This is a genomic window from Pseudomonas sp. H1h (genome assembly GCF_000633255.1).
GTDB lineage: Bacteria > Pseudomonadota > Gammaproteobacteria > Pseudomonadales > Pseudomonadaceae > Aquipseudomonas.
Genome location: NZ_AYMJ01000025.1, coordinates 115,344 through 158,035 on the forward strand (window position 1 = coordinate 115,344; position 42,692 = coordinate 158,035).

Annotated in this window: 37 protein-coding genes (1 of these 37 only partly in view); 24 read left to right on the top strand and 13 right to left on the bottom strand. The window is 61.7% G+C overall.

The window, feature by feature from the left end:
- The 8 genes from U862_RS0120945 to U862_RS0120980 all read right to left on the bottom strand — a co-directional run.
- Positions 1–964, bottom strand: partial view of an APC family permease gene (locus tag U862_RS0120945; RefSeq protein WP_025112207.1) — the 5' portion only. The gene continues 521 nt to the left of window position 1, outside the view; the window shows 964 of its 1,485 coding nt (coding positions 1–964); its start codon is at positions 962–964; its stop codon lies off the left edge, out of view.
- 224 nt (positions 965–1,188) lie between these two features.
- On the bottom strand, positions 1,189–2,613 hold the full coding sequence (locus tag U862_RS0120950) for a gamma-aminobutyraldehyde dehydrogenase (RefSeq protein ID WP_025112208.1): 1,425 nt from the start codon (positions 2,611–2,613) through the stop codon (positions 1,189–1,191).
- 160 nt (positions 2,614–2,773) lie between these two features.
- Positions 2,774–3,583 (bottom strand): ABC transporter permease, encoded by an 810-nt coding sequence (locus U862_RS0120955; protein WP_025112209.1) that lies wholly within the window; start codon positions 3,581–3,583, stop codon positions 2,774–2,776.
- Entirely contained in the window at positions 3,573–4,508 is a 936-nt protein-coding gene (locus U862_RS0120960) for an ABC transporter permease (protein ID WP_025112210.1), read from the bottom strand. The genes U862_RS0120955 and U862_RS0120960 overlap by 11 nt, the downstream gene beginning before the upstream one ends.
- A 1-nt stretch (position 4,509) precedes the next feature.
- A complete protein-coding gene (locus tag U862_RS0120965; RefSeq protein WP_025112211.1) occupies positions 4,510–5,547 on the bottom strand; it encodes an ABC transporter ATP-binding protein in 1,038 nt (345 codons plus the stop codon).
- Between the two features lie 247 nt (positions 5,548–5,794).
- The gene (ydcS, locus tag U862_RS0120970; RefSeq protein WP_025112212.1) at positions 5,795–6,946 is read right to left on the bottom strand and encodes a putative ABC transporter substrate-binding protein YdcS; all 1,152 of its coding nucleotides are present in this window, start codon (positions 6,944–6,946) and stop codon (positions 5,795–5,797) included.
- An 83-nt stretch (positions 6,947–7,029) separates the two neighbouring features.
- Positions 7,030–8,487, bottom strand: coding sequence for a gamma-aminobutyraldehyde dehydrogenase (locus U862_RS0120975; protein ID WP_025112213.1), 1,458 nt, complete (start codon positions 8,485–8,487; stop codon positions 7,030–7,032).
- A gap of 130 nt (positions 8,488–8,617) precedes the next feature.
- A complete protein-coding gene (locus U862_RS0120980) occupies positions 8,618–9,532 on the bottom strand; it encodes a LysR family transcriptional regulator (RefSeq protein WP_007967749.1) in 915 nt (304 codons plus the stop codon).
- A 202-nt stretch (positions 9,533–9,734) separates the two neighbouring features.
- Between U862_RS0120980 and U862_RS0120985 the strand changes: the two genes are divergently transcribed.
- The 15 genes from U862_RS0120985 to U862_RS0121060 all read left to right on the top strand — a co-directional run bounded on the left by U862_RS0120985 (position 9,735) and on the right by U862_RS0121060 (position 26,350).
- Positions 9,735–10,457, top strand: coding sequence for a tellurite resistance TerB family protein (locus tag U862_RS0120985; RefSeq protein ID WP_025112214.1), 723 nt, complete (start codon positions 9,735–9,737; stop codon positions 10,455–10,457).
- Between the two features lie 295 nt (positions 10,458–10,752).
- Positions 10,753–12,375: a methyl-accepting chemotaxis protein gene (locus tag U862_RS0120990; protein WP_025112215.1), complete on the top strand. Its 1,623-nt coding sequence runs from the start codon at positions 10,753–10,755 to the stop codon at positions 12,373–12,375.
- Entirely contained in the window at positions 12,375–12,893 is a 519-nt protein-coding gene (locus U862_RS0120995) for a chemotaxis protein CheW (protein WP_025112216.1), read from the top strand. The genes U862_RS0120990 and U862_RS0120995 overlap by 1 nt, the downstream gene beginning before the upstream one ends.
- Positions 12,890–14,161 carry a protein-glutamate O-methyltransferase CheR gene (locus tag U862_RS0121000; RefSeq protein WP_025112217.1) on the top strand — a complete coding sequence of 424 codons (1,272 nt, stop codon included), beginning with the start codon at positions 12,890–12,892 and terminating at the stop codon, positions 14,159–14,161. Before U862_RS0120995 ends, U862_RS0121000 begins: the two co-directional genes overlap by 4 nt.
- Entirely contained in the window at positions 14,158–14,853 is a 696-nt protein-coding gene (locus U862_RS0121005) for a chemotaxis protein CheW (RefSeq protein ID WP_025112218.1), read from the top strand. Before U862_RS0121000 ends, U862_RS0121005 begins: the two co-directional genes overlap by 4 nt.
- Positions 14,850–17,150, top strand: coding sequence for a hybrid sensor histidine kinase/response regulator (locus U862_RS0121010; RefSeq protein WP_025112219.1), 2,301 nt, complete (start codon positions 14,850–14,852; stop codon positions 17,148–17,150). Before U862_RS0121005 ends, U862_RS0121010 begins: the two co-directional genes overlap by 4 nt.
- Positions 17,147–18,157 carry a chemotaxis response regulator protein-glutamate methylesterase gene (locus U862_RS0121015; protein WP_025112220.1) on the top strand — a complete coding sequence of 337 codons (1,011 nt, stop codon included), beginning with the start codon at positions 17,147–17,149 and terminating at the stop codon, positions 18,155–18,157. Before U862_RS0121010 ends, U862_RS0121015 begins: the two co-directional genes overlap by 4 nt.
- Before the next feature lie 48 nt (positions 18,158–18,205).
- Positions 18,206–19,207, top strand: coding sequence for a diguanylate cyclase domain-containing protein (locus U862_RS0121020; protein ID WP_025112221.1), 1,002 nt, complete (start codon positions 18,206–18,208; stop codon positions 19,205–19,207).
- A 225-nt stretch (positions 19,208–19,432) separates the two neighbouring features.
- Positions 19,433–20,528 (top strand): peptide chain release factor 2 gene (gene prfB / locus U862_RS0121030; RefSeq protein ID WP_099093329.1). Its coding sequence is split into 2 segments (ribosomal slippage): positions 19,433–19,504 and positions 19,506–20,528, totalling 1,095 coding nucleotides; the frame shifts between segments, so codons are not numbered across the junction.
- Positions 20,529–20,639: 111 nt separating this feature from the next.
- Positions 20,640–22,142 (top strand): lysine--tRNA ligase, encoded by a 1,503-nt coding sequence (gene lysS, locus U862_RS0121035; RefSeq protein WP_016983551.1) that lies wholly within the window; start codon positions 20,640–20,642, stop codon positions 22,140–22,142.
- 105 nt (positions 22,143–22,247) lie between these two features.
- Entirely contained in the window at positions 22,248–22,961 is a 714-nt protein-coding gene (locus tag U862_RS0121040) for a TetR/AcrR family transcriptional regulator (protein WP_029977755.1), read from the top strand.
- A 141-nt stretch (positions 22,962–23,102) separates the two neighbouring features.
- Complete coding sequence (locus tag U862_RS0121045; protein WP_025112224.1) at positions 23,103–23,657, top strand: hypothetical protein; 555 nt, start codon at positions 23,103–23,105, stop codon at positions 23,655–23,657.
- A gap of 33 nt (positions 23,658–23,690) precedes the next feature.
- On the top strand, positions 23,691–24,968 hold the full coding sequence (locus U862_RS0121050) for a flavohemoglobin expression-modulating QEGLA motif protein (RefSeq protein ID WP_025112225.1): 1,278 nt from the start codon (positions 23,691–23,693) through the stop codon (positions 24,966–24,968).
- A 150-nt stretch (positions 24,969–25,118) separates the two neighbouring features.
- Entirely contained in the window at positions 25,119–26,024 is a 906-nt protein-coding gene (locus U862_RS0121055) for an alpha/beta hydrolase (RefSeq protein WP_025112226.1), read from the top strand.
- The gene (locus tag U862_RS0121060; protein ID WP_025112227.1) at positions 26,021–26,350 is read left to right on the top strand and encodes a hypothetical protein; all 330 of its coding nucleotides are present in this window, start codon (positions 26,021–26,023) and stop codon (positions 26,348–26,350) included. Before U862_RS0121055 ends, U862_RS0121060 begins: the two co-directional genes overlap by 4 nt.
- A gap of 83 nt (positions 26,351–26,433) precedes the next feature.
- Here U862_RS0121060 and U862_RS0121065 read toward each other — a convergent pair whose 3' ends face one another.
- The 3 genes from U862_RS0121065 to U862_RS0121075 all read right to left on the bottom strand — a co-directional run bounded on the left by U862_RS0121065 (position 26,434) and on the right by U862_RS0121075 (position 28,405).
- Entirely contained in the window at positions 26,434–27,222 is a 789-nt protein-coding gene (locus tag U862_RS0121065; protein WP_025112228.1) for an OmpA family protein, read from the bottom strand.
- Between the two features lie 55 nt (positions 27,223–27,277).
- A complete protein-coding gene (locus tag U862_RS0121070; RefSeq protein WP_025112229.1) occupies positions 27,278–27,682 on the bottom strand; it encodes a DUF4398 domain-containing protein in 405 nt (134 codons plus the stop codon).
- A 378-nt stretch (positions 27,683–28,060) separates the two neighbouring features.
- Entirely contained in the window at positions 28,061–28,405 is a 345-nt protein-coding gene (locus U862_RS0121075; RefSeq protein WP_025112230.1) for a hypothetical protein, read from the bottom strand.
- Positions 28,406–28,617: 212 nt separating this feature from the next.
- Here U862_RS0121075 and ppc point away from each other — a divergent pair, with 212 nt between their 5' ends.
- The 6 genes from ppc (at position 28,618) to U862_RS0121110 (ending at position 35,215) form a co-directional block, all read left to right on the top strand.
- Positions 28,618–31,248 carry a phosphoenolpyruvate carboxylase gene (gene ppc / locus U862_RS0121080; RefSeq protein ID WP_025112231.1) on the top strand — a complete coding sequence of 877 codons (2,631 nt, stop codon included), beginning with the start codon at positions 28,618–28,620 and terminating at the stop codon, positions 31,246–31,248.
- Between the two features lie 290 nt (positions 31,249–31,538).
- Entirely contained in the window at positions 31,539–32,186 is a 648-nt protein-coding gene (gene adk / locus U862_RS0121090; protein ID WP_025112233.1) for an adenylate kinase, read from the top strand.
- Between the two features lie 93 nt (positions 32,187–32,279).
- Entirely contained in the window at positions 32,280–32,954 is a 675-nt protein-coding gene (gene tsaB, locus U862_RS0121095) for a tRNA (adenosine(37)-N6)-threonylcarbamoyltransferase complex dimerization subunit type 1 TsaB (protein WP_025112234.1), read from the top strand.
- A 222-nt stretch (positions 32,955–33,176) separates the two neighbouring features.
- The gene (locus U862_RS0121100; RefSeq protein ID WP_025112235.1) at positions 33,177–33,485 is read left to right on the top strand and encodes a hypothetical protein; all 309 of its coding nucleotides are present in this window, start codon (positions 33,177–33,179) and stop codon (positions 33,483–33,485) included.
- Complete coding sequence (locus tag U862_RS0121105) at positions 33,485–34,345, top strand: DUF72 domain-containing protein (protein WP_025112236.1); 861 nt, start codon at positions 33,485–33,487, stop codon at positions 34,343–34,345. Before U862_RS0121100 ends, U862_RS0121105 begins: the two co-directional genes overlap by 1 nt.
- A gap of 33 nt (positions 34,346–34,378) precedes the next feature.
- Positions 34,379–35,215, top strand: coding sequence for an oxaloacetate decarboxylase (locus U862_RS0121110; protein WP_025112237.1), 837 nt, complete (start codon positions 34,379–34,381; stop codon positions 35,213–35,215).
- 33 nt (positions 35,216–35,248) lie between these two features.
- On the opposite strand, the gene U862_RS0121115 is transcribed toward U862_RS0121110, so the two are convergent.
- Complete coding sequence (locus tag U862_RS0121115; protein ID WP_025112238.1) at positions 35,249–35,869, bottom strand: hypothetical protein; 621 nt, start codon at positions 35,867–35,869, stop codon at positions 35,249–35,251.
- Positions 35,870–35,962: 93 nt separating this feature from the next.
- On the opposite strand from U862_RS0121115, the gene U862_RS0121120 reads away from it, so the two are divergent.
- Complete coding sequence (locus U862_RS0121120) at positions 35,963–36,745, top strand: class I SAM-dependent methyltransferase (protein WP_025112239.1); 783 nt, start codon at positions 35,963–35,965, stop codon at positions 36,743–36,745.
- A gap of 240 nt (positions 36,746–36,985) precedes the next feature.
- On the opposite strand, the gene U862_RS0121125 is transcribed toward U862_RS0121120, so the two are convergent.
- Positions 36,986–37,621 carry a TetR/AcrR family transcriptional regulator gene (locus U862_RS0121125; protein WP_025112240.1) on the bottom strand — a complete coding sequence of 212 codons (636 nt, stop codon included), beginning with the start codon at positions 37,619–37,621 and terminating at the stop codon, positions 36,986–36,988.
- Between the two features lie 94 nt (positions 37,622–37,715).
- On the opposite strand from U862_RS0121125, the gene U862_RS0121130 reads away from it, so the two are divergent.
- Together U862_RS0121130 and U862_RS0121135 are read left to right on the top strand one after the other, a co-directional pair.
- A complete protein-coding gene (locus tag U862_RS0121130; RefSeq protein WP_025112241.1) occupies positions 37,716–38,828 on the top strand; it encodes an efflux RND transporter periplasmic adaptor subunit in 1,113 nt (370 codons plus the stop codon).
- 6 nt (positions 38,829–38,834) lie between these two features.
- Positions 38,835–41,903, top strand: coding sequence for an efflux RND transporter permease subunit (locus tag U862_RS0121135; RefSeq protein ID WP_025112242.1), 3,069 nt, complete (start codon positions 38,835–38,837; stop codon positions 41,901–41,903).
- Positions 41,904–42,692: the final 789 nt, after the last annotated feature.

Below are 42,692 nucleotides of genomic sequence, written 5' to 3' on the forward strand. Positions count from 1 at the left end.
TGACGCAGGAGATGAAGGAAATCATCACCACGCCCATCACCACTTTCGAGCCGATCGGACCGAAGGCGTTGTTGAGGATGGTGGTGACCGGGTCCTTGTCGATGCCGTTGATCACCGCTTGCATGTCCGGCACGGCGAGGATCAGCGCCAGGCAGGCGAACATCGCCGCGATGCCGCCGATGTAGATGGTCATGCGCATGGCCACCGGGATTTTTGCGCTCGGGTTCGGGGTTTCTTCGGCGACGTCGCCGCAGGCCTCGAAGCCGTAATAGAGGAACATCCCCGCCAATGACGCGGTGAGGAAAGCCGGCAGGTACGAGCCGTCGACACGGATGTCGAAGGTATTGAACAGCACGCTCAGCGGTTGGTGACGTTCGAAGACCAGCAGGTAGACGCCAACGATCACTGCGCCGACCAGTTCACAGAGGAAGCCGAACATGGCGATGCGTGCCAGCACTTTGGTGCCACTCAGATTGACCAGCGTGGCGAACAAGGTCAGCACCAGAGCGATGACGATGTTGGTGTTGTTGCTCGGCTCAAAGCCCATCATGGCGGCCAGATACGGGCCGGCTCCGACGGCAACGGCGGCGATGGTCACGCACAGGGCGATGGAGTAGATCCAGCCCACCATCCACGCCCATTTCTTGCCCACCAGACGTCGCGCCCACGGGTACACACCGCCGGAAATCGGAAACTGCGAGACCACTTCGCCGAAGATCAGGCACACCAGCAACTGGCCGCAACCGACCAGCAAATAGGCCCAGAACATCGGTGGGCCACCGGCGGCCAGGCACAGGCCGAACAGGGTATAAACCCCTACGACCGGTGACAGATAAGTGAAGCCTAGAGCGAAGTTTTCCCACAGGCTCATGCTGCGGTTGAAGTTCGAGGTGTAGCCCAGTTTGCGTAGTTGTTCGGCATCGCTGTCGGCAACGGCGGCGGAGAGATCGGGTGAGGCACTCATGTGTGTTTGCTCCGTGAAATCGGCAGATTTCGGATGGCCGAGGCCGTGGCGGGGCCTTGGGAGCGCCGCCCGGGTCGGTAGTTATTGTCAGGTGTTGAATCCTGGTGGTGCGCAGAGCCGGTTTCCTTCCTGAAACCGGGGTGACGCCTTCGCGAGCAGGCTCGCTCCCACAGGGGAACGCGTTTCAAATGTGGGAGCGGGCTTGCTCGCGAAGCTTTTGACGTTTAGTGCTTGAACATCACATGCCGAACCGTGGTGTAGTCCTCCAGCCCATACATGGACATGTCCTTGCCGTAACCGGACAATTTCTGACCGCCATGCGGCATTTCGCTGACAAGCATGAAGTGCGTGTTCACCCAGGTGCAGCCGTACTGCAAACGTGCCGACAGGCGATGCGCGCGTCCTACATCCGCCGTCCACACCGAGGAGGCGAGGCCGTAGTCCGAATCGTTGGCCCATTCCAGCGCCTGCGCTTCATCGGTGAATTTGGTCACTGACACCACCGGCCCGAACACTTCGCGACGGACGATTTCGTCGTCCTGCTGCGCATCGGCCAGCACCGTCGGTTCGAAGAAGAAACCATTGCCCTCGACAGCCTTGCCACCGGTAATCAAACGAATGTGCGATTGCGCCACCGCACGCTCGACAAACCCGGCGACGCGGTCGCGATGCTGCGCGGTGATCAGCGGCCCCAGCTCGGTCGACGGGTCATCCTGCAAGCCGTACTTGATGCTGCTGACTGCCGCGCCGAGTTTCTCGACGAACTTGTCGTAGATGCCTTGTTGCGCGTAGATCCGGCAAGCAGCGGTGCAATCCTGCCCGGCGTTGTAGAAACCAAAGGTGCGAATACCTTCGACTGCGGCATCGATATCGGCATCGTCGAAGATGATCACCGGCGCCTTGCCGCCCAATTCCATGTGCATGCGCTTAACGCTGTCGGCGGTGCTGGAGATGATGTTGGCGCCCGTGGCGATCGAACCGGTCAACGAGACCATGCGCACTTTCGGGTGCGTGACCAGCGGGCTGCCAACGGTAGGCCCACGCCCGAACACCAGATTGAGTACGCCAGCCGGGAAGATTTCCGACGCCAGTTCGGCCAGGCGCAGCGCGGTCAGCGGGGTTTGTTCCGACGGCTTGAGTACCACGGTATTACCGGCAGCCAGCGCCGGGGCGATTTTCCAGGCGACCATCATCAGCGGGTAATTCCACGGTGCGATGGAGGCGATCACGCCCACCGGGTCGCGGCGGATCATCGAGGTGTGGCCGGGCAGGTATTCGCCACCGGCCGAACCGCTCATGCAACGGCTGGCGCCGGCGAAGAAACGAAACACGTCGGCAATCGCCGGAATCTCGTCATTCAGCGCGGCGCTGTAGGGTTTGCCACAGTTGTCGGACTCGAGTTTGGCCAGTTCTGCGCTATGGGCTTCGATGGCGTCGGCGAGTTTGAGCAGCAGCAACGAGCGGTCTTTCGGCGTGGTTTGCGACCACTCGGCAAACGCGTTGTCGGCGGCGCGCACGGCGGCATCGACCTGGGCTTCGCTGGCTTCGTTGATGTCCACCAACACCTCGCCGCGCGAAGGATTGAGCACCGGTTGCGCCGGGCCTTCGCCGTTGACCAGGTGGCCGTTGATCAAGAGTTTGGTTTGCATGGGGTAGTCCTCTTCGAATCTATTATTTTTCTGCCGTAACCGGATTCAAACTGTGGGAGCGAGCCTGCTCGCGAAAGCGGTGTGTCAGTCGACATCAATGCCGGAGGTGACGGCCTCTTCGCGAGCAGGCTCGCTCCCACTGGGGGTGTCTGTTATGGATTCATTTGCCGCCGCTGCCCGCGACGCTCTCGCCACCGCGCGTCAGGTAATACGCGCCCAGAATCGGCAGCATGGTCACCATCATCACCAGCATCGCGACGACGTTGGTCACCGGCACATCCCGTGGGCGACTCAGTTGATTGAGCAACCACAGCGGCAACGTGCGCTCATGGCCTGCGGTAAACGTGGTGACGATGATTTCGTCGAACGACAGCGCAAACGCCAGCATGCCGCCGGCCAGCAATGCCGAGCCCAGGTTTGGCAGGATGATGTAGCGGAAGGTCTGCCAGCCGTCGGCGCCGAGGTCCATTGAGGCCTCGATCAAACTGTGCGAAGTACGCCGCAGGCGGGCGATGACGTTGTTGTAGACGATCACCACGCAGAAGGTCGCGTGGCCGACAATGATGGTGAACATCCCCGGTTCGATCCCCAGTGTCTTGAACGTCGCCAGCAAGGCGATGCCGGTGATGATCCCCGGCAACGCAATCGGCAGGATCAGCATCAGCGAAATACCTTGTTTGCCGAAGAAATCGCGGCGGTACAACGCTGCCGAAGCCAGTGTGCCGAGCACCATCGCAATCAATGTGGCGATGGCAGCGATTTGCAAAGACAGCTTGATCGCTTCCAGCACGTCCGGCCGCGAAAACGCCACGCTGAACCAGTGCAACGTGAAGCCTTGCGGCGGGAAGCTGAACGCGGCTTCCTCGGTATTGAAGGCGTAGAGGAAGATGATCAGGATCGGGAAGTGCAGAAACACCAATCCGCCCCAGGCTGCGATTTTCAGCCCTATGGATGCTTTGTCAGAGTGCATCGAAGGCCCCCAGTCGTTTGACGATGGACAGGTAGATGGCGATCAGCACGATCGGTACCAGCGTGAACGCCGCGGCCATTGGCATATTGCCGATCGCACCTTGCTGCGCATAAACCATGCTGCCGACGAAGTAACCCGGCGGCCCCACCAGTTGCGGCACGATGAAGTCACCCAACGTCAGCGAGAACGTGAAGATCGAGCCCGCCGCAATCCCGGGAATCGACAGCGGCACAATCACCTGCATAAAGGTCTGTCGCGGCTTCGCGCCAAGGTCGGCGGAGGCTTGCAACAGCGACGGCGGCAGGCGTTCCAGCGAAGCCTGAATCGGCAGGATCATGAACGGCAGCCAGATGTACACAAACACCATGAACCGCCCCAAGTGCGAGGTCGACAAGGTGCTGCCACCCACACCGGGAATCCCCAGAATGAACTGCAACACCGGCTCCAGCCCCAAATGCTGCACGAACCACTGCGCCACACCGCCCTTGGCCAGCAGCAATGTCCAGGCGTAGGCCTTGACGATGTAACTGGCCCACATCGGCATCATCACCGCGATGTAGAAAAACGCCTTGGTCTTGCCGGTGGTGTAGCGCGCCATGTAGTAGGCAATCGGGAAGGCGACGATGGCGCTGGCGATCGACACCACGATGGCCATGCTCAGCGTGCGCAGGATGATGTCGAAGTTCGACGGCTGAAACAGCGCGGCAAAGTTCGCCAGGGTCAGGTCCGGGGTGACCGCCATGGTGAAGTCGTCAAAGGTGTAGAAACCCTGCCACAACAGCACCAGCAACGAGCCCAGATAGATCGCCCCGAACCACAGCAGCGGCGGCACCAGCAGTAGCGACAAATACAGGTTCGGCTTGCGATAGAGCAGGTTGGAAAACCGCCGAAAGGGCGGCGATTGAGTCATCGCGAGCGTGCTCATGTCACACCCCGCCGGCAACGGTGTCGTGCAACGGAATCATCGCTTCCCGCGCCCAACGCGCGTTCAGGCGCTGGCCGGTCTGGTGTTGCGCGCTGCTGTCGATCCACTGATTGTTGGCGTGGCTGATGCTCAGGGTCTGGCCGTTTTCCAGCGTCAGTTCATAGCGTGTGGCGCTGCCCTGATATTGAATGTCGTGGAGCAGGCCGCTGACTTCTATTTCATGGCTGGCGAGCGGGCCCTCTGCGAAACGCACGTGTTCCGGGCGGATCGAAAACGGCTGCGGATGGCCGCTGAGCTGGCGCGCCAGATCGCCGCGAATCACGTTCGAAGTGCCGACGAATTCGGCGACGAACGTGGTAGTCGGTTTCATGTACAGATTGCGCGGGGTGTCGACCTGTTCGATACGACCCTTGTTGAACACCGCCACGCGATCGGACATCGACAGCGCTTCGGTCTGATCGTGGGTGACGAAAATGAAGGTGATGCCGAGCTGACGTTGCAGCTTCTTCAGTTCGCTTTGCATCTGTTCGCGCAGTTTCAGGTCGAGTGCACCCAGCGGTTCGTCGAGCAGCAGCACGCGCGGGCGATTGACCAAGGCGCGGGCGAGGGCCACACGCTGGCGCTGACCGCCGGACAACTGCACCGGTTTACGGGCGCCGTAACCGCCGAGGGCGACCATGTCCAACGCCTCTTCGGCGCGCTTGTGGCGCTCGGTTTTGCTCACGCCTTTGACTTTCAAACCGTAGGCGACGTTGTCGAGAACGTTCATGTGCGGGAACAGCGCGTAATCCTGAAACACCGTGTTTACATCGCGCTGATACGGCGGCAGGCCGGCCGCTTCAGCGCCGTGGATGCGAATCGAACCGGTACTTGGTTGTTCGAACCCGGCGATCAGGCGCAGGCACGTGGTTTTGCCTGAGCCGGAAGGGCCAAGCATGGAAAAGAACTCGCCGTCCTTGATGTCGATGGAAACCCGGTCAACGGCCTTCACCTCGCCGAATTGCCGGGAGACGTTGGTGAACTGGACTGCAAGCGTCATGGTGCGGTACTCCAAAAAGGCACGGGCCGTCGCAGCGGCCCTGCCTGGACTTCTGAAAAATCAGTCTTTCGAATTTCAGTTTTGCTTTTGATAAAGGTCGACGGGGCAAAGTCGTTTCGGGAGCGTAGCGAGCGGCGATTAGCCGTGTCCGGCCAGCGCGCAGCCCCCGGAGCGTACGTTAGTACGTGAGGAGGCGAGCACTGCCCGGGTGCGGCTGGTCGACGCGCAGTAGCTACCGGAATGACTTTTAGCGGCCGCCCATGATCGCGATATAGTCCTGAGTCCAGCGGCTGTATGGCACGAACTTGCCACCTTCAGCCTGCGGGGTTTTCCAGAAGGCGATCTTGTCGAACTGGTCGAAACCGTTGGTCTTGCAGCCCTCGGCGCCGAGCAGTTCGCTCTCCTTGCACGCCGCGGGAACGGCCGGCAACGAACCAAACCACGCCGCCACGTCACCCTGGACTTTCGGTTTCAGCGACCAGTCCATCCACTTGTACGCGCAGTTGGGGTGCTTGGCCTCGGCGTGCAGCATGGTGGTGTCGGCCCAGCCGGTGGCGCCCTCTTTCGGAATGGTCGAGGCAATCGGCTGCTTCTCGTTGATCAAGCCGTTGACCTGATACGGCCAGGCGCTGGAGGCGACCACGCCTTCGTTCTTGAAGTCGCTCATCTGCACCGTGGTGTCGTGCCAGTAGCGGTGGATCAGCGGCTGCTGCGCACGCAACAGATCGAGCACGGCTTTGTACTGGGCTTCGGTGAGTTGGTATGGGTCCTTGATCCCCAGTTCAGGCTTGGCAGTCTTCAGGTACAGCGCCGCGTCGGCGATGTAGATCGGCCCGTCATACGCCTGCACGCGGCCCTTGTTCGGCTTGCCGTCGGGGAAGTTCTGCGCATCGAACAGCACGTTCCAGCTGGTCGGCGGCGTCTTGAACACGTTGGTGTTGTACATCAACACGTTCGGGCCCCACTGGTACGGGGTGCCGTAGGTCTGCTTGTTGACCACGTACCACGGCGCATCCTTGAGGCGCGGGTCGAGGGTGTTCCAGTTCGGGATCAACGCGGTGTTGATCGGTTGCACACGCTTGCCGACGATCAACCGCAACGACGCATCGCCCGACGCGGTGACCAGGTCGTAACCACCTTTGGCCATCAGGCTGACCATTTCGTCGGAAGTGGCGGCGGTTTTCACGTTGACCTTGCAGCCGGTTTCCTGCTCGAAACCGGTCACCCAGTCATAGGCCTTGTCACTCTCGCCACGTTCGATGTAGCCCGGCCAGGCCACGATATCCAGCTGACCTTCGCCGGCGCCGACGGCCTTCAACGGCTCGGCAGCTTGCAGGCTGGCGCTGGCCAGCAAGGCCGTGGTGATTGCACTGAGCAGTGCGGTCTTGTGCACGAACATGGTTGAACCCTCTTCTTTAAATTATGGTCGGGGCAGTTTTGAACGCGGTGAAGCATGCCGTTTTAGGCTTGTTATTAGCGTAGTCAGAGATGCTGGCCGTGGCGGGCCATGATGTGCCGCACCACGCTGTAGTCCTGCAGCGAATCACTGGATAAGTCTTTGCCGTATCCGGAGCGTTTCAGCCCGCCGTGGGGCATTTCGCTGACCAGCATGAAATGGCTGTTGATCCACGTGCAGCCGTACTGCAAGCGCGCGGCGACCTGCATTGCCTTGTCCAGATTCTGTGTCCACACCGACGAAGCCAGGCCGTATTCGGAATCATTGGCCCAGTCGACCGCCTGCGAGAGTTCCTCGAAACGGGTCACGGTGACCACCGGGCCGAACACTTCGCGCTGGACGATTTCATCACTCTGTTTGCAACCGGCGAGCAAGGTCGGCTGATAGTAGAAACCGGCACCGGAATGCACCGCCGCACCGGTCACGCGTTCGATGTGCGGCTGACCGAGGGCGCGCTCGACGAAACTGGCAACGCGGTCGCGCTGGCGGGTGCTGATCAGCGGGCCGATTTCGTTGTCGGCGTCACGTTTGCCGGCGAAGCGCAGGCTGCTGACCGCAGCGCCGAGTTCGGCGACCAGTTGATCGTGTATTCCGGCCTGCGCGTAAATGCGGCAGGCGGCGGTGCAGTCCTGACCGGCGTTGTAGTAGCCGTAGGTGCGCACGCCTTCGACCACCGCTTGAAGGTCAGCGTCGTTGCAGACGATCACCGGGGCCTTGCCGCCGAGTTCCAGATGCGTGCGTTTGAGGGTTTTTGCCGCGGCCTGGAGGATCTTCTGGCCGGTGACGATATCGCCGGTCAGCGAGACCATGCGTACCTTGGCGTGGCCGACCAGGTGGCTGCCGACCCCTTCGCCGCCACCGCAGATGATGTTGATGACCCCGCGCGGGAGGATTTCGGCCAGTGCCGGCGCCAGTGCGAGGATCGACAGCGGCGTGTGTTCGGACGGCTTGAACACCAGGGTGTTGCCGGCGGCGAGGGCCGGGGCGATTTTCCACGCGGCCATCATGATCGGGTAGTTCCACGGCGCAATCGAGGCCACCACGCCAATTGGGTCACGACGCACCATGCTGGTGTAACCCGGCAGGTATTCGCCGCTGAGCTGGCCCGTCTGGCAACGTACGGCACCGGCGAAGAAACGGAACACATCGACAGTCGCGGTCAAATCGTCCTGACGCGCCAGGTGCAGCGGCTTGCCGCAGTTCAGCGATTCGAGGCGGGCGAGGTGGTCGGCATGTTTTTCGACGGCGTTGGCGATGTCGAGCAGCAGGTTGGAACGTTGCTGCGGCGTGGTGCGCGACCATTCGGCAAAGGCTCGGTGAGCGGCAAGGATGGCGGCTTCGACCTGCTCGGTGCTGGCCTCGGCGATGTGCGTGAGGATTTCTCCGGTGGCCGGGTTGAGGATCGGTTCGACAAAACCCTGCCCGGCGACCAGTTCGCCGTCGATCAACAACGCGGTACACATCGGGGTCTGCACGCCAGCCATTTTCCGCGATCTCTTTTCTTGTGTGGTCATTGTTGCTCCCGTGCCCGGGAGCCGACCGTCTTATAGATGCAGCAAGACTAGTGCGCGGCTCCGAGGTCGACAAATTCTAAATACTGAAGGTGGCATTCGATTAAATAGATGGCTTGCGCCCGCCGTGAGGCTGCTCGCGCGCTACGGTCAGGAACGGATCGACCAGCGCCGGGCGCGCGGTGCCACGGCGCCAGGCCAGGCCGACATCCAGAGTCTGGTTAAGGTCGGCAATCGGCCGCGCCTCGATGATGTCGCCCTCCAGTGACCACGGGCGATAGGTCATGTCCGGCTGGATCGACACCCCCAGCCCCGCCGCGACCAGGCTACGTACCGCTTCGGTCGAGGCCGTGCGCAAAGTGATCTTCGGTTGCAGCCCGGCGCCGCGCCACAGGCGTTGGGCGTTGCGATCCATCTCGTCGACGTTCAATTGAATCAGCGGTTCGCGAGCGACATCGGCGAGGTTGATGCTGTCGTGTTCCAGCAGCGGATGCTGGGCTGGCAGCCACAAGCGGTGCGGCGAGTGGGTCAGCACTTCGGTCTGCAAGGCGTGACGGTCTTCGAGGTTGGACAGGATCAGCACGCCGACATCGATCTCGCCGCTGACCAACAGGTGCTCGATGTAGGGCCGTTCGTCTTCCATCACCCGGATTTCCACGTTGGGATAGGCGCGCTGGAATCGGGTGAGCAGATCGGCGAGGTAATAACCGGCCACCAGACTTGTCACCCCGACGATCAACTGCCCGGCGACCTGATCAGTGCTTTGTTGCAGGCTGCGCTTGGCGTTATCCACGGTGGCCAGAATCAAGTGCGCCTGGCGCAGGAATTGATGCCCTTGGTGCGTCAGGGTCATGCCCTTGGCGTGGCGGCTGAACAGGCTGACGCCGATCTCCTCTTCCAGTTGCTGGATAGCGAGGGTCAGGGTCGATTGGGAAATGAACGCGGTTTGCGCGGCGGCGGAAATCGAGCCGGTTTCGGCCACCGCGATGAAGTGACGGATCTGTCGCAGGGTCATCATGAGAAGGCTACCCGGTGGGCGGTTTTTATCAATTGGCCTGAGTGTATATCTATTTTTTAGATGCACAGCGATTCGCAGGGGGGCGATTAACCATAGGGACATCAAGCAACATCTGGAAGCACTCTGGCGGGCAGTGTCAGGGCACTTTCGAACTAGGCTGAGGGCCTTACAGAGCCGAATAACCCCTGTTTGGAGGCGGAACATGAACACCCGTGGATTGCTCGATCAACTACTCAAATCCGGCCAGGACCTGTTGCAGAACAAGGCCGGCGGGGCGCAGAACAAATCGGCGGCTGGTGGGCTGGGTGGTTTGCTTGGCGGGTCTTCAGGCTCCGGTGCGCTGGGTGGCTTGCTCTCGGGGGCGGGCGGTGGAGCTCTGGCCGCCGGGGCCATGGGCCTGCTGCTCGGCAGCAAAAAGGCGCGCAAGGTCGGCGGCAAAGTCGCCGTTTACGGCGGCCTCGCCGCTCTCGGTGTGCTGGCCTATAAGGCCTACGGCAACTGGAACGCCCAGAAAGGCACGGCACCGCAAACCGAACCGCAGACGCTGGATCGACTGCCGCCCGCGCAAGCCGAGCAACACAGTCAGGCGATTCTCAAGGCGCTGGTCGCTGCCGCCAAGGCTGATGGCCATATCGATGACCGCGAGCGTCAGTTGATCGAGGGCGAGTTCACCCGGCTCGACAACGACCAGGAACTGCAGCACTGGTTGCACGCCGAACTGAACAAGCCCCTCGACCCTGGCGATGTCGCCCGGGCCGCCAGCACCCCGGAAATGGCCGCCGAGATGTACATCGCCAGTGTGATGCTGGTGGACGAAGAGAGCTTTATGGAGAAGGCCTATCTGGATGAATTGGCGAAGCAACTGAAGCTGGAGCCGGGGTTGAAGGTAGAACTGGAGAAACAGGTGCGGTTGGCAACGCGGTAAACCCGGCGGGCCCCTGCGCGAACAGGCTCACTCCTGCAAGGGAGCACATTCCAGATGCAGGAGTGAGCCTGCTCGCGATTGCGTTTTTAGCCTCGCGGCACCCGTAATGACCGATCCATCGCCCCTTTTTGCCATTTCAGCACTGGCACGCAGCCCCCTGATTGTCGGACAGTCCCACCCCAGAGCCTCCCGGCCATCCACGCTCGGCAGGCCTGAGGGTTAAAAAGCGTCTTATAAATGAGACACCGCCCTCGGCTATACTCCCCGCATTTCGACTTAGGCACGAGGACTCACTGTGAAGAACTGGACGTTGCGCCAACGCATTTTGGCGAGCTTTGCGGTGATTATCGCCATCATGTTGCTGATGGTCGTCGTTTCCTATTCCCGGCTGCTGAAAATCGAGACCAGTGAAAGCAGCGTGCGTGACGATGCGGTTCCCGGCGTCTATTACAGCTCGATGATCCGCGGTGCGTGGGTCGACAGCTACCTGCAGACCCAGGAGCTGCTGGGTCTCAAGGAAGGGCAGGGCATCAGCAGTGAAGATGCGGCGGACTACAAGGCGTTCGAGAACCGTCTGCAAGAGCAGATGGCCAACTACCGCAACACCGTGACCACCGACGAGGACCGTGTCGAATTCGCCGCGTTCGAGAAAGACCACGACACCTACATGCAGATTCAGGATCAGGTACTCGATCTGCACAAGCGCAATCTGGAAGCCGAGGCGGTCAAGCTGTTCAGCGAGAAGCTGACCCCGGCCTGGTACACCGGCCGCATGAAACTCAACGACATCATCGGCGAGAACAAGAAAGTCGCTGATCAGGCCATGGCCAACATCGACGAAGCCGTGGCGGCGGCCAAGGTCAGCATGTTCGTCTCGCTGTTGGTGGCCGTGCTGGCTGCCGGTGCCTGCGGCCTGCTGCTGATGCGCGCGATCATGGCGCCGATGAACCGCATCGTGAAAATCCTCGAAATCATGCGCACCGGCGACCTGAGCAGCCGTCTGAATCTGGACCGCAAGGACGAGTTCGGCGCGGTGGAAACCGGCTTCAACGACATGATGACCGAACTGACCTCGCTGGTGTCCCAGGCCCAGCGTTCGTCGGTGCAGGTGACCACCTCGGTGACCGAGATTGCCGCCACCTCCAAACAGCAACAGGCCACCGCCACCGAAACCGCCGCCACCACCACCGAAATCGGCGCGACCTCGCGTGAAATCGCTGCCACCTCGCGGGATCTGGTGCGCACCATGACTGAAGTGTCCACCGCAGCCGATCAGGCTTCGGTGCTCGCCGGTTCCGGTCAGCAAGGTCTGGCGCGCATGGAAGACACCATGCACTCGGTGATGGGCGCGGCCGATCTGGTCAATGCCAAACTGGCGATCCTCAACGAGAAGGCCGGCAACATCAATCAGGTGGTGGTGACCATCGTCAAGGTTGCCGACCAGACCAACCTGCTGTCGCTCAATGCCGCCATCGAGGCCGAGAAGGCGGGTGAGTACGGTCGCGGTTTTGCCGTGGTCGCCACCGAAGTGCGGCGTCTGGCGGACCAGACCGCCGTCGCCACTTACGACATCGAACAGATGGTCCGCGAAATCCAGTCGGCGGTGTCCGCCGGCGTGATGGGCATGGACAAGTTCTCCGAAGAGGTGCGCCGGGGCATGGCCGAGGTGCAGCAGGTCGGCGAGCAGCTGTCGCAGATCATTCATCAGGTGCAGGCGCTGGCGCCGCGGGTGTTGATGGTCAACGAAGGCATGCAGGCCCAGGCCACCGGTGCCGAACAGATCAACCATGCGCTGGTGCAGTTGGGCGACGCCAGCAGCCAGACCGTCGAGTCGCTGCGTCAGGCCAGTTTCGCCATTGACGAACTGAGCCAGGTGGCCGTCGGGCTGCGCAGCGGCGTTTCGCGATTCAAAGTCTGATGAGCGAAATCACCGCCAAACGCAGCGCCGCAGAGGTGGCGAAGCAGGCGTTGTTCCTGCTGTTTCGCATCGGCAACGAGCGTTACGCCTTGCGCGCCACCGAAGTGGCCGAAGTCCTGCCGCGCCTGCCGTTGAAGCCGATTGCCCAGGCGCCGACATGGGTGGCCGGGGTGTTCGCCTATCGCGGCGCGGTGGTGCCGGCGATCGACCTCAGTGCCTTGACCTTCGGCCAGCCCGCCGAGGCGCGCACCAGCACCCGGCTGGTGCTGGTGCATTACCGCCCGGATGAACTGCAGCCGCCGCGCTGGCTTGGGCTGATCCTTGAACAGGCGACCGACACCTTGCGCTGCAATCCCGAAGACTTTCAGCCGTATGGCCTGGACAACCGCCAGGCGCCGTACCTTGGTCCGGTGCGCGAAGATGCCCAAGGGCTGGTGCAGTGGGTGCGGGTCAACGATCTGCTGGATGACGCCGTGCGCAGCCTGCTGTTTCCGGCGCCGTTTGAGGCGCAGCCATGAGCAGCGACCAACGCTTTTTCGATTTCCTCAAGGAACGCATCGGTCTGGATGTCACCTCGGTGGGACCGGCGATCATCGAGCGCGCAGTGCGCCAGCGCACGACGCTGTCGCAAGCAGCGCACAGCGATGAATACTGGCAACTGCTGCAAGGCTCGCGGGACGAACAGCAAGCACTGATCGAAGCGGTGATCGTGCCCGAAACCTGGTTTTTCCGTTACCCGGAATCCTTCGCCACGCTGGGCAAGCTGGCGCGCAAACGGCTGGACGAATTGAACAACATGCGCGCACTGCGCATCCTCAGCCTGCCGTGTTCCACCGGCGAGGAGCCGTATTCGATTGCCATGGCCTTGCTCGACGCCGGGCTCAAACCGCATCAGTTCAAAGTCGACGGTATGGACGTCAGCCCGCTGTCGGTGGACAAGGCGCGGCGGGCGTTGTACGGCAAGAACTCGTTTCGGGGCCAGGATCTGGACTTTCGCGAGCGGCATTTCAGCGTTGAACAGGACGGCCATCGCGTCAACGAAACGGTGCGCGAGCAGGTGCGCCTGCAGGCCGGCAACGTGCTGGATCCGACGCTGTTGGCCAGCGAGCCGCCGTTCGATTTCGTCTTCTGCCGCAATCTGTTGATCTATTTCGATCAGCCGACCCAGCAGCAGGTTTTCGAAGTGCTCAAGCGTCTGACCCATGTCGACGGCGTGCTGTTCATCGGCCCGGCCGAGGGCAGTCTGCTCGGGCGTCTGGGGATGCGCTCGATCGGCATCCCGCAGTCGTTCGCGTTCAGCCGACACACTGAGCCGCTGCCCGAACCCGTGGCGCTGCCAACGACCACGCCGTTGCCGGTGCGCCAACCGTTGCGCAGCCCGCCGCCAGCGCCGGTGCGCCAGCGCCCGTTTGCCGGCGTCGCGCCGCTACCGGTCAGCAGCAAAAGCGCCAACCCGGACGCTGCGACCTTGCTGGCGAACATCGCCGCGCTGGCCAACGAAGGCAAAAGCGCCGAAGCGCGTGCGGCCTGCGAGCAGTACCTGCGCAGCCACGAACCGGTGGCTCAGGTGTTCTACTGGCTCGGCCTGCTCAGCGACGTGGCCGGTTCCGCGCTCCAGGCCCAGAGTTATTACCGCAAGGCCTTGTACCTTGAACCGCAACACCCCGAAGCGTTGATGCACCTGGCTGCCTTGCTGCAGGCCCAGGGCGACAGCGCCGGTGCCAGACGATTGCAGGAACGCGCCGCGCGCAGCGGCCGCACCGCCGACAGTGAGCGTAAACGATGATCGCGTCCGACACCTTGAACGTCACCCACGAAGACGCCCGGGCCATCGATGATTGCTGGAACCGCATGGGCATTCATGGCGACAAGTCGTGTCCGTTGCTCGCCGAGCATATTCATTGCCGCAACTGCGCGGTGTATTCCGCCGCTGCCACGCGCCTGCTCGACCGTTATGCGTTGCAGCAGGACGAGCGCGATCCGGTCGCTGTGGCCGTTGAAAATGACGTTAAAACCCGTTCGCTGCTGATGTTCCGCCTCGGCGAAGAATGGCTGGGGCTGGCGACCCGCAGTCTGGTGGAAGTCGCGCCGATGCAGGCCATTCATTCGCTGCCGCATCAGCGCTCACGTGCCTTGCTCGGTGTGGCGAACGTGCGCGGGGCGCTGGTGGCCTGCCTGTCGCTGGTCGAATTGCTCGATCTGGATGGCAACGCCGCCCCGGCCACTGGTGTGCGGATCATGCCGCGCATGCTGATCATCGCCGCCCACGGTGGGCCGGTGGTGGTGCCGGTGGACGAGGTCGATGGCATCCACGCCATCGATGAACGAATTCTCGACGCTGCGTCGCGTGCCGGTGGTGAACACAGCAGCACGGCCAGCGCCAAATACACCCGTGGTGTCCTGCAATTCCGGGGGCGCAGCCTGCGTTGGCTGGATGAAGAACAGTTGTTGTCCGCCGTGACCCGGAGCCTTACATGACCCCCGAGCAAATGCGCGACGCTTCGCTGCTGGAGCTGTTCAGCCTCGAAGCCGAAGCCCAGACCCAGGTTCTCAGCAGTGGGCTGCTGGCGCTGGAGCGCAACCCGACCCAGGCCGATCATCTGGAGTCGTGCATGCGCGCGGCGCACTCGCTCAAGGGCGCGGCGCGGATCGTCGGCATCGACAGCGGTGTGAGCGTCGCCCACGTGATGGAAGATTGCCTGGTCAGTGCCCAGGAAGGGCGGCTGTTGCTGCGCCCCGAACACATTGATGCGTTGTTGCAGGGCACGGATCTGTTGATGCGCATCGCCACGCCGGCCAATGCCCCGCAAGCGGCGGACATCGAGGCGTATGTGGCGTTGATGGGCCGTCTGCTCGACCCGTCGGCGCCACCGGCGGTGGCCGCGCCGCCCATGGCCGAATTGCAGTTGCAGGCGCCGACGCCTGCGCCTGCGCCGGTTGCACCCGCACCGCCCGTGTCTGTGATCGACACACCCATGGAAATGGCCGACTCGGCCCCGCGCAAAAACAAGCGCACCACCGAGGGTGGCGAGCGCGTGCTGCGGGTTACGGCCGAACGCTTGAACAGCCTGCTCGATCTGTCGAGCAAATCGCTGGTCGAAACCCAGCGTCTCAAGCCGCATCTGGCAACCATGCAGCGCCTCAAGCGCATGCAGAACAATGGCCTGCGGGCGCTGGAAAGTCTCAATGTGCACCTCAAGGAACACGCACTGAGCCTCGAAGCCCAGGAAGCCCTTGAGGATGCGCGACGCCTGCTGGCCGAATCCCAGCAATTGCTCGCGGAAAAGAACGCCGAACTGGACGAATTCGCCTGGCAAGCCAGCCAGCGCGCGCAAGTGCTCTACGACACCGCGCTGGCCTGCCGCATGCGTCCGTTCGCCGACGTGCTCACCGGTCAGGTGCGCATGGTCCGAGACCTGGGGCGCAGCCTCGGCAAGCAGGTGCGGCTGGAAATCGAAGGCGAGAAAACCCAGGTCGATCGCGACGTGCTGGAAAAACTCGAGGCGCCGCTGACCCATCTGTTGCGCAATGCGGTCGACCATGGCATCGAAACCCCGGAGCAACGCGTGCTCAAGGGCAAGTCCGAAGAGGGCCTGATCCGTCTGCGCGCCTCGCACCAGGCCGGTTTGCTGGTGCTCGAATTGAGCGATGACGGCAATGGCGTCGATCTGGAAAAAGTCCGCCGCAGCATCGTCGAGCGCCAGCTGTCGCCAGCCGAAACGGCGGCGCAATTGAGCGAAGAGGAGCTGCTGACGTTCCTGTTTCTGCCGGGTTTCAGCCTGCGCGATACGGTGACCGAAGTGTCCGGGCGTGGCGTCGGTCTCGACGCGGTGCAGCACATGGTGCGGCAATTGCGCGGCGCAGTGGTGCTGGAGCAGACGGCAGGCGAGGGCAGCCGTTTTCATCTTGAGGTGCCGCTGACCCTGTCGGTGGTGCGCAGCCTGGTGGTGAAAGTCGGAGACGAGGCCTACGCGTTTCCGCTGGCGCACATCGAGCGCATGTGCGATCTGGAGCCGCAGGACATCGTACAGGTCGAAGGGCGCCAGCATTTCTGGCATGAAGGCCGGCACGTCGGGCTGGTCGCCGCCAGTCAACTGCTCAATCGCCCACTGAGCCAGAGCAGCGACGAGACCCTCAAGGTCGTGGTGATCCGCGAGCGCGACGCGATCTACGGTGTGGCGGTCGAGCGGTTTGTTGGCGAGCGCACGCTGGTGGTGCTGCCGCTGGATGAGCGGCTGGGCAAGGTTCAGGATATTTCCGCCGGGGCGTTGCTCGACGACGGTTCGGTGGTGTTGATCGTCGATGTCGAAGACATGCTGCGCTCGGTGGACAAACTGCTCAATACCGGGCGCCTGGAACGCATCGCCCGTCACGGCAATCAGGCCGCTGAAGTGGCGCGCAAACGGATTCTGGTGGTCGACGATTCGCTGACCGTGCGCGAACTGCAACGCAAGCTGCTGCTCAATCGCGGCTATGACGTGGCGGTCGCGGTGGACGGCATGGACGGTTGGAACGCATTGCGTTCGGAGGACTTCGATTTGCTGATCACCGACATCGACATGCCGCGCATGGATGGCATCGAGCTGGTTACGCTGCTGCGCCGTGATAACCGTCTGCAATCGCTGCCGGTGATGGTGGTCTCGTACAAGGATCGTGAAGAGGATCGCCGTCGTGGACTGGACGCCGGCGCGGACTATTATTTAGCCAAGGCCAGTTTTCATGACGACGCCCTGCTTGATGCAGTGGTTGAGCTCATTGGAGGAGCGCGGGCATGAAAATCGCAATCGTCAACGACATGCCCCTGGCGGTGGAGGCGCTGCGCCGTGCGCTGGCCTTCGAGCCGGCGCATCAGGTGATCTGGGTCGCCAGAAATGGTGCCGAGGCGGTGCAACTGTGCGCCGAAAATACCCCGGATCTGATTCTGATGGACCTGATCATGCCCGTGATGGACGGCGTAGAGGCGACCCGGCGCATCATGGCCGAAACCCCGTGCGCCATCGTCATTGTCACGGTCGACCGTCAGCAAAACGTACACCGGGTCTTCGAAGCGATGGGCCACGGCGCGCTGGACGTGGTGGATACCCCGGCGCTCGGTGCCGGCAACGCGCAGGAAGCGGCGGCGCCGTTGCTGCGCAAGATCCTCAACATTGGCTGGCTGATTGGTGAGAAGACCAACCGTACCCGTCCGGCGCCGGTCCCGCCGCGCAGCTCCGGCTCGTGCAAGCGGCTGGTGGCGATCGGCTCGTCTGCCGGCGGGCCCGCAGCGCTGGAAGTGCTGCTCAAGGGCCTGCCGCGCAATTTTTCGGCCGCCATCGTGCTGGTGCAGCACGTGGATCAGGTGTTCGCCGCCGGCATGGCCGAATGGCTGGCCAGCGCCAGCGGCCTGGACGTGCGCCTGGCCCGTGAAGGCGAGCCGCCGCAAGCCGGCGCCGTGCTGCTGGCGGGCACCAATCACCATATTCGCTTATTGAAAAACGGCACGCTGGCCTATACCGCCGAGCCGGTCAACGAGATCTACCGACCTTCGATCGACGTGTTTTTCGAAAGCGTCGCCAACTATTGGAACGGCGATGCCGTCGGGGTTTTATTGACCGGTATGGGACGCGACGGGGCGCAAGGGCTTAAGCTCATGCGCCAGCAGGGATATCTGACCATCGCGCAGGACCAGCAAAGCAGTGCGGTGTACGGCATGCCCAAGGCCGCAGCAGCCATCGATGCAGCTGTCGAAATCCGTCCACTGGAAAAGATAGCGCCACGATTGCTGGAGGTATTCCCCAAATGAACAGTTTTTTCCGCAATCCTGGCTCCCGCAGTATTCAGGTGACCGCCCATGAATGATTTACAGATCGACGACATTAAAACCGACGAAAACGCCGCCATGGTGTTGTTGGTGGACGATCAGGCGATGATCGGCGAAGCCGTGCGCCGTGGGCTGTCGAACGAAGAGAATATCGACTTCCACTTCTGCTCCGACCCGCACCAGGCCATCGCCCAGGCGGTACGGATCAAGCCGACGGTGATTCTGCAGGATCTGGTGATGCCCGGGCTCGATGGCCTGAGCCTGGTGCGCGAATACCGCAATCACCCGGCCACCAAGGACATCCCGATCATCGTGCTGTCGACCAAGGAAGACCCGCTGATCAAGAGTGCGGCGTTCTCCGCCGGGGCCAACGATTATCTGGTGAAACTGCCGGACACCATCGAACTGGTGGCGCGCATCCGTTATCACTCGCGCTCCTACATGACCCTGCTGCAACGGGATGCGGCGTACCGGGCGTTGCGCGTGAGCCAGCAGCAGTTGCTCGACACCAACCTGGTGCTGCAACGCCTGATGAACTCCGACGGCCTGACCGGGCTGTCCAACCGCCGGCACTTCGACGAGTACCTGGAGCTGGAATGGCGCCGCTCGCTGCGCGATCAGAGCCAGTTGTCACTGCTGATGATCGACGTCGATTACTTCAAGTCCTACAACGACAGCTTTGGCCATGTCGAAGGCGACGAAGCGCTGCGCAAGGTCGCCACGGCGATCCGCGACGCCAGCGCCCGACCGTCGGACCTGCCGGCGCGCTACGGCGGCGAGGAGTTCGCTCTGGTGTTGCCGAACACCTCGCCGGGCGGCGCGCGGCTTGTGGCGGAGAAACTGCGCCAGACCGTGGCGGCCCTGAAGATTCCGCACAATACCCCGGGTGACGGGGCGAGCCTGACCATCAGCATCGGCCTGGCGACCATGGTGCCGCAGGCGGGCAGCGATTGCCGGCTGCTGATCTCGGCGGCGGATCGCGGGTTGTACCTGGCGAAAAACAATGGCCGCAATCAGGTCGGTATTGAATAGACACACAACCTCCGGTGGGAGCGGGCTTGCTCGCGAAAGCAGCTTGGCACTCGACGTAGCTGTTGCCTGACACGCCGCCTTCGCGAGCAAGCCCGCTCCCACAGCGGTTCTGCGTCAGGCCATGTCAAGTGATTCGCCCCGACAGCCGCCAGACGGGCTGCCGTGACAGCGTGATTACGTTATACTCGCCGGCTTTCAAAAGTTCGCCAACGAGTGCTGCCCGTCATGGAAATCAACCCGATCCTGAACACCATCAAGGACCTGTCCGAGCGCTCCGAAACTATTCGGGGGTATCTTTGACTACGATCAAAAGCATGAGCGTCTGACCGAGGTCAATCGCGAGCTTGAAGATCCGAGTGTCTGGAACAAACCTGAATACGCCCAGGAACTGGGCCGCGAGCGCTCTGCGCTGGCGCAGATCGTCGACACTCTCGACGAACTGAACGCCGGTCTGGCCGATTGCCGCGACCTGCTGGACATGGCCGTCGAAGAAAACGACGAAGGCGCAGTGGGCGATGTCGTCGCCGAGCTGGCCCGTCTCGAAGAAAGCCTGGCCAAGCTTGAATTCCGCCGCATGTTCAGCCATGAAATGGACCCGAACAACGCCTACCTGGACATCCAGGCCGGCTCCGGTGGCACCGAAGCCCAGGACTGGGCCAACATCCTGCTGCGCATGTACCTGCGCTGGGCGGACAAACGCGGTTTCGACGCGACGATCATGGAACTGTCGGCCGGTGAAGTCGCCGGTATCAAAGGTGCGACCGTGCACATCAAGGGCGAATACGCCTTTGGCTGGCTGCGCACCGAGATCGGCGTGCACCGTCTGGTGCGCAAGAGCCCGTTCGACTCCGGCAACCGTCGCCACACCTCGTTCTCCGCGGTGTTCGTCTCGCCAGAGATCGACGACAAGGTGGAAATCGAAATCAACCCGGCAGACCTGCGGATCGACACCTATCGTTCCTCCGGTGCCGGTGGTCAGCACGTAAACACCACCGACTCGGCCGTACGTATCACTCACGTACCGACCAACACCGTGGTCAGCTGCCAGAACGAACGTTCCCAGCACGCCAACAAGGACACCGCCATGAAAATGCTGCGGGCCAAGTTGTACGAGCAGGAAATGCAGAAACGCAACGCCGCGTCGCAAGCGCTGGAAGACACCAAGTCCGACATCGGCTGGGGTCACCAGATTCGCTCTTACGTGCTCGATGCGTCGCGGATCAAGGATCTGCGCACCAACATCGAACGCAGCGACTGCGACAAGGTGCTCGACGGCGACATCGACGAGTACCTGGAAGCCAGCCTGAAATCGGGGCTGTAAGAAATAAGCTGCAGGATCGCTGATTCAACACGATCCCTGCAGGAGTGGGCCTGCCCGCGATCCCCAGCCGCAGGCTGGGGGCAACGAACCTGTGATGGAAAATTTAAAGACATGAGCGACCAACAACTCGACCCGCAAGCCCTGCAACAGGAAGAAAACTCCCTGATCGCCCTGCGCAAGGAAAAGCTTGCTGCCGAGCGCGCCAAGGGCAATGCCTTCCCGAACGACTTCCGCCGCGAAAACTACTGCGAAGATCTGCAGAAGAAATACGCGGACAAGACCAAGGAAGAGCTGGCCGAGGCTGCAATTCCGGTCAAGGTTGCCGGTCGCATCATGCTCAACCGTGGCTCGTTCATGGTGATCCAGGACATGACCGGTCGCATCCAGGTCTACGTCAACCGCAAGACCCTGTCCGAAGACACCCTGGCCGCCGTCAAGACCTGGGACATGGGCGACATCATTGCCGCTGAAGGCACCCTGGCCCGTTCCGGCAAGGGCGACCTGTACGTGGAAATGACCAGCGTGCGTCTGCTGACCAAGTCGCTGCGTCCGCTGCCGGACAAGCACCACGGCCTGACCGACACCGAACAGCGCTACCGTCAGCGCTACGTTGACCTGATCGTCAACGAAGAAGTGCGTCAGACCTTCCGCGTGCGTTCGCAAGTGATCGCGCACATCCGCAGCTTCCTGATGAAGCGCGACTTCCTCGAAGTCGAAACGCCGATGCTGCAGACCATTCCTGGCGGCGCTGCGGCCAAGCCGTTCGAAACCCACCACAACGCGCTGGACATGGAAATGTTCCTGCGTATCGCGCCTGAGCTGTATCTGAAGCGTCTGGTGGTCGGCGGTTTCGAGAAAGTGTTCGAGATCAACCGCAACTTCCGTAACGAAGGCGTTTCGACGCGTCACAACCCAGAATTCACCATGTTGGAGTTCTACCAGGCTTACGCCGACTACGAAGACAACATGGACCTGACCGAAGAACTGTTCCGTGAACTGGCGCAGTTGGTGCTGGGCAGCACCGACGTGCCGTACGGCGACAAGGTGTTCCACTTCGGCGAGCCGTTCGTGCGCCTGTCGGTGTTCGACTCGATCCTCAAGTACAACCCTGAGCTGACCGCCGATGACCTGAACGACATCGACAAGGCTCGCGCCATCGCCAAGAAGGCCGGTGCCAAGGTGCTGGGCTTCGAAGGCCTGGGCAAGCTGCAGGTGATGATTTTCGAAGAGCTGGTCGAGCACAAGCTGGAGCAGCCGCACTTCATCACTCAGTACCCGTTCGAAGTGTCGCCGCTGGCGCGTCGTAACGACGACAACCCGAACGTCACCGACCGTTTCGAGCTGTTCATCGGTGGCCGTGAAATCGCCAACGCCTATTCCGAGTTGAACGACGCGGAAGACCAGGCCGAGCGCTTCATGGCGCAGGTGGCCGACAAGGACGCCGGCGACGACGAAGCCATGCACTACGACGCCGACTTCGTTCGCGCGCTGGAGTACGGCATGCCGCCAACGGCCGGTGAAGGCATCGGCATCGACCGACTGGTGATGTTGCTGACCAACTCGCCGTCGATCCGCGATGTGATCCTGTTCCCGCACATGCGACCGCAAGCGTAAACGTTTCAGTTAAAAAGCCGCCTAAAACAGGCGGCTTTTTATTGCCTGTCTGGTACAAATGTATCAATTGGTTACTTTTGAAATAGCAGAGGAAGTCCAGTCGTGATGGTTGCAATCGCTCAAGAAGGTGCAGCGGGTATCGCCACTGCGGTCGCTGAAAGTGTTCAGTACCAGGGCCGCAAGGCCAGCCGACAGGGCAGCGAGCAGCGTCGTCAGGACATTCTCGACGCGGCGATGCGCATTGTCGTGCGTGACGGCGTGCGCGCCGTGCGCCACCGGGCGGTGGCGGCCGAGGCCGGAGTGCCGCTGTCGGCCACCACCTATTACTTCAAGGACATCGATGACCTGCTCACCGATACCTTCGCCCAGTACGTCGAACGCAGCGCGGCTTACATGGCCAAGCTGTGGATCAACAACGAAGGCCTGCTGCGCGAGATGGTTGTCAGTGGTGACGGCAGTCCCGAGTCGCGCTCGCAACTGGCGGACGATATCGCGCGGCTGATGGCCGACTACGTGCACCGGCAACTGGTCAACCGTCGCGAGCATCTGATGGCCGAGCAGGCGTTCCGCCAGGAAGCACTGCTCAACCCGCGCTTGGCAATTCTGGTGCGCTCGCATCAGCAGATTCTGCTACAGGGCACCTGCCAGTTATTCCAGGTACTGGGCTCGCGCGAACCGCAGCAGGATGCCAAGGTGTTGACGGCGATTATCGGACGGATGGAATATCAGGGCCTGCTCAACGACGCCGAGCCTTTGGCCGAAGAGGACATGCTCGGGATTCTGACGCGGTATATGCATCTGGTGCTGGCGTCGGTCTGATAGCCGATGGAGGTCCCCTGTGGGAGCGGGCTTGCTCGCGAATGCGGTGGGTCAGTCAACTGAAGTGTTGAATGTGAAACCGCTTTCGCGAGCAAGCCCGCTCCCACATGGGAAGGTGTTTCAGGTTCTAGGGAGTGTTGAATGAAAGCCTGGCGTGGCGTGCTGATCGCGCTGTCGTTCCTGCTGCTCAGCGGTTGTCTGGTGACCTTCAAGGAGCCGCTGTCCGCCAGTGAGCCGGCCCCCAAGGGGTTGTTGGGCAAGTGGTCGAGCACCAATGCCTGGGGCGAGCCGATGAATCTGGAACTGACGCGTCTGGGCAACGACCGCTATCAGGCGGTCGCGTACTTCAAGGCCAGACCCCGCGAACGCGAAGCCTATCCGTTCACCGTGTCGCGCCACGGAAGCCGCTGGTATCTGTCGGCGAAGGTGCCGGCGCAGTACGGCGGGCACTTCACCATTGCCGGATTCGAGATTACCGATAAGCACGAACTGGTGATCTACAACCTCGATCTTGAACAGATCAACCAGGCCATCGCGCAGAAAAGCCTCGACGGTCAAGGCTTCCAGACCGACGATGGCGACGGCGTGCTGGTCGACAGCAGCCTCGACAAGGTCTTTGCTTACCTCGACGACCCGGCCAATTCCGACGTCTTCGTCGAAGCGGCGCGCTACCAGCATCAGGCCAAGGCCAAATAATTCAGTTCGTCACGTTTTCTACAGGAGTTTCGGGTGGACGATTACCAGCAGACGATACGCACGCTGTCCGATCGCATTGTGCTGGCGCAGACGCCGATTCGCGTCCTCGACGCGGTGAAGTGGGACGAGAACATCCGCAAGGGTTTTCTCAAGGCCAAGGGCAAGGAAATGCCGGCGGTGGATCGCGACTACTACCTCAACCGCCCACTGAGTTTCGATTCGAGCAAGGTCAAACTGGAATTCCAGAACATCGAGCGCGACATCACCCGTCAGCTCGGCCAGTTCAACCCGGTCGGGCAGATCATGCGCCGCATGTGCAAGGAATACCGGATGGTGGTGCGCATGCTCGAAGCACGCGGCACCGAGGATTTCGGTCTGATCTCGCAGGAACTGTACGGCGCCGCCTCCGATGCGTTCCACGCCGGTGACCCGACCCTGGCCGACCTCGGCCTGATGATGTCCGACTACCTGAACAACATCGATGGCCGTGGCGACCTGAAGGACGAACCGAAAATCCTCACCGCCAAGGACGCCGTGCACTTGCTGCAAACGCGTTTGAACAAGGTGTTCGGCGAGGCCGAGGAAACCATCCGCGTGTTCGAGTCCGACGGTATCGTGGCCGACGCGGCGGCGGGGGCCGACTACATCAAGATCCGCACCGACGCGATGTTCAACGACCGCGATGTACGCGCGCTGGAAGTCCACGAAGGCCTGGTGCACGTGGGCACCACGCTCAATGGCTTGAACCAGCCGATCTGCACCTTCCTGTCCAAAGGCCCACCCTCCTCGACGGTGACTCAGGAAGGCCTGGCGATCCTGATGGAAATCATCACCTTCGCCTCCTACCCGAGTCGCCTGCGCAAACTGACCAACCGCACCCGCGCCATTCACATGGTCGAGGAGGGCGCGGACTTCCTGCAGGTATTCGAGTTCTTCCGCGAGCAGGGTTTTGAAATGGCCGAAAGCTATGGCAACGCCAGCCGGGTGTTCCGTGGTTCGACGCCGACTGGCCTGCCATTCACCAAAGACTTGTCCTACCTCAAGGGCTTTATCATGGTTTACAACTACATTCAGTTGGCCGTGCGTAAAGGCAAGCTTGAGCAGGTGCCGCTGCTGTTCTGCGGCAAGACTACGCTTGAGGACATGCGGACCTTGCGTCAGTTGGTCGATGAAGGCCTGGTGGTGCCGCCGAAGTACCTGCCGGAACAGTTTCGCGACATGAATGCGCTGTCGGCGTGGATGTGCTTCTCCAACTTCCTCAATCACCTGAGCCTGGACCGGATCGAGGCGGATTACTCCAACATCCTTTGAGCAACCTATATCCCCTGTGGGAGCGAGCCTGCTCGCGAATGCGATTTCACATTCAACATCAATGATGGCTGATACACCGCGTTCGCGAGCAGGCTCGCTCCCACAGTTTTGATTTGTGTTTAGCCCACGATTTCTGCGAGGTTTCACCGGATGAGAATCCTCGGCATCTTCTGCCTGCTCCTGACCCTCGGCGGTTGCAGTTCGCTGTTGTTCTACCCCGAGCCTGGCCAGATCTTCACCCCGGAAAAAGCCAGGCTCGAGTACCGCACAGTCACCCTGACCACCGCCGACGGCCTCAAGCTGAACGCCTGGTGGCTGCCGGCCAAACCCGGCGTTGAAGTCAAAGGTACGGTCCTGCACCTGCACGGCAACGGCGGCAATCTGCCGATGCACCTGGGCGGCAGTTGGTGGTTGCCGAAAAGCGGCTATCAAGTGCTGCTGGTGGACTATCGCGGTTACGGCTTGTCCGAGGGCAAACCGAGCCTGCCGGACATCTATAAGGACATCGATGCGGCATTCGCCTGGCTGGATCAGGCGCCGGAGGTCAAAGGCAAGCCGCTGATCCTGCTCGGCCAAAGCCTCGGTGGCTCGATGGCCGTGCATTGGCTGGTGCAGCACCCGGAGCGGCAGAAGCAACTCAAGGCCTTTGTGCTCGACGGTGTGCCCGCCAGTTACCGCAGTGTCGGCCAGTACGCCCTCAGCACGTCGTGGCTGACCTGGCCGTTTCAGGTGCCGCTGTCGTGGCTGGTGCCGGACGGCGACAGCGCCATCAACGCGATGCCGCAACTCAAGGGCGTGCCCAAGCTGATCTTTCACAGCATCGACGACCCGTTGGTGCCGCTTTCCAATGGCATCCGTCTGTATCAAGCTGCGCCGCCCCCGCGGGTGTTGCAGTTGACCCGTGGCGGCCATGTGCAGACCTTCGGTGACCCGGTCTGGCGCAAAGTGATGCTGCGCTATCTGGAGGACCCCGAACATTTCAACGGCCTGCGCCGCTTGGGCGAAATCCCGAATTACCCGCAACCTCCGAATTCTGAAGATGAGAGTCCGCAATGAGTGAAGAACGTAACGCCATCCCGCTGATCATCACCGGTATCTGCAGCATCCTCGGCACCGTCGGGGCGCTGTGGTACTACGGCTACCTGCACTTCGCCAAACCCGAGGATGCGCTGCTGCTCAACGAATTCACCATGCTCAAGACCGTGCCGGGCGAAGACTACAAAGTCTCGCTGGACCCGGCGCCGCAAGTGGCGCAATGCATCGATGGCGTGCTGGTGTTGTTCGACACCGAGCAGAAGGGCCTGACCGGTGTGCTGATCAATGCGCAGAAGAAAGCCGTGCGCTGCATGGGACAGGAAACGCCGCAACAGCTCGAACAGTAACCCGCTCCCACAAGGGCATTGTGTGTGACCAAAAAAGCCCCGCCTGATCACTCAGGCGGGGCTTTTGCGTTACCGCGTAATGCTTAGTTCGAGCTTACTGCCGAACGTGGCATCACTGGCTGGTTGTCGTTGGAAATGGTCACTTCCACACGACGGTTCATCGCACGACCGGAAACGCTGCCGTTATCGGCAACCGGGTATTCCTTGCCGTAACCCTGAACCACGATGCGCGAAGGGTCCACGCCCATCTTGATCAGTGCTACTTGCACAGAAGTCGCACGACGCTCGGACAGCGACTGGTTGTAGTTAGCCGCGCCGGTGCTGTCGGTGTAACCCTCGACGATCACCTTGCGATCAGGGTTTTCCTGAAGGAACTGCGCCAGTTTGTTGATGTTTACCAGACCGCTGGATTTCAGGTCAGCCTTGTTGGTGGCGAACAGCACGTCACCGAAGGTCACCAGCGTACCGCGATCAGTCTGCTTGGCGTTCAGGCTGTTCTGCAGCTGTTTGATCTGTTGATCGCGAGCATCCAGACGGGCCTGGGCACGTTGCGCGGCGGCGTTCTTCAGGTTGTTTTCAGCGGTGCGCAGGGCAATGGTCTGCTTGGCCACTTCCACGCGCTGGTTGGTCAGGTAGGCCAGTTGGTCAACCTTGGCGGCGTTTTCCTTGTCCAGATAAGCCTTGTCGGCCTTGTCCAGGTAATCGCTGGCGTCTTTGGTTTCCAGGGCTGCGACTTTGCTCGCTTGCGGGTTGGCCTGCAGACCGGCGTAGTTGGTGCGCGCCTGTTCCAGGTTCGGGTTAGGCGGGGTGGAGCAGGCAGCCAGGGCAACGCTTGCGGCCAGGAGAGCGGGGATCATCAGTTGCTTACGCATAATTTGTCGTCCTTTCTATCGATAAGAGTTTCAGCTTTGCGGTCGGGATGCGCGCTTACTGCACGGTGCGCTGACTTTCCTGACGCAGTTCCTGAACACCTTTCTGCGAATCCTTCAAAGCCTGTTCGGCCTTGGCTGCCTGAGCCTTGCGTTCCGCTACACGAGCGTCCCATTCGGCTTGCTCGGACAGGGTGCGCGCTTCGTCATACTTCTTGTCGTGCATGGCGATTTCGGCTTGTTTGAGCTTGTCTTGAGCCTGCTTCATTTCCACCGCAGCGAACTCGGTACCGCCAGCGCTCACAGCGCTGTTGACCGCCGATTGAGTCACGGCGTACTGCTCGGTCGGTGGGTTCCCGGCGCAACCGGCCAGAACGAAGCTGGTGCCGATGGCCAGGGCGGCCAGTTTCAGACCGCGCAGGTGAGAGAACGAGGTTTGGGTCTTCATGGTCTTCAACTCCATTGTTTAACTCCTGATAAAACCGAAAATCCATCCTGGTCGAGGAGCCGCAAGCGTCGTGTGAAAGCGCGTTTTTGAAACGCTCGTTCCAGGCGTGGTTACTGGTTCCGACCGGAGGCGTTTTTTAAAAGTTCAGAAAAGATGGCCCATCGCCCCAAATTTTTTTGACCAAACGGACAAGGCTCTAAACCGGGAACTTTGGAGGCGAGGAGAGGTACGCGCGGGTGTTTCTAATACCGAAAAACGTCGATCTGGAGGCAGAAATACAGTCAATGTGGGAGCGAGCCTGCTCGCGAAAGCGGTGTGCCAGTCACCGTCAAAGTAGACTGATATATTGCTTTCGCGAGCAGGCTCGCTCCCACAGTTTTGATCTGTGGAGTGTCAGTGTTTCTGTTTACCGGCGGCCGCCGACAAATCCTGCAGATGCCGCCTCGACAACGCCAGGAAGCGCGGCGTCGGGCCGACGTCTTCGTACAGTGGATCACCTTCTTCATCGGTGGTGACCACAGTCGAACCCTTCACATACGGCAGGCTCGCCTCGAACTCTTCAAGCGCGGCACCGATCAGCTCGCCGAGCAGTTCTTCGGGGTGGCGTTTGGGGTACATCTCGGCAATCGCGGCCAGCCGCGCGGCGGCCTCGACGTCCAGATGAATCGTGTAGCCGGTGTCGGTCAGGCGACCTTTGGCGTTTTCTTCCCAATGCTGGGCGAGTTCACGGATTTTCATGATGACCTCATTCGCGCCTGCTCGTGGCAGGCCTGGGTGAGTGTCCGGCAGCGCCGGCGGCAAGCCGTTGTAAGGCTTACTGTTGAGACTAGCTTCAAGCCCCAAGGTTTAAAGTCCCTTCGTCGTCTGCTTGTAAGAAGCGCCGTAGAGCGGCACTCTCTGGGCAAAGCATTCGTTTCTGAGCCGTCCCGATCACCGCTGGAGAACTGCTGATGACCGATATTGATGCACGCTTGCGCGAGGACGTTCACCTGCTGGGTGAGCTGTTGGGCAACACCATCCGAGACCAGTACGGCGAGGAATTTCTCGACAAGATCGAGCAGATTCGCAAGGGCGCCAAGGCTGACCGGCGCGGCTCGATGGACGCCGAACTCAGCGCCAGCCTCAATCAGTTGAGCGAAGACGAATTGCTCCCGGTGGCGCGGGCGTTCAACCAGTTTCTCAATCTGGCGAACATCGCCGAGCAGTACCAGTTGATTCATCGCCGCGAAGAGTCGCAGCCAGCGCCGTTCGAGTCGCGTGTGCTCCCGGAGCTGCTCGCCCGCCTGCGCAATGAAGGCCACAGCGCCGAATCGCTGGCCCGGCAACTGGCGCGCCTGGAAATCGAGCTGGTACTGACCGCGCACCCGACCGAAGTGGCGCGGCGCACGTTGATCCAGAAGTACGACGCGATCGCCGCGCAACTCGCCGCGCAGGATCATCGCGACCTGACCAGCGCCGAACGTGAACAGATCCAGAACACCCTGCAACGACTGATCGCCGAAGCCTGGCACACCGAAGAAATCCGCCGCACTCGGCCGACTCCGGTCGATGAAGCCAAGTGGGGTTTTGCGGTGATCGAACACTCGCTGTGGCAGGCGATTCCCAACCACATGCGCAAGGCCGATCAGGCGTTGTTTGCCGCCACCGGCCTGCGCTTGCCACTGGAGGCGGCGCCGATTCGCTTTGCCTCGTGGATGGGCGGCGACCGCGACGGCAACCCCAACGTCACCGCTGCGGTGACCCGCGAAGTGCTGTTGCTGGCGCGCTGGATGGCCGCCGACCTGTACCTGCGCGATGTCGATCACCTGGCCGCCGAGCTGTCGATGCAGCAGGCCAGCGACGCGCTCAAGGCCAAGGCCGGTGACAGCGCCGAACCTTACCGTGCGGTGCTCAAGCAATTGCGCGAACGCCTGCGGGCCACGCGCAACTGGGCGCACGCCTCGCTGAGCGCCAGCACGCCGGCACCGGCCGACGTGTTGCACAACAACCGCGATCTGCTCGATCCGCTGGAGCTGTGCTTCAACTCGCTGCACGAGTGTGGCATGGGCGTGATCGCCGACGGGCCGTTGCTTGATTGCCTGCGCCGGGCGGTGACCTTCGGCCTGTTCCTGGTGCGCCTCGACGTGCGCCAGGATTCGACGCGGCACAGCTCGGCGATGACCGAAATCACCGATTACCTCGGCCTCGGTCGCTATGAAGACTGGGACGAAGAACAACGCATCGGCTTCCTGACCCGCGAACTGAACAATCGCCGGCCACTGCTCCCGGCGCATTTCAAACCGTCCGCCGACACCGCCGAAGTGCTCGCCACTTGCAAGGAAATCGCTGCCGCACCGGGCGCCTCGCTGGGCTCTTATGTGATCTCGATGGCGGGTGCTGCCTCCGACGTGCTGGCCGTGCAACTGCTGCTCAAAGAGTCCGGCGTGCTGCGGCCGATGCGTGTGGTACCGCTGTTCGAAACCCTCGCCGACCTCGACAACGCCGGGCCGGTCATGGAACGTCTGTTGCTGCTGCCGGGGTATCGCGCCAGGTTGCAGGGCCCGCAGGAAGTGATGATTGGCTATTCCGACTCGGCCAAGGACGCCGGCACTACTGCAGCGGCGTGGGCGCAGTACCGGGCGCAGGAACGTCTGGTGGAAATCTGTCGCGAACAGCAAGTCGAACTGCTGTTGTTCCACGGTCGCGGCGGCACTGTGGGCCGTGGCGGCGGCCCGGCGCACGCGGCGATCCTGTCGCAGCCGCCGGGGTCGGTGGCAGGGCGGTTCCGCACCACCGAACAGGGCGAAATGATTCGATTCAAATTCGGTCTGCCGGACATCGCCGAGCAGAACCTCAATCTGTATCTGGCCGCCGTGCTCGAAGCGACGCTGTTGCCGCCACCGCCACCGACGCCCGAGTGGCGGCATCTGATGGACGAATTGGCCGCTGACGGTGTTGCTGCGTATCGCGCAGTGGTGCGGGAGAATCCGCAGTTCGTCGAGTACTTCCGCCAGTCCACGCCGGAGCAGGAACTGGGGCGCTTGCCGCTGGGCAGCCGACCGGCCAAGCGCCGCGCCGGCGGGATCGAAAGCCTGCGGGCGATTCCATGGATCTTCGGCTGGACTCAGACACGTTTGATGCTGCCGGCCTGGCTGGGCTGGGAAACCGCGTTGAGCAAGGCACTGGAGCGCGGCGAAGGCGAATTGCTGGGACAGATGCGCGAGCAGTGGCCGTTCTTCCGTACGCGCATCGACATGCTGGAAATGGTCCTGGCCAAGGCCGACGCCGACATTGCGCTATCTTACGATCAGCGTCTGGTCGAGCCGGACTTGCTGCCGTTGGGCGCGCAGTTACGCGACCTATTGTCGCAGGCGTGCGCGGTGGTGCTCGGCCTGACTGGTCAGTCGCAACTGCTGGCACATAGCCCCGACACCTTGGAATTCATCCGTCTGCGCAACACCTATCTTGATCCGCTACATCTATTGCAGGCCGAACTGTTGGCCCGTTCGCGGCAGCAGAATGTCGAGCAGGGCAGCCCGGTGGAGCAGGCGCTGCTGGTGTCTGTGGCGGGGATTGCCGCCGGTTTGCGCAATACCGGCTAGGGTTTTTGTGCTGGTGTCAGGCACCCGGTGCACAGGCCGGGTGTCGCTTTGTACACAGGTGGAAAGTGCGGGCAGGCGACAGTTAATGATGGGGTTGCGACTTGGCTTACCGGGTCGCAAGGTCGCGGCGGGCGCCGGTTTCTCCGACTTTTGGCGTCTTGTGTGGGCGCAGCCTGCTGTGTATCTTGATCAGCCTTTGGCCGTTTGTGCGGCCACGACCCGTTTTTTTGAGATTGGCCCCAAGAGGCGAATCCCGTTGTTTTCTATATAAAAAATTGAGGAGCACATCGATGCGCGTCATTCTGCTGGGAGCTCCCGGGGCCGGTAAAGGTACTCAGGCTAAGTTCATCACCGAGAAATTCGGCATTCCGCAAATCTCCACCGGCGACATGCTGCGTGCTGCGGTCAAGGCTGGCACTCCACTGGGCGTTCAAGCCAAGAGCATCATGGATGCCGGCGGCCTGGTGTCGGATGACCTGATCATCGCGCTGGTGCAGGATCGCATCGCTCAACCAGACTGCGTCAATGGCTTCCTGTTCGACGGCTTCCCGCGCACCATTCCGCAGGCCGAAGCGCTGGTGACTGCCGGTGTCGAGTTGGACGCAGTGGTTGAAATCGCTGTTGAAGACGAAGAAATCGTGCAGCGTATCGCCGGTCGCCGCGTTCACGAGGCCAGCGGCCGCGTGTACCACATCGTCTACAACCCGCCGAAAGTGGCCGGCAAAGACGACGTTACCGGCGACGATCTGGTGCAGCGCAAGGACGACACCGAAGAAACCGTGCGTCATCGCCTGTCGGTCTACCATTCGCAGACCAAGCCGCTGGTGGACTTCTACCAGAAGCTTTCCGCTGCCAACGGCAAACCGAAGTACAGCCACATCCCGGGTGTTGGTTCGGTCGAAGCGATCACCGCCAAGGTGCTCGAAGCGCTCAGCTGAAAAAGCTGATTCGCTGCATCATCCACGGCCCGCTTGCGGGCCGTAGTTGTTTATACTGACGCACTTTTTCTCCCACCTGTTTTGGATACATCGATGAGCACCTTGCTGGCCCTGGACACCGCGACCGAAGCTTGCTCCGTTGCCTTGCTGCATGACGGCAAGGTCACGAGCCATTACGAGGTGATCCCGCGTCTGCACGCGCAGAAGCTGCTGCCGATGATCCAGCAACTGCTGGCCGACGCCGGCACCACGTTGCAGGCGGTGGATGCGATTGCATTCGGTCGTGGTCCGGGCGCGTTTACCGGTGTGCGGATCGCCATCGGTGTGGTGCAAGGCCTGGCGTTTGCGCTGGATCGTCCGGTGCTGCCGGTGTCGAACCTGGCGGTGCTGGCGCAGCGTGCGTATCGCGAGCACGGCGTCAGCCAGGTCGCGGCGGCCATCGACGCGCGGATGGATGAAGTGTATTGGGGCTGCTACCGCGAGACCGCCGGCGAGATGCGCCTGGTCGGCGCCGAAGCAGTGCTGCCGCCGGAAGTCGCGGCGCTGCCGGCCGATGCCAGCGGAGCATGGTTCGGTGCGGGCACCGGTTGGGGCTATGGCGAGCGGATCGCGGTCAATCCGAGCGGTCAGGACGCCGCTATGTTGCCCCACGCTGAAGACCTGCTGACGCTGGCGCGGTTTGCCTGGGAACGCGGTGAGTCGATCCCGGCCGATGATGCGCAGCCGGTTTATCTGCGCGATAAGGTCGCCACTCCCAAGGCTCGCTGAGGCCGGATTTCTATTGTGGGCAGCTTCTGTGGTGAGGGGATAAATCCCCTCACCACAAAGCCCTCCACAATCCCCATGGCTTATTCCAAATTCTGCCAATCGTCAGTTTCCAACCCCGCGCTTTAAACCTTTTGCGCTTTATGTGTTCTAGTTATCACTCGGCGATTTGCTAAGTCGGTCAGGTGCCGCTAAATTGCCATCATCGATACCGAGCATGAATTTATGCGTATAGACGGCCTTTCCTCTCAGTCCTACCCGGTCAAGCGCAAGCCTCGCAAAGGCAACGTGGCGCTGGATGAGTCCGTCGACGATATCGACGGCGAGCTGGAATTCCCGACCGAAGAGCAACTGGCCGCCCGCGCTGCCAAAGCCTCCGCACAACGCCTGGCCAATCTGCCTGCCCGTCAGCAAGACATGATTTATCACCGCGCGATGAGCAAAAGCGTAGCGATGGCCTTGGCCAGCTACCTGAGCACCGCCGGTTTTGTCGATTGGGATGCGGATGTGCTGGGCCTCGACTTGTACATCTGATGGCGTTGCCTTACTACCTCGGTTGCCCGTCCTGGAGCGAAAACGCCTGGCGCGAGTATCTGTACCCCGAAGACGCCAAGACCTCCGACTTCCTCAGTCTCTACGCCCAAGTGTTCAACGCCGTGGAAGGCAATACGACCTTCTACGCCAGTCCCTCGCCAGCCACCGTGCAGCGTTGGGCCGAGACCATGCCCGAACACTTTCGCTTCACTGCCAAGTTCCCCGGCGACATCAGCCACAGCGGGGACCTGCGCGAGCAACTGACCGCCGCCGAAACCTTCGTCAGACTCCTCGAACCGCTCGGTGAGCGTGTATCGCCGCTGTGGCTGCAATTGTCGAAAAGCTTCACCCCGCATCGACTGCCGGAACTGACCGCGTTCATCGACGCGCTGGACCGGCCACTGGCGGTGGAAGTACGTCACGAACAGTTCTTCGCCAAGGGCGAGAGCGAGCGTCTGCTCAATCGCCTGCTGCTGGACCGTGGGGTGGAGCGCATCTGCCTCGATCCGCGAGCGCTGTTCAGCTGCCTGTCGACCGAGTCTTCGGTGATCCACGCGCAATCGAAAAAGCCCCGGGTGCCGACCCGTCCGGCGGCGTTCTCGCAGTTCCCGCAGGTGCGTTTCATCGGCCATCCCGAGCTTGAGGCCAACGATCCGTTCCTGGTGCCGTGGGTGGCAAAAATCGCCGAGTGGATCGAAGAGGGCCGTACGCCGTATATCTTCCTGCACACCGCCGACAACATTCTGGCGGCGAAGCTGGCGCAACGTTTTCACGCACAACTGATGCAACGTTTGCCTGGCCTGCCATCCCTGCCTGAGCTATACAGAGAACCCGCCGCCGAGCAACTTGGCCTGCTCTGAGGCGGATTTTCATTCTTGCCCAGGAGCCTGCCGATGGACGCCCAAGCCGATCACGAACAAGCCCGCAAAGCCCAAGCCTTCAAGGCCCTGCATGAGCGTCCGGGGATTTTCGTCATTCCCAATCCGTGGGACGCAGGGTCCGCGAAGATGCTCGCCAGCCTGGGCTATCAGGCGCTCGCGACCACCAGTGCCGGTTACGCGTTTTCCCAAGGCAAGGCCGACGGCGCCTTGAGTCTCGATGAGACTCTGGCCAATGTCCGGGCGATTGTCGCGGCCACCGATCTGCCGGTGGCAGTGGATCTGGAAAACGGTTTCGCCGATGACCCAGCCGAATGCGCCAAAAGCCTGTTGCGCGCCGCTGAGGCGGGGGCGGTTGGCGGTTCGATCGAGGACGCCACGGGCCGCGCCGACGCGCCGATTTATTGCTTCGAACACGCCGTGGCGCGCATCGAAGCCGCCGTCGCTGCCGTGCGCACGCTGCCATTTCCCTTCACCCTGACCGCCCGAGCGGAAAACTACCTGCACGGTAATCCCGATATCCACGACACCGTCCGCCGCTTGCAGGCCTTCGCCGAAGCCGGTGCCGACGTGTTGTACGCGCCGGGTTTGCGCAATGCCGAAGAAGTGCTGGCAGTGGTGCGCGCGGTGGCGCCGAAACCGGTCAACGTATTGATGTCCGGCGGTTTGAAACTGACCGTGCAAGAGCTTGAGGAAATGGGCGTGCGGCGCATCAGTACCGGTTCGGCATTGGCGCTGGCGGCGTTTGGCGAGTTTTTCCGCGCGGCTGAAGAAATCCAGCGCAGCGGCACTTTCGGCTTCACTGCGCAATCGATGCCGTACGCCAAGGCCAATCAGTTTTTCAAAGGCTGAGTGTGGGGCGCAGGGCAAGATACTACTGAGCTATCAGGCGGCCAGGCGCAGGTTCTGCAGAACGATCGGGCGAGCCCAACCGTTATCGAAGTCCAGAGCCTTCTGTTGCTCGACGATTTCTTCCGGTGGGAACGGCGGGTAAGGTTTTTGCAGCAGGTCGAGGTCGAATTCGGCAATCGGCAGGTACAGCGGCTTCTTCTGCGGTGCCGGGCCAGGCTCTGGCACGGGCTGACCATTGTTGATCACGATCGGGCGGACCCAACTGCTGTCGAAGTCCTGTTGCCCTTGCTGAGCCTTGAGTTCTTCTGGCGGGAACGGCGGGAACGGCTTGTCCAGCAGATCGGTTTCGAATTCGGCGATTGGCAGGAACAGCGGTTCTGGCGGACGCACTTCAGTGTCGACCACGTCGCACTGACGCTGCTCGACGATGTGCGCGTGCAGTTCGCTGCCCAGGGTCGGTTCTTCAGGGCTGTTTAGGTCAACCGGAGGAAACGTGCCACAGGCCGGCACCACATCACTCGTCTGCTCAGCCAGCGCCTGGGCAAAGAAATCCTGCCACAGGTGACTGACGCCGCTCAGTGCTTGAGTGTTATGACGGCTAAAGTCGCCATGGGGCGAGATGTAGCCAATCGATGTGGGAAGAATGCCTGACATTTTTTTCGGTTGACGCTCAGCTCTGGCAAAATGCGCGTTGATTGGTTTATCGGCCACCTTTTGCCGATCCTTAACTTTTTTGAGCGCGTTTTCATGATTGAGCAACCCGCGGCCTGCCGCATCCATGTCCAGGCCCTCGGCCCGACGTTTGAGGCGCAAGCCGAGCAGTGGGCCGAGCGTCTGGGCCTGCCGATGCAGGTGGCCGACGGCGAGTTTGCCTTGCAACTGGGCGAGCAGGGCTTGCAGCTGCAGCAGCTTGGTCCGGATGCACCGGGGCCGGTGCGGGTGGATTTCGTCGAGGGCGGCGCGGCGCATCGGCGTCTGTACGGTGGCGGCAGCGGGCAGATGATCGCCAAGGCGGTCGGCATTGCCCAAGGCGTGCGCCCGCGGGTGCTGGACGCCACGGCGGGACTGGGCAAGGACGCGTTCGTGCTGGCGAGTCTGGGCTGCGAGATGAGCCTGATCGAGCGCCAGCCGTTGATCGGTGCACTGCTTGAGGACGGTCTGGCGCGGGCGGCGGAAGATTTCGACGTGGCGCCGATTGTCGCGCGGATGAAGCTGCTCAAGGGCAACTCCATCGAGGTCATGCGCAATTGGGAAGGCGAGCCACCGCAGGTGATCTACCTCGATCCGATGTTCCCGCACCGCGAGAAGACTGCGCTGGTGAAGAAAGAGATGCGCCTGTTCCGGCCGCTGGTCGGTGATGATCCGGATGCACCAGCGCTGCTCGAAGCGGCGCTGGCATTGGCGACCCACCGCGTGGTGGTCAAGCGCCCGCGCAAGGCACCATGCATCGAAGGGCCGAAACCGAGCCATGCGCTGGATGGCAAGTCGAGCCGGTATGACATCTACCCGAAGAAAGCGCTCAAACCTTAAAACCGAGTCGCCCCCTTCGCGAGCAAGCCCGCTCCCACATTGGAATGCATTTCAAATGTGGGAGCGAGCCTGCTCGCGAAGGGGCCAGCCGTTACTGCGCAACATTCATGGTCGATACGCCCGCATGAACAACCCCACCACTTCCTGCACATGACTCTCCCACATCTGATCTGTGTCGTTCACAAATCCAGTGTGGGAGCGGGCTTGCTCGCGAAGGGGCCAGCCGTTACTGCGCAAAATTCAGGGCCGATACGCCCGCATGAACAACCCCACCACTTCCTGCACATGACTCTCTGAAGCTGCTTCGCTCAGCGGCTCACCGCAGCAATACAGCAAGCGAAAATTCCCCGCGCCCTTGATCAGGCAGAAGAAATGCTCGGCCGCGTTGCGCGGCTGGTCGATGCTCAGCGCGCCGGTTTCGTGGATGCGTTTCAGCAGCCGTTCCATCCCTTGCACCATGCGCTCGGGGCCGGCTTCGAAGAAGATCTGCGACAGCTTCGGATCCTGCGTGCCCAGCGCCATCATCAAGCGGTGCAAATTCACCGATTCATCGCTGTTGATCAGTTGATGAAAGCCCCGGGCAATGTTCAGCAACACATTTTCCACGGCGATGCCGGCGGGCAATTCGAAGAACAGCGGCGGTAACTGCTCCTCGCATTTGGCCATCACCGCGGAGGAGAACAGCGTTTCCTTGTCGTTGAAGTGGCTGTAAACCGTCAACTTCGACACGCCGGCCTCGGCGGCGACCGCGTCCATGCTGGTGTTGGCGTAGCCGTGACTCAGGAACAGGGTTTTCGCCGCATCGAGGATCGCCCGGCGCTTGGCCGGATCCTTCGGACGGCCCGGGCCGTTTGGAGCTGAAAGATTGTCCGACATTTTTCGCTTTTAATACTGGACTGGTGAGTTTGCTATTAATACCATACCGGCCAGTATAAATATTCCAAGCACCATTTGCGAAAGGTCCGTCACCATGTTCCGTCATGCACTGCACTTCATGTGGCCATTTGCATTGCCAGTCAGCCTGGCTTTTTTGTTGGCAGCATGCGGTCAGGAAGAGGCGGCGCAAGTCAGCATTCGACCGGCCATGGTGGTGCAGCCAGAGCCTTCGGCGCAGGCGATGGAAAGTTATCCGGGCGAGGTTCGCGCCCGTTACGAACCTGATCTGGCGTTCCGTATCGGCGGCAAAGTCAGCCGACGACTGGTCGAAGAAGGTCAGCGCGTCAAGGCTGATCAGCCCCTCGCCGAACTGGATCCGCAGGACGTGCGCCTGCAACTCGAAGCCACCCGCGCGCAAGTCGCTGCTGCCGAGGCCAATCTGAACCTGGTGCGCTCCGAGCGTGACCGCTACAAGACCTTGATGGAGCGGCAGATGGTCAGCCGTTCCGCCTACGACAACGCGGAAAACCTCTACCGCTCCGGCGAAGCCCGCCTCAAGCAGATCAAAGCCGAATTCAACGTCTCGACCAACCAGGCCAGTTACGCCGTGCTGCGCGCGCCGCAGGACGGTGTGGTGGCCAAGCGTTCGGTGGAAGTCGGGCAGGTGGTCGCTGCCGGGCAAACCGTGTTCACCCTCGCCACCGATGGCGAGCGCGAAGTGTCGATCAGCCTGCCGGAGCAGAGCTTCGGGCGTTTCAAGGTCGGCCAGCCAGTCACCGTTGAACTGTGGACGCAGCAGAACCAGCGCTTTGCCGGGCAGATTCGTGAGCTGTCGCCGGCGGCCGATCCGAAATCGCGCACCTTCGCCGCACGCATCTCGTTCACCAGCGGCAAAGTCCCGGCCGAACTCGGCCAGAGCGCCCGGGTATTTGTTCAGTCGGCCGATGCGGTGCCGTTGTCGGTGCCGCTCTCGGCGCTGACCGCAGAAAACGGCGCGACCTACGTCTGGGTCGTCAGTGCCAATAACACGTTGAAAAAGACCCCGGTGCGCATCGGCCCGTTCGGCGAGAAAAGCGTACCGGTGCTCGAAGGCCTGAACCCCAGCGACTGGGTGGTCGCCGCCGGCGTTCACGTCTTGCTCGAAGGTCAGCAGGTGCGTCCCGTGGATCGCTCCAATCGTGTGGTCCATCTGGCGGACAAGGAGTAAGTCCCGATGCGCTTCAACCTTTCCGAATGGGCGTTGCGTAATCGCCAGATCGTACTGTTCCTGATGCTGTTGCTGGCCATCGTCGGCGCTTTGTCCTACACCAAGCTGGGCCAGAGCGAAGACCCGCCGTTCACCTTCAAGGCCATGGTGATCCAGACTCGCTGGCCGGGGGCGACCGCGCAGGAGGTCTCGCGTCAGGTCACCGAACGCATCGAAAAGAAATTGATGGAAACCGGCGAATACGAACGCATTGTGTCGTTCTCCCGCCCGGGCGAATCCCAGGTCACGTTCATTGCCCGCGACTCCATGCATTCGGTGGACATCCCCGACCTCTGGTATCAGGTGCGCAAGAAGGTCAGCGATATTCGCCAGACCTTGCCGCCGGGGATTCAGGGGCCGTTTTTCAACGATGAATTCGGCACCACGTTCGGCAACATCTACGCACTGACCGGGGATGGTTTCGACTACGCGGTGCTCAAGGATTACGCCGACCGCATCCAGATCCAGCTGCAGCGGGTCAAGGACGTAGGCAAGGTCGATCTGCTCGGTTTGCAGGACGAGAAGATCTGGGTCGAGTTGTCCAACGTCAAACTCGCCACCCTCGGCTTGCCACTGGCGGCCGTGCAGCAAGCACTGGAAGAGCAGAACGCGGTCTCCACCGCCGGCTTCTTCGAAACCGGTAGCGAGCGTGTGCAACTGCGGGTCTCGGGGAATTTTCAGACGGTCGATGAGATCAAGAACTTTCCGATTCGGGTCGGCGACCGGACGTTCCGCATCTCCGATGTCGCGGACGTACACCGTGGTTTCAACGATCCACCGGCGCCGCGCATGCGCTTCATGGGTGAAGACGCCATCGGTCTTGCGGTGGCAATGAAGGATGGCGGTGACATTCTGGTGCTGGGCAAGGCGCTGGAAGGTGAGTTCTCGCGCCTGCAGAAAAACCTCCCGGCCGGCATGCAGCTGCGCAAGGTGTCCGATCAACCTGCGGCGGTGAAAACCGGGGTCGGCGAGTTCGTCCAGGTGCTGGTCGAGGCGCTGGCGATCGTGTTGCTGGTGAGCTTCTTCTCCCTTGGTGTGCGCACCGGCATGGTGGTCGCGCTGACCATTCCGCTGGTGCTGGCGATGACTTTCGCCTGCATGTACTACCTCGGCATCGGCCTGCACAAGATCTCCCTCGGCGCGCTGGTGCTGGCACTGGGGTTGCTGGTGGACGATGCGATCATCGCCGTGGAAATGATGGCGATCAAAATGGAGCAGGGCTTCGACCGGATCAAGGCCGCGAGCTACGCGTGGACCAGCACCGCATTCCCGATGCTCACCGGTACGCTGATCACCGCCGCCGGCTTTCTGCCGATTGCCACGGCGCAATCCGGCACCGGCGAATACACCCGCTCGATCTTTCAGGTGGTGACCATCGCATTGCTCGCCTCCTGGGTCGCGGCAGTGATGTTCGTGCCGTATCTGGGGGAAAAACTCCTGCCTGATCTGGCGAAGATTCACGCCGCCAGACACGGCACGGCTGACGGTCAGGCGGACCCGTATGGCACACCGTTCTATCAGCGCGTTCGGCGTCTGGTGGAGTGGTGCGTGGCGCACCGCAAGACTGTGATCGTGCTGACGGTAGGGCTGTTCATCGCGTCGGTGATGCTGTTCCGTTTCGTGCCGCAGCAGTTCTTCCCGGCCTCCAATCGGCTGGAGTTGATGGTCGATCTGAAACTGGCCGAAGGCGCGTCGCTGGCCAATACCACGGCTGAGGTCAAACGCCTGGAGGCGATGCTCAAGGATCACACCGGCATCGACAACTACGTGGCGTATGTCGGCACCGGCTCGCCGCGTTTCTACCTGCCGCTGGATCAACAATTGCCGGCGGCGAGCTTCGCGCAGTTTGTGGTGCTGGCGAAAAACATCGAGGAGCGCGAGACCCTGCGCACCTGGTTGATCAGCACGCTGAACGAGCAATTCCCGGCCCTGCGTTCGCGGGTCACGCGTCTGGAAAACGGCCCGCCGGTGGGTTACCCGGTGCAGTTCCGCGTCACCGGTGAACACATCGAGGAAGTCCGCGCGCTGGCGCGCAAAGTGGCGGCCAAGGTTCGCGAGAACCCGCACGTGGTCAACGTGCACCTGGATTGGGAAGAACCGAGCAAGGTGGTGTACCTGAACATTGATCAGGACCGTGCCCGTGCCTTGGGTGTGAGCACCGCCAATCTGGCGAAATTCCTTCAGAGTTCGCTGACCGGCTCCAGCGTCAGTCAGTACCGCGAAGACAATGAATTGATCGAGATTCTGCTGCGCGGTACGGTGCATGAACGTACTGAGTTGTCCCTGTTGCCGAGCCTGGCGGTGCCGACCGACAACGGTCGCAGTGTGGCCTTGTCGCAGATTGCCACGTTGGAATACGGCTTTGAGGAAGGGGTCATCTGGCACCGCAATCGTCTGCCGACCGTGACCGTGCGTGCCGATATTTACGGCAAGGAGCAGCCGGCGACGCTGGTGCAGCAGATTCAGCCGACGCTGGATCCGATCCGTGCCGAATTGCCTGATGGGTATCTGCTGGATGTTGGCGGTACGGTGGAGGATTCGGAGCGTGGGCAAAACTCGGTGAACGCCGGGGTGCCGATGTTCATTGTGGTGGTGCTGACGTTGCTGATGGTGCAACTGCGCAGCTTTTCGCGTACGGCGATGGTGTTTCTGACGGCGCCGCTGGGGTTGATCGGGGTGGTGCTGTTTCTGATGGTGTTCCGGCAGCCGTTCGGGTTTGTGGCGATGCTGGGGACGATTGCGCTGTCGGGGATGATCATGCGCAATTCGGTGATTCTTGTGGATCAGATCGAGCAGGATATTGCCTCCGGGCTCAGGCCTTGGCAGGCGATTATCGAGGCGACTGTGCGGCGGTTTCGGCCGATTGTGTTGACGGCTTTGGCGGCGGTGCTGGCGATGATTCCTTTGTCTCGGAGCGTGTTTTTTGGGCCGATGGCGGTGGCGATCATGGGGGGGTTGATTGTGGCTACGGCTTTGACGTTGCTGTTTTTGCCTGCCTTGTATGCGGCTTGGTTCCGGGTGCGTCGGGAGGTTTGATCCTTAGCGGCCTTCGGGCCGACCAGGTTCTTGTTGATTGGGGGGATATCCGTTGTTTTGGGGGTTGCTGCTGGCGGTTCCGCTCTTACAGCGGGTCACTTTTTCAGACGCCAAAAAGTAACCAAAAGGCTGGGCCCCGGCGTTCGGCCCTCGCTTAGGCTCGGGTTCCTTCGTTGCGGGGTTCATCCGGGGGCATCGTCTACGGTTTGCTTCGCTGCACCTCCTCTCGATGTGTTTGGCTTCGCCAAACGGTCGCTGCGCTCCCACCCCCGGATAAACCCCTCCACTCAGCCTGCCGAAGGGGCCTGCAGATCAAGAGCTGCAGCCGAGCTTGCGCTCATCCTGTTGAGTGGGGCGGCTTTGCCGCGTGCGGTGCACACAAATCTAAACTGTAGGCCTTCGCCTGCTCGCGATGGCGGCCTGACAGCCGACCAATCCCCACCTGAGCGCACCCAATCCAATTGTAGGAGTGAGCCTGCTCGCGATGGCGGCCTACGAGCCGACCAATCCCCACCTGAACACACCCACTCCAACTGTGGGAGCTGGCCTGCCAGCGAAGGCGGCCTACAAGCCGACCAATCCCCACCTGAGCGCACCCAATCCAACTGTGGGAGCTGGCCTGCCAGCGAAGGCGGCCTACAAGCCGACCAATCCCCACCTGAACACACCCACTCCAACTGTGGGAGCTGGCCTGCCAGCGAAGGCGGCCTACAAGCCGACCAATCCCCACCTGAACACACCCACTCCAACTGTGGGAGCTGGCCTGCCAGCGAAGGCGGCCTACGAGCC

Bases quoted from the DNA above. Each gene is read 5' to 3' on its own strand.
- U862_RS0120950 (WP_025112208.1), bottom strand. From the start codon at position 2,613: ATGCAAACCAAACTCTTGATCAACGGCCACCTGGTCAACGGCGAAGGC.
- U862_RS0120955 (WP_025112209.1), bottom strand. From the start codon at position 3,583: ATGCACTCTGACAAAGCATCCATAGGGCTGAAAATCGCAGCCTGGGGC.
- U862_RS0120960 (WP_025112210.1), bottom strand. From the start codon at position 4,508: ATGAGCACGCTCGCGATGACTCAATCGCCGCCCTTTCGGCGGTTTTCC.
- U862_RS0120965 (WP_025112211.1), bottom strand. From the start codon at position 5,547: ATGACGCTTGCAGTCCAGTTCACCAACGTCTCCCGGCAATTCGGCGAG.
- ydcS (WP_025112212.1), bottom strand. From the start codon at position 6,946: ATGTTCGTGCACAAGACCGCACTGCTCAGTGCAATCACCACGGCCTTG.
- U862_RS0120975 (WP_025112213.1), bottom strand. From the start codon at position 8,487: ATGGCTGGCGTGCAGACCCCGATGTGTACCGCGTTGTTGATCGACGGC.
- U862_RS0120980 (WP_007967749.1), bottom strand. From the start codon at position 9,532: ATGATGACCCTGCGACAGATCCGTCACTTCATCGCGGTGGCCGAAACC.
- U862_RS0120985 (WP_025112214.1), top strand. From the start codon at position 9,735: ATGAACACCCGTGGATTGCTCGATCAACTACTCAAATCCGGCCAGGAC.
- U862_RS0120995 (WP_025112216.1), top strand. From the start codon at position 12,375: ATGAGCGAAATCACCGCCAAACGCAGCGCCGCAGAGGTGGCGAAGCAG.
- U862_RS0121000 (WP_025112217.1), top strand. From the start codon at position 12,890: ATGAGCAGCGACCAACGCTTTTTCGATTTCCTCAAGGAACGCATCGGT.
- U862_RS0121005 (WP_025112218.1), top strand. From the start codon at position 14,158: ATGATCGCGTCCGACACCTTGAACGTCACCCACGAAGACGCCCGGGCC.
- U862_RS0121010 (WP_025112219.1), top strand. From the start codon at position 14,850: ATGACCCCCGAGCAAATGCGCGACGCTTCGCTGCTGGAGCTGTTCAGC.
- U862_RS0121015 (WP_025112220.1), top strand. From the start codon at position 17,147: ATGAAAATCGCAATCGTCAACGACATGCCCCTGGCGGTGGAGGCGCTG.
- U862_RS0121020 (WP_025112221.1), top strand. From the start codon at position 18,206: ATGAATGATTTACAGATCGACGACATTAAAACCGACGAAAACGCCGCC.
- lysS (WP_016983551.1), top strand. From the start codon at position 20,640: ATGAGCGACCAACAACTCGACCCGCAAGCCCTGCAACAGGAAGAAAAC.
- U862_RS0121040 (WP_029977755.1), top strand. From the start codon at position 22,248: ATGGTTGCAATCGCTCAAGAAGGTGCAGCGGGTATCGCCACTGCGGTC.
- U862_RS0121045 (WP_025112224.1), top strand. From the start codon at position 23,103: ATGAAAGCCTGGCGTGGCGTGCTGATCGCGCTGTCGTTCCTGCTGCTC.
- U862_RS0121055 (WP_025112226.1), top strand. From the start codon at position 25,119: ATGAGAATCCTCGGCATCTTCTGCCTGCTCCTGACCCTCGGCGGTTGC.
- U862_RS0121060 (WP_025112227.1), top strand. From the start codon at position 26,021: ATGAGTGAAGAACGTAACGCCATCCCGCTGATCATCACCGGTATCTGC.
- U862_RS0121065 (WP_025112228.1), bottom strand. From the start codon at position 27,222: ATGCGTAAGCAACTGATGATCCCCGCTCTCCTGGCCGCAAGCGTTGCC.
- U862_RS0121070 (WP_025112229.1), bottom strand. From the start codon at position 27,682: ATGGAGTTGAAGACCATGAAGACCCAAACCTCGTTCTCTCACCTGCGC.
- U862_RS0121075 (WP_025112230.1), bottom strand. From the start codon at position 28,405: ATGAAAATCCGTGAACTCGCCCAGCATTGGGAAGAAAACGCCAAAGGT.
- ppc (WP_025112231.1), top strand. From the start codon at position 28,618: ATGACCGATATTGATGCACGCTTGCGCGAGGACGTTCACCTGCTGGGT.
- adk (WP_025112233.1), top strand. From the start codon at position 31,539: ATGCGCGTCATTCTGCTGGGAGCTCCCGGGGCCGGTAAAGGTACTCAG.
- tsaB (WP_025112234.1), top strand. From the start codon at position 32,280: ATGAGCACCTTGCTGGCCCTGGACACCGCGACCGAAGCTTGCTCCGTT.
- U862_RS0121100 (WP_025112235.1), top strand. From the start codon at position 33,177: ATGCGTATAGACGGCCTTTCCTCTCAGTCCTACCCGGTCAAGCGCAAG.
- U862_RS0121105 (WP_025112236.1), top strand. From the start codon at position 33,485: ATGGCGTTGCCTTACTACCTCGGTTGCCCGTCCTGGAGCGAAAACGCC.
- U862_RS0121110 (WP_025112237.1), top strand. From the start codon at position 34,379: ATGGACGCCCAAGCCGATCACGAACAAGCCCGCAAAGCCCAAGCCTTC.
- U862_RS0121115 (WP_025112238.1), bottom strand. From the start codon at position 35,869: ATGTCAGGCATTCTTCCCACATCGATTGGCTACATCTCGCCCCATGGC.
- U862_RS0121120 (WP_025112239.1), top strand. From the start codon at position 35,963: ATGATTGAGCAACCCGCGGCCTGCCGCATCCATGTCCAGGCCCTCGGC.
- U862_RS0121125 (WP_025112240.1), bottom strand. From the start codon at position 37,621: ATGTCGGACAATCTTTCAGCTCCAAACGGCCCGGGCCGTCCGAAGGAT.
- U862_RS0121130 (WP_025112241.1), top strand. From the start codon at position 37,716: ATGTTCCGTCATGCACTGCACTTCATGTGGCCATTTGCATTGCCAGTC.
- U862_RS0121135 (WP_025112242.1), top strand. From the start codon at position 38,835: ATGCGCTTCAACCTTTCCGAATGGGCGTTGCGTAATCGCCAGATCGTA.